We start from the raw sequence: 57,671 nt of genomic DNA, 5'->3' as shown, positions 1-57,671 counted from the left end.
CGTTGCCTCACGCCTTCGTAGGCATTCAATGCATCATCGAGCAAGGATGTAAGCTCAGGTGGCGCGATATCCTCGAACCGGGTGAGGGCATCCATGTCGCCATCGCGAATTGCATCAAGCATTGGGGCCACTCGTGACAGCTCATTGGACATGATTGCATTGAGTGTCTCGATGGAAAATGATTCTGTACCATCAAGCATTCCTCGCCATTGCGCGCATGCGAATAGTTTGATGGCGATATCTGGGATACCCTGCGAGCACGTGAACATAAAGTGCGACATTACATCGTCCAATACAACAGGCATCCGCAACCACTGGAACGTCCACAGTGCCGAGATGAAGTCCTCCCACTCGTTGGGAGCTTTGAGGTCGCCGCTAGTCGCCAACGCATCCCAGGTTGGGAAGCCGGCAGCGGAACTACGACGCGCCGGGCTGAAATCTACCCCTAGGACCTTGATTGCCTTGTTGGTGCCAATGAAAACGATAGGAACGTTCAGCTCGTTCGATGCTGTGACAAGCGCCGCCATCAGCGATACCTTCGTCTTGCCTGCATTTTTCAGATTGTGAATTTCGTCAACTACTAGTGCGCCTACGTAATGGTTGTGCATGGCGCGTGCGACATGATTCAGCAAGACTTCCGCCGCACTCGAGGGTTTGTAAAGGTCGGTGTATCTGCTATCCGGTACGAGCAGGTCGAGTTTCCGAAAAATCGATAAAGCCAAACCCTTCACCGAGATACCATCGTGTGGGCACTCGATATGTAAATAGGGGATTTGGGTAATATCATGGTCCGGATGAAAGATAGCCTCAGGATACCGGCCAAAGGTTCGACGGACGGCCGTCGTCTTGCCGGTTCCCGGCCATCCGATAAGCGCGGACGAAAGTTGGGCGATAGCAGAACGTATTGAATCGCGTTTAAAAGCAAGTCCTTGCTGTTGCGCTTCGTACAATCGCTGGTAGGTACGGATGTGCTCCGGAGAGCGGATTCCGCGACGCGAATATCCCGTACGAATCAGTGTGTCAAAAGCACGAGCAAGGTCAATATGCCGCCGTAGAGGGCACAAAAAGCTCGACAGCTCTGCGACCATACAGAGTCGGTCGCTTGCAGACCAGTTGCGCTGGTCTACACTGAATTCCGGTAGGTCGAAAAGGTCCTCCGCGAGTTCCTCGTCCGACGGAATCGGAGGCAACGCGCAGATGAGCGGATTATTCCGAAAGTGCGGGATACATTGCTCGGTGTATCGCGCCTCGACCGCATATGGGTTAAAGATGGGGGAGCTCATTGGTTTTTTCCTGTGCTTTTCGGCGTAGCAAATCATCAATCGGGGAGCGAGGGCGTGTTGTCCCAGTGTCAACCGGTGGTACAGTCGGTTGTTGAATGTTGTCTCGGACTTGGTCTGACGACGGAAGATGAATCACATTCCCTCCGCTCCTGGCGCCATTTGTGGTCGATGGCATAGCGACGCTTTCACGACGACGCCAGGTCTTCTCAGCATTGCGGGCAGCAGCGGTATCCGCGCGACGGGCCGAACGAGCGGCGCCGGTCTGGTCCTTTTTCGTCGCTGCTTTGGCGGCATCGACCGTTGCCTTATTCCGAGCCCTACGTTCCATTTCGGCCTGCATCGCAGCGTCACCCTGAGCTTGCTTATCACGTTTTGCGCGTGTCACCACGTACTGAACTTCTGCAAACGAGTAGCCGGCAAAGTCCACGCTGTCTTTGGCCAGCTTGCATTTATGCGTCTTATCGTCAGAGCCATGGAGGATGATGTTGTCGACGAGCCGAGGGTCGTACGAGCAATCCACCGAGAATGAGCCTTTGAGACCCGCGCGGATAATCCATTGGCGGACGGTCTCGTCGCCATCTTCGTACGTGTAAGTGCAGTTTTTGAACAGGATGCCGTCTTGTGTCACTGTTGGCTTTTCCTTGTTGTCAGCTCTGGGCAGTAGCTGCATGTGCAGATAGTCGTATGTGTATCGCGCACCAGCACATCCATTGCGTTCAACTTCGTTCTGCCACAATTGATTTGGGATGGCATCCCAGCCGGCGAGCACCTGTTCCGGTGACAGCGGATAGCGCCGCATCACCGTCGTGTTGTGTTTGATAATTGTCCCTAGGACGAGCGAGGTGCATTCTTCAAGAGTCAGGACTGCATCCAGATGGTACTTTTTCGCCCGCCGTTTCTTGGCCTCACGAGGTGGTTCGTAGCCGGGCGCCTGGTCCTTTATTGCCGTGTGGATTACTTTGAATCCAGACTCAACAAGTCCCTTACGGATGGGGAGAAGGGCTTGAGTATTGGAGATGATTGCCTCCATGCCATCGCAAATTCGGTCGCTATTTCGCGATGCCATTTCTCCGCGGTCTCCAAGAAATTTTGACGGGAAAACGCCGTCAGCTGGCCACTGCGCAGGATGGTATGGCTGTCCGTACTTCTCGCAGAGCGCGCGCTTGTCTACCGCAATACTCAGAATCGCAAGCATGGCGCCGGTCCATGATGCATTCTCAAGGGTGAGAGAAAACCCGACGCAAAGTCTCGTCTTACGGTCGTAAATGAGGTATAGCGTCGGTTTGCCGATAATGCACTCGCGATTTGCAATTGCTACGAGAAACACATCAAGGATGGTCGCATCTATTTCGTAGATGTGACCGGGCGCTACCGCCTCTTCGAGCGAACTGCCGTCCATGGGCTTGTGCTCGCGGTCAAAATCCTTATCGCCATGTTTACCGCGCTTCACGTCCTCGAGCGTGAAATACTTCCTGAGGACATTCCGCATTTGATGAATCGATGGATGCTCGCCCTCCGGCCGCTTTACATTCTTACCATTGCCGTCTTTGAACGAATAGTGCTTCGAAATCAGGTCGGCGTGAACGCCTTTCAGGGAGGCATGTTCTTTTTTAATGAACTGTTTCTGGATGATGTCTTTCGCCCATTTGATATCATCGGCTTCCATCTGGTATACGCGATATCGACAGTCGTTCGGCGTGCGCCCCCTACCAGCAGTTTCTGGATTCTGGCCTCTACCGTTGCGCGCGCTCCCAGGAATCAGTGCGAATTTGCTCTGTCCCAAAGACCACCACTTGTGCAGGTAGACGTAGAGCGTCGTTTTGGACATGCCCAGTTCGTTGGCGCGGGCACGGACAAGCTGATTGCGTTTCGCTTCGTCAAAGATGTCCGTATTTTCAGTTCCGTCTTCATTGACGAGCAGCGGCCTGATAGCTTCGTACGCTTCGTTCGCGCGTTTTCGGGCCGTTTCCGAGAAGAAAGCAAATGCCGGCAATTTATTGTGGCTCGACTCTGGCTTGGGAGCTTGGGCATGGCTGCGGAGTGCAGCAAATTCTCGCTGGACTGGCCAGGCGTGTGAGTGAGAAAGATTCATCACCCAGCCAGCGTTGGACGATGAGGTCCTGATAACACGATAGTGACAGCCGTCACTTCCATCGAAAATGTCATTCTTCAATAAGGCTTGCATGCTAACCTCGGTTTATGTCGCTGCGGTGGGCGCTCAAACGATGTATTAGCGCGTCCGGTTTGCGCTCTCATTTGCTTTCGTAAGCATTTGTGCGAAATCGGCGTAGGTGACCGTCGCGTTTTTACGTTTGACAGGGACCATCCGTGTGTTAGTGGCCGGAGCGAAGCGTTGCGCAAAGTGCGTCTGCGTGGAGACGCGTCGAAATGTTGCTTCGATAGCGCCTTTGTTGGAAATGGAGCGAGAGTTCATTCAAATATCCTTAGGATTGTCGGGAGGCATCTTGGAAGCTGTTTTCAGGTATGCGATTACTGACCGACAGCTCGTCGAGATGCGTAGTCTCTTTCCACAAGAAAGCTGTTGACCGGGAGACTGCTCGCCTTTGAGTTACGGAGGTCACACTTCAAACGGCGGTCCCAAAGCAGCATGCGTGCTACACGTGATGCATCTCCGAGCTGCATACCGTGACGCTCATCGAACGCGCGGCAGTATTCTCCCAGCGAGCAGGTGTGAGAGCCATTCATCAGTTCGTAGAGCATCTGGTCGACTTTTTCGTTAAAGTAGCCGTCGTACGGTTCGATTTCGCCTTTCTTTGCGATTCCGCTGCGAATCCACTCAATGTTCTCAAGTATTCTCTGATTCAGTTGTGAGTGAAGTACAAGATGGTGCGGTACATTCATGCCGGCAAAATAGGCCCGCGTGATTTGGAGCTTTGCGATGCTGCCTTCAGCGCTATCACCATCCATTTCCTCTGAACGCTTGGAGTCGAACGCGGCAATGCGCGCATCTGTTCCACGCCTATCCACGGCAAGGAAGTCCACCGTCATCACTGTCGGAACGTTTGTGCCGGGATAGTGCGGATGCCTTATTCCAAGCGCTGCGGCAATCTCAAGAGTTATCTTGCGCTCAAGCGGGTAGCCTTCATAGAGCTCCGCAAACTTCCGCGAGTGCTCGAGCAGAAGAAACGTTTGCCACTCCACATCAGACAGCAATTGAAACGTTCTTCCGTAAATCGGACTCCATGGACGATGGGTTCGGCCCTTCGACGCAACGTCATGCGTCCCAATCCAAGGAATGTAATTTGAGCCTTCGCCCGAACCGTAACCTTCTGCGAACCGTCTCTCGATGACTGGTTCTGTCCAAACCTGAATGCCTTTTCCCATGACAACTCCTGCGATTAATGTCCTTGAGCGAAGTGTGCTCGGGACATATAGCGAGGGATGTCCGGGGCGAAATTATCGAAAATTTTAGGAGCGGTCGATTGGGCACAGTTTTTTTAGAAGGATGGTGGACCGTTCGGGCCCGAAGTCCTGACGCTTCACGTTGTGAGGTTGAACGATGATGAACAACTGCTGAAAAAATCCTCCTCGTGGGCAACAACCCGACGCCCTGTGTTTGCATGCGTACGCTGTCGATGCGCGCACCCCTGTTGCCGCGGCGAAAAGGGTGGCACCTGAGGTACCTCACGCCCATGACAGCCTTTTGGGCGACATTCGCGGGCGCACTACGTTGCGTCACCTACTTTTAAGCTGAAAATAGGACGCAAATATCGACTAAAAATCGCATATATGCGATTATAGGCCCGTATTCGAAGGAGGCAAGGAATACTCCGCCTTTGCGCTCAAGTGGAAGGCGAGGCGGATGTCAGACTGGTACCAGATAGCTCGGAATGTGCTGCGCGCTGAACTCGTTCGGCAAGGTGTGAGCTATCGTCAGCTAGCGGAGTTGCTGACGCAGTTGGGTGTCGTCGAAACGGAGAGGTCCGTGGCCAGTAAGATGTCACGGGGAAGCTTCTCGTTCGCCTTTTATCTGCAGACTATGAAGGCGTTAGGCCGCCCAGCAGCCCACATCGACCTTACCGACATTGGTCGGGGATAGCGTTGCAAATCGACAGTGGCTGTCCCGCAGGGGACCAACCGACTGTTCTGAAGACCCTGCCCACAAGTGGGCAATGAGCTATCGCTCGCGGCTCGCTTGGCCGGAGCAAGCTCAACAATCGCTTAAATCTAGAAAGTAGCGTTAGGCGGACAGCGCTCGGTCGACTCGAATAAGAAACCCGCAGGAGCCACGCGGTACTTCGGTCACGATTTCTCATCGCGACCTTCTGATTGCGTCAGGAAAAGTGTTCAGCCACGAACGCCTCAGGCGTCGAATCTTCCGTGCAAGCACCAACCGCTGTTAGCATCAGCGCCATCGTGTCCAAAATCACCATCGCGGAGCCTCCCTTTTCGGTATGTCCCTTATTTATATATAACAACTGAATCTATTTTCGGCAGTCGTTATAAGGGAATAAAATGTTGATAATCTCATATGTGCGACTAAAATCGTATTTATGAAATTATGTGTGAGGCCTCTCAACGCCTTTGGGTTCTCTGAAGACCGCCACCTCCGCCGGTACGTGAGAACTGCGTTCGCATTGGTTAGGGGTTAGGCGGCTCGATTACGTCTTTCAAAAAGGCATGCTGGAGGTTGCGATAAATCCTCCTGAGGAAAGGGCGGGAGCAGGGCTTGAGACGCGCTGCATTTGGAAGCGCCAGGAGGCCAGACTGGAATGACGGCCGTGAGCCTGTGTATCTTGACTACCGTAAGCTCGTTTCGCTGCCGCCCGTTTGATTCCGACATCGACATGCCGGCACGAGCGTAGCCCTATACGTGCAACGGGCAATTCGGAGGCCGAGACGAATGCGGTCAGCTCAACTCGTAGCGGCTGGAGGAAGGCGATGCGGGCGATTGTTCATAAGTTCGTGCGCGCGGGACGTATCTCTGCGTCCGAACGATGTGGGCCTTCAACGGGGCCGGTGGTATCGGCCCAATCACGTGGCCTGGCGCAACTACGTCGTATCGGAGTGTCTACACGGAGCATGCCATGACAGTGCCTGAAGAACGAACCAAGGCTGTCAGAGAGACACGTGAGTTTCTCGAGAAACTGCATAACTCCGAGACTGAAATCTTGTGGGGGCTAGTGCGAACCATGGCGGGTCAGTTGCTTCGGCACTATCCCCTAGACGTCGACCTTACTGCATCGGCGTCGGCGTCGCCCGGATTGTGGGGACCGCTCGGGGATGCGCAATTCATGAACGCGGCCGCCAATCGACGAAGCGCCGCCAAGGGGAGAGCGGCACCGGCAGCGAAACTGGACGAACGCACGGGCGTAGTCTTCCTCGACATAGACCACACGTTGCACGCCTCGGATGCCATCCTTTTCGACGGCAGAGTCATCGCAGAGTCGCCCACCAGCAAGCTGTTCGAATTTGCTCCTATTTTCGAGCGGCTGCTCAAACCCTACCCGGCCCTCGTCATCATCCTCAGCACCTCTTGGGTCGAGGTTCTTGGATATGAGTTTACCTTGGCGCAGTTGCCGAGCGACTCATTGCGAGCGCGAGTGCGCGGCGCGACATTCGAAAAGAAAGACTCAGCAGATGACGGTTGGTCTGCACTGCCGCGAGGGACCCAGGTCCTTCGCTTCGTTCGGCGCCACAAGCTCAAGCGGTGGCTCGCGATTGATGACATGCGCTCTGGATTCGATGGCTACGAGGCTCACCTGATTCATTGCCAACCTACGGTCGGCCTTGGCGACAAGGACGTGCAGAAGTTACTCGCTCGCCGCCTCGAGCAGACGTTCGGACCGTCCGCCAGCGTATCAACTCCAGAGCGCCCGGCATGAGGTCTAAGCGATATGGACGACAGGCCACCATCGGGTCCGAGACATCGCGCGTTCTTGACTATGCGCTGAGCGGTGTCGCTAGGGAGTTGGCACGTCTGCTAAAGCAACATTTGAAAAGGCGCCGAAGAACCTTGACACACCGAGGTGAAACCGGGGTATCGAAACGGGATGTCTTCCGCCTTCTCCGCAAAGCATTCTCCAACGCAATGTTGAAGCCGCGGGGGAACGTAACTGGTGCGGCCAAACAACGAAGTGCGCTGCTGTTTGCGCTCGCTGCCGCCAACGTGCCGTCTGCTCTCAATGCGTCGGGTATTCCAACGGAAATATTTCGCGCCCGCAGACGGAGGAGGGGACGATGATGAGCGAGCGGCACAACAGTTTGGTCTCAAATGCGCCAACGCTCTTTCTAAATTTCGGTGGCGTATTGAACGTCGGCCATGGACTGGTGGATGACAGACGCAACGTGACCTTGGATTCAGGCCGGGGTCTGATTGAGTTCGCTCCTTACTTGGCGGACGTCCTCGCACCTTGGCCGCAGGTTCAGATAATTGTTACCACCTCTTGGCTGCAGACACTTGGTGCCGAAAGGACCATCGGGCTGTTACCAGAGCAATTGCGTCGCAGAGTGGTCGGGACGACGCTAGGAACTCCGCCTCGTCTAAGCGAAATCAGCAATGGCTCTGCCAAAGCTATGACCGTCATTCGCCATGCGGTGAGGCATGGCCTGACAACTTGGTTAGCGATTGATGACGAAGCTTGGGGTGTGCCATCGGATTTTGAGCAACATTTCTTGCACACAGATTCGGACACCGCACTAGGCGCGCCGAGAGCACGCCAACAGTTACGAGAGTGGCTTGCCGCGAATTGTTTCTGCGACTGATACGGCAGACGCCGTGCATATGGCAGCGTGTACCGCTTTCTGTGACGGCGCGCCGGCATGCAGATTATGGAGAGATTCTATGGAACTGTCGGACTACCTGCCGCTAGCAATTAGCTACGACTATCTGCGCGATGCCCGACATCTGGAGTTGTCGCCAACAGCCAGCCTGTGGCGCGCTGGGAGTCGACTTATCTTTGCCTCTGCGAAGTCGCTGCCCTCCAAGGTCGTCACACGGACGGGCTGGAGCATCCTGACGCCGACATTGTTGACAACCCGTTGCGAGCAATCGCGTTGCCGGACGACGGCCGAGTCTTGGAGTATTGGTGCGAGAAGTACACCTCGCCTGTTGCAACTAGCCCTAATATCACTGCGTTCCTCGGCGGAGAGACTGACAACGACGGTCACGTCGAATTGGTTGCGAGGTTGGATATCGTTGTCAAAGCCGGAAGGGCCCAGACAACACTTGTTCAAGGCATTCATGCGTCGAAGGACCTTGGTTCAACATCAGTTGACATCGACCATGGCGTTGCGGCAGTCGTTTGGACGGTGCTCCGAGCTTATGGCGCAACGCGGTGAGGGTGCGATATTTGTTGAAACGATTGAACATCGGCTCTCCACCAGCCTATACAACCGCGCGGTACCCGCCCAAGGAATCTCAAGATGAAACTAGAGGCGCGCGTAGCCCGCTCGATTGCGAGGCGTAGGAGCATCGTGGTTCAGCGCTCGGAGCTCCGGAGCCTTGGAAGTCCTGCCCAATTAAGTCGCGTTCTTTCAGCCTTCGTTAGAACCGGAAGGTTAGTGAGAGTCAGTCGGGGCATATACGTCAAGACGAAAGTCAATCGTTTCACTGGTCGACTCGCGCCAGTCTCAACCTTTGAGACAATCGCTGCCGAAATCTTTCGAAAGCTAAATATTGATGTCACTTCTGGCAAGCTCGTTCGTGAGTACAACGAAGGCAATACAACTCAGGTGCCAATGCTCGCAGTAGTGGACACCGGGCGCCGTCGTATCACACGTCGGATTTCATTGGGTGGCCGGTTTATCACCTACGAGCGAAATTGCTATCGCAAGCTTGGGGAGCCGCGACCGTGAAGGTGCGAGACGAGTCGACGGACGAGCAGTCGACTAAACGCATGGCCATTCTATCTCCAATGCTGAGAGGTGAACATGGGTAATCGGGGGTGGGAAATCGCCATGCGACGCATCGCTGCCGAATACGACCTCCCACAATTCGTAGCGTCATCCCTTGTGCGCAAAATTGCCGGAAACAATTTTCGGCTAGCGGCGACGGACCGCGTCAAGGTTGCACACTTGCCAAATGAGGTCATCGCGTGTATCGAGCACATCGTCCTCGAATCCTATCTGGAGGCCGGCGAAGACATCGACGAAGACATCCTCCGCGAGGACCTTTGGCAGCAAGCGTTGATATCCCGGCGCGAGATGATTGCGAAGGGCGCTTTGATTTCAGAAGCGGAATTCCGCAGGCGCTGCAACCTGACAGCGCGACGGCTTTCCGCGCTGCTCGCTGCCGACATAGTTTTCACGCTGGAAGTCGACGGCGTGAAGTATTTCCCAAATGCGTTAGTAGTACCAAAACGTCAACAAAGGAGCATCTATCCAATTTGCCGAATCATTGCGACTGCACCTTCTGACGCGCGGCTAGATTTTCTCACTTCGCGACGTGAAAGCCTCGGTGACCGTAGCCCGCTTGAAGTCCTCCAGGATGAGGGTGGAGTAGAAACGGTCCGTCGGATGGCTGCGGTGTGGGCAGCGGAATGGTCGCGAACATCCGTCACGATGTACGAGGGAACTCACCAGACCGAACCAGCGGACATTGAGCCGCTTTACACGGCTGCGGCCGACGTGGACCCAAGGACGCCACTCTGGGACCGAGCGTCCACGGTACTGCATGCGTATGGATATGAATGGCCCCTCGGACCATACCCCGACGTTCGCACATTCAGCCTTTTCGTTGAGCGACAAGCGGTCGGGGATGAAAACGCGACACTTGAAGCCTGCGTGCAAATCGCGGTCGTCGGTGAGTACGTTCAGATTCGAATCGTCGCTGCTCCAGGCACCGCTCTGCAATCAGAAACGGTCCCGACCGGCAAAGCGAGGAGCTTTGTGGACGTTGCGAAGCGAGTTATCGTCCATCTCGTCGCGCAAAGCGCTGGCCACTAAAGAGCGGTGTCATGATAAGTCACATTCGACCGATAGCAACCAGAGCAAATGTGGAAGACGATAGTCTGAATGTCTTTCTGAAAGACGGGGGCACACTACGAATTCCTTTGCGGAGGTTTTCAAAACTTTGGGTGGCAACCCCTGAGCAGCGATGCGATTTCCGCATTTCTGCGTCGGGCACTGTACTGCGATGGGGTCAACTCGACGAAGACATCAGCGTCAGGGACTTGATGCGCGACGCTGAGAGGCGCCATCGAGATGAAAGGTTGACTTCACAGGTGCCTACGAATTTCCCTTGGGACCCGACGCCCGCCTTGCTGTCAGGAACGCATCCAAAATTTGCGGGCAGATTAATTGACGGCAGGTTTGTGGTTGGCCTCACTGCAGAGGAGCGCTTCATAAGATGGGATTTATGCGAGGATTTGGCACAGCAGTTGGTGCCAAAGACCTTAAAAGATGCAGCTAAATATCCGCAAAATTCGCGCGAGGTAACGCTGCGGAGGATGAAGAGGGCAATTCAAAGCAAAGGTTGGACGGAGCGCGTTGAAACGGACTGGCTGATGTCACGGCTGCGCATCTTGCTCAATTGGTAGCAGACAACTGAGCGAGGGCTCACATGTACATCGACTTGCTAGGCTTCAGGCATTCGTGCGCTATGACATGCTTGTCTCGCGGAGAGAGTCTTCCTCGAGACGCACACTGAAGCGGAGCACACAAAAGTGGAAGACGGACAAACTGAACCACCTGAACTGACAATCTGCTTTTACGACGGCGAATTCATGGACGACTTTGCGGCATTGACTTACCTGTGCAAGATTGAAGGCAGCGTGGAGCGCTACGATGGGCCGCCGCTTTCGGTGCTCGATGAAGCGATGTTGCTGGTCGATATGTTCGCAAAGAGGTACAGCACGCCGAGCCCTTCCGGCAGCTATGTTACGGTGTTCATTGGTCGCAAAATTGGCACTGAGGTCGAGCCCCTTGTGCGTCTCGACACGCGAATCAGCGAGGGGCTCGCTAGCGCGAGCATTTTCTGCAAGGACGCTCCGCATGCGGAAGCGGCGTCAGTGGCTGTCGACAGTGATGATGACGTCGGGACGATTCTCCGAAAAATCCTTACAAAGTATCTCCAGCCGTGACCGGTGCCAAGGCACATCTGCATCGACTTGTAGCAACTGTGGCTCAAGAACCGGCGCAATGGGCGATGCCTGTCCTCGATGTCGTGTCAGCGATGAGCAGCCGTCGCAATCCCTCTTCCTACGGTTCAGTGGCGATGCGGCGGGGGTGGCCGACGGTGCGGAGGCGGCCGATGATGATGGCGTCTGGGCGGGAGGCAGCGGTCGGCACCTGCGAACAAGATGTCCATGTACCCAAACGTGTCGGCATACAATAGCCGGTGAGACCGTTCGGAAGTTGCTGAAGGCACGGGACGACGGTGCCCCCAGTTCGGCTGTTGCAACTACAGAGTGTTCAACGCCAACCCTTTTTCTCGACCATTGAAGACGCTTGCATAGCGCTCATCAGGGCCAGGAAAGTTGAAGCTATCTGCTAGTTATTGGGCCGTCTTTGCCGGCATGCTGCTGTCGTTCGTCTGCATACCCGGCATATCCATACGCGCGCTGTCTGCCGTTTTTCTCATGTTGCCGGGAACGCTGTTCCACGGGCTCGATACTGGCTCGCTGTGGTACGTCATCCCTGCGGTTGCGGCACCGTGAGCGCCTCCGCTGCCATTGCCACCGTTGCCGTTTCCGCCAGCCTGCGCAAGCGTAGCGGCACACACGCAGAGTGACGCGACAGCGACACGCGCGACAATAGTTTTCATCGTCAACTTTTCCATGGTGTTTCTCCCGTGATATCGGCTCATGCGTTAGCCGCGCCGAAGTCTCAAATACCGCTAAACACTGACTGCTTGCGTAGCGGCGAGCGCAAGCAGCCACTCCCATCTGAATGGGGCAAACATTTCCTGCGTCCAGACGTAAGGTGTGTGGGTAAGTCGTGGCTCTGCATCGAAAATGACAGGGATGCGCTGAATTCAAAGCCGTGACGGTACGCGCCTGCCTTTTACTTCGGCATCAGAACCTTATCGACCACCATGATGACGCCGTTGCTCTGCGTCACGTCGTAAGTTGATATGTCTGCGGTATGGCCGTCGGCATCCATAACTACGATGTTGTGCGGACCATTCTTAGTGAACGTCAGCGGCTCCCCATTGACCGTTTTCAGTTCCGCCTTGCCGCCACCAGCCTTGATAGCCTCGTCGAGTTTGCGGAAGTCGTAGCGGCCCGGGATGACGTGATAGGTCAGGATGCTTGTCAGTTTCGCCTTGTTTTCAGGCTTGACGAGCGTGTCGACCGTGCCGGCCGGCAATGCAGAAAACGCTTCGTTTGTTGGTGCGAACACCGTGAATGGCCCTGGGCTCTTCAACGTATCGACGAGACCAGCAGCTTTGACCGCAGCAACGAGCGTGGTGTGGTCGGCCGAGTTGACGGCGTTGTCCACAATGTCCTTGCCCGGGTACATAGCCTGACCGCCGACCATAACCGTGTCGCTGGCCGCAAAAGCGCCGGATGCAGCTGCAGACAATGCGGCAGCGACGAATATAGTCTTGTAATTCATCACGTAGTCCCCTTGAGTTACCACGCGTGATTGCGCGGCCTTGAGCTCATATACGGGGATTGGTCCCGACTGGATTCGCAGCGGAACGTCAAGTTGAGCCGCTTTCCGGGTTCCTGAGATAGTTCGATTGTGCAGTGACTATGGCTGACGCCGCCTTCGACTAACGCTAATGTCTCCTAGTCTTGGCGCGTTCGTCGACGGTGTAAGAAATTGTTGGGCGTAGCGCACATGTGTTTTCAGTGATGTTGGCTTATGGGAAAAGTCCTCTCTAGGTATATTGTTCTTTAGCCGCCGGCGTACGCGTGAGGGATATCGGCCCTGCCGCATAGGACAGTACGGCAGCCCGTAAAAACATTCAAACTATCTGCGTGGAGAAGAAACGTGCTCGAAAGAATGATTCGAAGAAAAGCGTCTATGTTTCTCGCCCTATTGATGTGGGCCCCCGTAATCTTTGCAGCAACGCCTCAGGACGATGTCCGCTCTTTCTTCGAGCATTTCGTAGCAGCGCAGAACGCTCACGATTTGGACACCGTCCAGACCATGCTGTGGGATTCGCCCGACTTTCTCTGGATATCTCGGGGTACGCAGGTGCGAGGCAGTTCAGATGCATTGGCGACTTATCGCAGCTATTACACAGGAACATGGCATTTGGACGCCGACATGACCAAGTTCCAAACCATTGTGCTCTCATCCGATGTCGTCGAGTTGTTCGTCCCGGTAACGTTTTCACGCGGCGCGCCGGGGCAGCCGCCGCAGAGCGCTACATTCCTTATCAGCCAAACCCTCATTCACAACGCGACAGGCTGGCACGTAGCAACCATCATCCCAATCGCCAACACACAGTTAAAGTAGTGCGAAGATGACTGGCTACTTCCGGGCCGGGGTAGCTGGGGGGGCTCTAGCTTGTGGTCAGTCGCGGAGGTTGCGCAGTTACTTCGGTTGTGCTCCGAAGATGTTGTTCTGAAACCGATTTGATAACACATTCCGGCAAGGATAGTTGCGTATTCCCTGAGGGCCTATCGTGCTCCGCACGACAGCCGCTACCTACCGGCAAAGAGGGGCGAGAATTGCGCCAGGGCACCGCGCGCGTGCCCACGTATATCGCAAAGGGCTGAACGGTGCGGCCGCGCAAAGTTTAGCAGACGACTGCGCGCGGTCGCTGCTTTGGTTTCGATAGACCGTGGTAAGTGAACAGCTTCGATTGAGACTGAAAGCATAGGTTAGCGTCGAGTGAGTTAACCGAGCTTCCAACGCCGAAGGTCAGGTTTGCGCATGCAAAGGAGTGCTATCGCCGAACTAACGCAAGCCACGTTGAACGGCCAGAGCCGCTTCCGGAAGGCTTGCATCTCCGCAGAGCGGCTTTCCGACCCAGTCGCACGGTGCTTCCGTACGCGGGGACCTTCAGCCACACGCATGCGTCAGACCAGACGTTATCTCAGGCCAGTTGCAGGTACCGAGCGGCAGGCACGTTTCCGGACAGATGTGCTGACATAGTCTGGCGTGCTGCCTCATAGGCTTGATATTCCTCAAGCGCGTGGAGCGACGGAATGGTAACAAGCTCACCGTGGTCGAAACCAACCAGCGATGCGTCGACCATATCGTCAGCCGACATGACGATTTCCTTCGGGAGATTTTCGATGGGCAGACCACCCGTTTCCCAGAAATCGGTTGCCGTCGCGCCGGGCAGTACCGCCTGAATCTGAACGCCCTTATCGGCGAGTTCGTGATGCAGCGATTGACTGAAAGCCAGCACGAACGCTTTGCTGCCGCCATATACGCCGTTCAATATTTCCGGCGCGATACCGACAATGGAGGAAATATTGATGATTGCGCCTTTGCCGCGTGCGACGAAGCCAGGCGCGGCAGCATAGGTAAGTCGGGTCAAAGCGGTGACGTTCAGTTCGATGAGAGACGTCATTGAGTCGACGTCGGTTTTTAGCAGTGGAGTGTGCGTGCCGACACCAGCGTTATTCACTAATAGCGTAATGCTCGCATCTTCGCGAAGCCTAGTTTCAACCGAGGCGAGTTCTGCGCGATTGCCGAGGTCCGCAACCAGAATATCCACGCTCTGGCGTGTTTCGTCGATGATGCGTTTCGCCAGCGTGTTCAAACGGTCGCGGCTACGTGCGACCAGAATCAGGTCATATCCGCGGCGAGCAAGTCGGTCAGCGTACACAGCACCAAGGCCAGAAGATGCTCCGGTAACCAGAGCTGTACCTTTTCGAGATTGCGTCATGATGTTTCTCCAAGAAGGGTCGCGAAGATGTGTTTCTGGAAGCAATTCTGGCTCAAATGGCGCATGACGAAAACGACGAACATGAATGGTTTCATTTCGTTGCGCGCCGCGGAGCGAACCGCGCGCCGCCTTCGTCACTTTGAACTGCAGGTGCGTGGTAACGCTCATACATTGAGCCGGTTCACAACCAACCGTAAAGCGGGGTGCCTAATTCTCACCGCCGCCGATGCTATCGCGGAGCGAACATTCCCGTGACCGTCGCGTCGAGTTGGTTCACTGCTCCCAAGGCTGTGATGAGTTCTGCTGGACGACTTCCTCGCAAGCCTGCTAGGGTCGGTTGGCCGTCGCGAACGAACGTATAAAATCCGGTCACGAGATACGCGCCGATGGCGTCGACGTATCGCGCCTGGTCGCCCAGCACCTCTTTGAACGTTGAAGATGAGAACAGCGACTTTGCTGCTAGCGGGCTGACGAATGCGATTTCTGCAATTGCCAGGTTCAGTCTGTCCGACTCGACAAAGTGCTCGACGTTTGGCGACGGAGGGGAAGGCTTGTCATTGTTATACGGTTCAGGGAGATGCAACTTCCACTTGACCACAGCGTCGCGTTTTGCGAGTGCGGTGTTCGTTTCCGTCAGCCATGTCGTCGTGTCCTGTCCCGGCTTGCGGCTTATGTACAAATGGATGCGATGAAATGGGTCCGGGCCATTGCGAACGGCATCCTCATCCTTGTCGACTAGCGTGAGTGAACCGTTAGGGAGGTTATACGCAACAGCTTCACCGATGAAGTTGGATTCATCGCCATAAAGAATCGTGCCCGCGTGCGCGAATACAGCTTGCTCCTGCAGATTCGCAAAGCCTAACTCCGCGGACCCATCGAGCTTCGCTTCAATCCGACGAACGCCATCAGCGACTGGCCAGATGTTCGCGTAATAGTCCCTGTCGAAATGCTGTTGAACATAGAAATTGAGCCCCGGCAGGCGCGAGCAGAGAGTCGAGTGCACGTCGCGCCAGTAATTGGCAAAGAACTCGTGGGGGAGGCCGTCTCGTCGTCTCACGGAAGCGTAAATATTATGTTTGACGACTTGGTCACGGGCAGAGAAGTCTGGCTGATTCATCAGAAGCTCCTTAAACGATGCAAGCGTTCGCTCGGCGTTACGCGGCCTTGTCCAGCAGCACCTTTGGGTCGAAGTAAGCTACAAGTAGTCGCTTTGCCTTACCCTCGGAGATATCCCAATGCTCAGAAATCAGAATCGATTCGTCAGTACCCTGAACACCAATCCGAATCAGAGCCACGACGTGTTCGCCCTGTACGGTTAGGCTCTCGTACGAAAGCCTCGCGAAATCGAGTGTCGTTGCCACTTGGGGAAGAATCGACACGTAGCCGGACTTGTCATATTGACCGCCCCATGGAAGATAATCGGGAACGAACAATGTGAAGTCGTCAGCCAGGTACTTTTCGAAGTCCGCTATCCTGCCCTCGGCGCCGCCTCGATAAAACGTTTTGACAATCGCCAGTGCGTCCGCTTCTTTGGTAGCGATATCGTTCATGGTCCATCTCCACGTTGACAGATGACTAGCTATAGGCGCGTGCTGTAGCGTCTAATAGACTTGGCCGTGTGCGGCAAAGGTGTAAAGCTCCTACGCCGGTACGACGAAAGGTTCGGACTGCCTCGCGCGCGTATTCACAGGTTCAAACGCTTCCGGCTGTGCCGCGCAACGACGCTTGGGAGTCAGTTCACGGAATGCCGATTCGGTGCGCCCACGCAACTGCGACGCGTCGAGACCGGATTTCTCCGTGGCAAAGAGCGCCGACCTTGCGAACAGGTCGGCAACCCAATCGACAAAGACGCGGACTGACTTGGAAAGATGTCTGTTGTGCGGGTAGACGACTGAGACAGGAACCGGCGCCGGAGCGAACTGAGGGAGGAGATTGACGAGTTCCCCAGAACACAGATACGGGAGCCCGATGAAGCGTGGGACCTGCATTATGCCAAGTCCTCTTAGTCCGCATCCCAGGTAAGCTTCAATGTCGTTTACGCATACGCTGGCTCTCAGATTGAGGCCGACGGTTCGATTGTTCACTTCGAAGGAAAGGTCAGGGCCCTTCAATTGTCCCGCAGGGATGTAGCGCACGCACATATGATTGGACAGTTCAGCAATCGAATCGGGGATGCCGTATCTCGTCAGATATTGTGAAGTCGCGGCAGTCACCTTTCGTATGGAGCCGACCCGTTTTGCAACCAGATTCGAATCGCTGAGAGGACCAAGACGAATCATGCAATCGACGGCCTCCTGAATCAAATCGATTGGTCTGTCGCTGAACCCTATACTGAGTTCGATGTCGGGGTATAGGTTCTTGAACTCGTCCAGCGCAGGAATCACAACTGTCTTCCCAATGGACGCTGGCATTTCGACACGGAGCCGACCGCGCGTGCTGGCCGAGGCGTGGGCAAGCGAATCCTCCAGTTCCTGAACGTCCGTAAGCAGCTGGACACAGCGTGCATAGAATTGCTCTCCTTCAGGAGTCAGGCTGAATTGCCGGGTAGAACGCTGAATCAGCCGGACTTTCAGGTATGACTCAAGATTCTGGATTGTGATGGTCACGGATGCGCGGGCAATGTCCAGTGTCTCCGCTGCTCGCGAAAAACTCCCACTTTGCACGACCCGCGTGAACACGTGCATCGCTTGAAGCCTATCCATGCAGGACCTCCGGTGAGTTCGCATCCATCTTGGGGAGTTGGCAATTGAGCACTGCATAGGCGTGAGTACCGCCTTTGTGAACAGGATTGTAGATAGGCGCCGATTTCGGGTCTTGACCTGTTCTGCTGTGATTTGCACAATTCTGCGAAAACCTCATCGCTTGCCACGCGGCTGCAAGTTTGAATACTTCACAACGCTTTCATATATTTCATGGTGTATTAAATATGAAAGGTGCGTCATCACACGGGGCGCCTGTCCCTCAGGTTTGACTTATTCCCCCGTCTGCAACGAGGTCGCTACCGGTGCAGAAGCCACTATCGTCCGAGGCCAGAAACAATGCAGCAGTCGCGACTTCATCGGGAAGCGCGAGCCGGCCCCGCAATGACATGGAGGCGAAGACAGACTTTGCCGCCCTGGTCTGTTGGGCGTCTGGATATAGCGAATCGAGCATCGGAGTTTCAGTCGGTCCCGGACTGAGGGTATTCACCCGAATGCCGCGGCCGCAAAGCTCAGATGCCCATGTTCTGGCAAAGGAGCGCAACGCTGCCTTCGTGCTAGCGTAGACGCCATATTCGGGAACACCTTTGGTATGAAGCCCCGATGTGACGAGAACGATAGAAGCTTCGCGGTTCATAACCGGCAACGCTTTCTGAACGGTGAAAAATGTACCCCTCACGTTGGTGTCAAACAGACGATTGAAATGTTCCAGCGTAGCGGACTCGATGGGTGCCAGTTCGAGCAGCCCCGCACATGTGACGAGGATGTCGATTCTGATGTTGCTTGCGGCAATCTCGGCAAAGCATCTGTCGAGTTCCGTAGAACTCGACACGTCACCGCGTAGCACTTTCGGGCCGCGAAGCGCATCCTCACTGGATGGGTCTGAAGGAAAGTCCTGCCTATCGATAACTAAAACGTCGGCGCCCTCGCGAATGAACCTTCGGACAATCGCAAGGCCTATGCCGCTACTGCCACCTGTAATGAGGGCGACCTTCGATTGAAGCCTGTTCATAGTCCCCTCCACAGAAAGTCTGACAATCGACCAGATGCAGGCGGACAGCGCCACGGTAAGATTGCGTGAGGCGCGGCACCGTACGTCGCTTATGTCTCAACCAGTGTAGGACATACTGAGTCTGCTGCGCGCGGGCTAACCAACATACTTTACGCATCGCTCTGGTGCCAATGCAAAGCGGCTAACTGCGAACACGCATATGGCGAAGTACGTTTCTGATTCCGGTCGTGACCGCCATCAAGAACAGCACTCCGCCGTAACCTCCCGCCGTAGCGCGAATCCCGACAACATTCACCATTACACCTGCGGCAAGTGCAGGGATGCAAAAAGCTAGATAACTGACGACGTAGAAAGCCGCCATCAATCCTCCGCGCTCTCCTGCAGAGGCCAAGGGTAGCAGCGTGCGCAATGCGCTCTGGAAGACCATGCCGACACCGCTGCCGGCGAGCACCGTTCCGAAAAAAAACAGGATGGGACCGCTCACGTCAACACCAGCCAGGGTGATAGCGATACCTACTGACAGCATGACGGAGCCCCCTGTGAGCAAGTGCGACGCCTCCCGCTTGCGTAGGAACAGAATGGCGCCCAACGCACCACCAATAAGTGCAGCGACGACAAGACCGCCAGTCATTAATGATGAGGACCCTGTCACGACACGTGCCAAGGTTGGACCGAGTGAGAGGTAAAACCCGTTTAGTGCCCACGCTGCGACATTCACCGGCGCGACAAGTAGCATCGCGTTTCGCGCGGCGGACGGAATCTGGACCCGGGGGCGGATGGCCCGGAGTGAGAACTGGCGGGTCGTCACGGTTTCCGGGATGGCTCTAATCAGGAATGCCTGTCCTGCAAAAACGAGCAGAAGCAGCGCGTACGGCAGTTTCAGCGGCTGAGGCGCGAACGTAGCGAGTATGCTGCCCGCGAGCGAACCTAAACCCATACCAGCCAGAGGTGCGACGCTGTTACTCAGCGGTCCGCGATGTCGGTCAGCGTCAAGAATCGCGGCGCCCAGCGCGCTGGCTCCAGCTCCCGTTGCGAGGCCTTGCAGGGCGCGGCTCGTTATTAGCAGCCACACGTTATTCGACAGGATGAAGCTTAATAGTGAAAGGCAATCGAGCGCGATGGCGCCGATGACCACCGGCCGTCTCCCAATATGGTCGGAAAGTGACCCGGTGAACAGCAGTGCCAGCAGCAGCCCGATTGCGTAGACGCCGAAAATTACTGTAAGCGCCACGGGGGAAAAATGCCACGCGTCCTGATACAGCCTGTACAGCGGGGTGGGAGCGGCCGACGCGGCGAAGAAAGTGACCGTGACGGCGGTGTAATAGCGCAGTCCGTGCGCCTTGTCAGTATGGGCGACGTTCGGATTCGAAATCGTCGACATTGTGGTCCTTCGTAACTGGATGATTTGAGATGCCTGCAAAGCAGGGTGGTGAACGCGGGAGATATCCGTGCGAAGCGGCAATACTCGCCGGCGTTACGTCTAAAAACAACATACCCGGTAGTATGTTATCCTGCTTCTTCGAAGTTGTCAGCCTGGCGTAGCGTTCCCTCGTGGGAATCCGTTCGCCAGAGGCGGGGCAGAGGAATTGTTGGTCAATCACAAGGACTCAATTCACGTTCACCCCATATATCCCGGTCCGCGACGCCGATATAGTCGGCCAAGTTTGGCTCACAACCGTTTTCCACTGAAGGTGTATATGAGTGCGCTTTTTTCACCCCTTAAACTTCGCGACTTGACTATCTCGAACCGGATTGTCGTGTCGCCGATGTGTCAGTACGTAGCCGTCGATGGGGAAGCCAATTCTTGGCATTCGGTTCACTTGGCGAGCATGGCATTGTCTGGCGCGGGCATGCTCATCATCGAGGCGACAGCGGTCGAACCTGCTGGACGCATTACTCCGGGAGACCTCGGCCTTTGGGACGACAAGACCGAAGAGGCGTTGAAAAAAGCCATCGACACCGTGCGCGAACATTCCCGCATCCCGGTTGTTCTGCAACTCGGGCACGCAGGCCGGAAGGCCTCTAGCGATGTGCCTTGGAAGGGTGGTCAACTACTCAGTGCCGAGAATGGTGGTTGGTCGACGTTCGCTCCGTCGCCAGTACCTCAGAAAGAAGGAGAGGTGGCCCCTATAGCCCTGGACGCGGAGGGTCTTGCCCGTCTGCGTAAAGCGTTCGCCGAGGCAACGCGTCGCGCAGTTCGCCTTGGTGTCGACGGCATCGAGCTGCATGCCGCACACGGATATTTGCTACACGAATTCTTGTCGCCGATTTCCAACCAGCGAACTGATGAATACGGCGGCTCCCTGGAGAACCGGATGCGTTTCCCGCTCGAAATCTTCGACATCGTGCGAGCCGAGCTTCCGGAATCGAAGCCGCTTGGCGTCAAGGTTTCCGCCACCGACTGGATGGATGAGGGTTGGGATGTGATGCAAAGCATCGCTTTTGCACGCGAGCTGAAAACCCGCGGCGTCGACTGGGTCGACGCATCTTCTGGTGGAATCTCTCCCAAGCAGAAAATCGTAACCGGCCCAAGCTATCAGGTGCCGTTTGCTAACTCAATCAAGTTTTCCACGGGCGTGAATACGATGTCTGTCGGCTTGATTACATCTCCGGCCCAAGCGGAAGAAATTGTTTCGAGCGGTTCGGCGGATATGGTTGCAATCGCTCGAGGCCTGCTATACAACCCCCGTTGGGGATGGCACGCAGCCGCCGAACTTGGTGCCACTGTCGAGGCGCCGCCGCAATACTGGCGGGCCCCTCCGCATGAGCACGCAGGCATTTTCGGCGACATCGTGCACGGAGCACGCTGATGTTACTCCCGGTACGTCATCAAACCGTACCGGGAGTCGCAACCTGTACTATGGGTTCGGACCAAGTTCAGGTGGCTCTGTAATAGTCATGACATGTTTGCCCGATATGTGCAGACGTCTCCATACCCCGGGCGACATGCCGGCGGATTTGAAGAAACGTCGACTGAAATACGCCTGGCTGCCGAACCCACTCGATAAGGCAATCTCCGCGAGAGATAATCGCGTGTTCAGCATAAGCTCTTTCGCACGTTGAAGCCGCTGTTCAATCAGATACTGATATGGCGAGAGACCAGTGCTCTCTTTGAACGCATGCGAGAAATGGCTCACTGACAGACCACAATGATTAGCAAGGTCTGAAATCGAGATTGCGCCATCGAGACTTTCGGCAACCATGTCTCGAGCGCGCGCTTCCTGCCATCTTGCGAGCGTCGCACGACGCGGAGCTGGCGACTGAAATTTTACGCCGCCGTATCGCGAGAGGATGTGCGTGGTGAGTGCGCGGGAGATGGTGTCGACAAAGAGGCTGCATGAATTGCGTGGGTCGTCGAGTGCCGGAACGAGGCACGCAGCAAGATGTCCAATCACGGGGTCCGTTGCACCTGGCTCCGGGCAACGTAGCTCGGTTATGAGGCGCGCACCGGCATCGTCCACGATTGCGTCAAGGCCGGCAGGAAAGACCTTGAAAATCATGCAGTCGAACGGGTCGTAAAGTTCGGCATGTGGCTGGTTGTCACAATGCGTGAAGCAAAGCGAGTTAACCGGCATTGGGAAGTATGTTGCAAGGTGTTCGCCGTACCACATACGAACATCCGTCATCGCCCTCAACTTGACGCCGACGAAATACGCATTTTCGCGTTGAGGAACTGGCATGTAGCCAAAGTTTGCACCGTCGAAACGTAGCCTGGACGCTATTACAGACGGAGCTTCGATGGTCGCGTGGTACAAAGCGTGTGGCGTCCCACTATCTGCGCGAAATGAATCGGAGTTTTGTCTGAGCATTTCCGGGCTCCTGCGGATAGTAGGTCTGACTTGCCAGCGGTACGGAAGTGCGAGCAGCCGACCATAGCTGAATCCTAGGGCGATGTTACTCAGGCGGCGCGACACACAGATTGAATTTAGTGCAAAAAGTGCCGAAATCAAACTTTCCGAGGACCTTTCAGACGGCTGGTCGAATGCCTCGAAACGCGGTCGATGGCGACCGGCGAGCCCTCAGGCAGCGACGCGAAGACTGGCGGATTTCGGCTGTGCTGACCGGCTAAAGATGTCTCTAAGGACAGCAGCCTGCTCGAAACGCTGCGCAGCCCATTCGACAAAGGTACGAACGTTCACCGAGAGATGCCGGTTCTGTGGGTAGACGACCGACACAGGAGCCGCAGGTGGCGGCAGGTCGGGTAGCACTTCCACCAGTCCGCCTGCACGCAGATACGGAGTCGCCATGAAGGCGGGCACCTGAGCGATGCCAAGGCCCTGCACCGCGCAGGACAGCTGTGCTTCAAGGTCACCGACAATCAGACCGGGTTTCAGCTTGACGTGCGTTTCCTTGCCTCCGACGATGAAGGTCATATCGGATGTTGGCGCGGCACCAGTGGCGTGATAACGGATGCAGACGTGGTCGCTGAGGTCGCCAACGCACTCTGGCGTGCCTTGCCGGTCGATGTATCCAGGGCTGGCGACGGTAATCATAGGAAGAGAAGTCAGTCGACGGGCTACGAGACTGGAGTCGGACAATGCGCCTACACGGATGGCGCAATCCACACCATCGCGGACCAGGTCCACGTGTTTGTCGCCAAACCCGACGCTCAGCTCGATGTCAGGATAGCTTGAGCAGAAGTCGTCAAGAGCGGGAACGAGTACGAGTTTTCCGATAGTGTTTGGCAGGTCCACGCGCAGCTTCCCGCGCGGCGCGCCGGTCGCCTGCGTGAGTGTTGCTTCCATCTCGTCAATGTCAGCCAGTACGCGGATGCAGCGTTCGTAATACAACGCACCTTCCGGCGTCAGGCTCAGGCTGCGTGTCGTCCGGTGGAGCAGTCGGATGCGCAGAGCTTCCTCGAGGCCCTTGACGATGACTGTCACTGATGCTCGGGGCAGGTTCAGGCTATCAGCTGCGCGCGAGAAACTGTTGGTTTCCACAACCTTCGAAAACACCCGCATTGCTTGCAGTCTGTCCATTTCTATCACCGTTCGGTTCAAAAGTAACACTCGGAACCCTGTGCCCGTCGCGTCAGGCCGTCGGACTTGGCGTCGATGCCATGAATAGAAGACTATTCGTTGCGCCGTTCCCTGCACATGACGTCAGAGCCAACATTTCTGCCAACTTTTGCTGCCACCCACTTGGACACAATGGGCGGCCTGCCATCGCAGGATAAGGTGTCCGGAACGTGCTCCTGCTCAATCAGAGGCTACAATTGGGATGGAAACGTCTAGGTAGAGGACACCGAGATGAGCAAGCGGGGCCAATTGGTAAGCCGGTCGTGGCACACGAGGCACGTCGTTCTCGTCGCGGTTCCTCCTGTGGTCGAGCTCGATGTTTTCGGCCCCGCCAATGCATTCGACCTTGCTAACAAGCTCCTTGTCGGAACAGCGTTGGCGCCGGACGGTGAGCTCCCGTATAAGCTCACCATTGTTTCACCCGGGGAGGACCGGACCATCGAGGGCGAGACGGGCGTCAGTCTTATCGCTCATCAGCACTTTTCAGAATTGACTGACAATGTGGACACATTGTTGGTTACAGCCGGACCACGTTCCATCCGCTACGCTGGAACGGACCAATTCTGGGACTGGTTGCGGCAGACGAGCGCCCGCGCGAGACGCACCGGTTCAGTGTGCGTCGGCGCGTTTGTGCTGGCGGCTGCCGGGCTTCTTCAGGGAAGGCGCGCTGCTACTCACTGGGGCTGGGTTAAGGACATGCAAAGCCTCTATCCGGATGTGAAGGTGGACGCCGAAAGCATTTGGGTCGAGGACAGGGGCATCTACACCTCAGCGGGCGTTACCGCTGGGATTGACCTTGCCTTGGCGCTACTCGAAGAGGACTTCGGTAGCGCAGTTGCCCTGAACGTCGCGAAATACCTCGTGGTTTTCTTGAAGCGGCCCGGCGGGCAGCGCCAGTTCAGTGTGTCGCTTGCGGCGCAGGCGCCGACTTCTAGAAGTTTCGAAGAGCTCGGCGTCTGGATTGTGGAAAACCTTAATAAACCCCTGAACGTAGAACTGCTTGCCGAGCGCATGGCGATGAGCCCACGGAACTTCGCCCGGGTGTTCAGGGCCGAGTTTGGAACGCCCCCCGCAAACTACATCAGACAGAGCCGCATCGAGGCTGCGCGCGCGCTTCTGGAGCAGTCAACGCGTGGGCTTGACGATATTGCGCAGCGCTGCGGATTCGGTAGCGACGAAGTGATGCGTCGCGCTTTCCTCGAAGAAGTCGGCGTCACCCCAGGTCAATATCGGGGCACCTTCGGAATCAGACCTTCCGAGCCTTCGTAAAGACAAACGTTTTTGCCCCAGTAAGCCGTGGCGTGGCCACCGAGCTTCAGCCCCGCTGTCTGTGTTCCGTCCATGCGTCACATGCTCGCGTTTGCCGCTGCTGCTTGAGTTGGCAGACAGCGTGGCTTCCTTGTCATTTCTAAGCGTCGGGCCATCTTCCATAGTGAATCCATGAAATTGCCAGTCTCCATGCCGACCTCGCAGGAGACATCAGCAGGAGGCGAATCATGGTCCACGCTGTCTTGGAAGATTTTCTCCATCCTCAGGGACGTGTCGTCGGCATATCCCGCGCGAGCCAGTGCGGCCGTGAATTTCTCACGCCAGGTGACCACATTGCAAGCAGCAGATGCGGATACTGGCATCACGGAATCTACGTCGGCGATGGACGTGTCGTGCACTACGCTGGTCTCTCCACGTCTCTGCAGAGAGGCCCTGTCGAAGAGGTCAGTCTCGAGGAATTTGCTCATGGTCGCGGACTCGTCGTCGTGAGTCAGTCATTCTCGACGTACCAGGCTTGTGAGGTTGTCATTCGCGCGCGTTCGAGACTTGGTGAGAGCCGTTACGGCATTCTGACAAACAACTGCGAGCATTTTTGCACCTGGTGCGTTACCGGTGAAAGCCGTAGCGAACAGGTTAAGACTTGCATGTCGCATCCGTTCAAACTTGTCCGCCTTCTTGTTAAGTTGCTTCGCGCACGCATGCTGCGGAGTGCAGGCGGCGCCGTCAATCCCTCAGTGTATGCGTGATTTGGAGGTGAGTTGAGTCGACTCGCCAAAACAGATGTCCTCATGCTAACGGGCACGACGAGAGCAGGCTGCTCGCCAGAGACGAGTTTCGAGCGTATGAGGTTTGATTTGATGTTTCCACAATTGGCATCAATCAATGGAATACGGATTTCTGTGGTCCGTTTTTCCAGCCTCTCGGAGGTCACGAAACCGGGATATTGACGAACCGACAGTGTGCGTAGCCATATTGCGAGGCTTGACGCAGTCATTGAGGTGCCAGCCCATCTTTCGCACAACAAGTGGTTAGGGGTAATTCTGTTCGATTTAACTCCAAAACAACGCTCTTCCACATCTCACTTGTCCCGGTTTCTGGTTTGATGCCACCACCTTGACTATCGTTAAACTGCAAATTCACTCAGGGGGAAGCCAAAAAATTCCTCGGCCGCGACCGCCTCACAAGCATCGCGGTTGAGGCGATGCTTGTCGCGGCATAAACGGTTTCTCGGGAAAGGGGTACGGCTTCACACCCCAGAAAGGAAATACGCCTGCGGACCGGGTGGGACCATAGGCGTGTTTGTTGAAAAAATTAGCGTGCCAGTGCGTTCAAAGCGCTCATTTCTTCGCTTGAGAGCTTAATTTCCGCAGCGGATGCGTTCGCCCGGAGATGGGCCCGGCTCGATGTACCTGGAATCGGCAGCATAACGGGGCTCTTGTGGAGCAACCACGCGATGGCGATTTGCATCGGTGTGGCACCGTGGTCGCGAGCGACCTTGCCCAGAATACTAGCCGATTCTCCAATATTGCCCGCAGCCAGCGGGAACCACGGAATGAAGCCGATGCCGTTCGCCTCGCAGTATTCAAGTACTGCTTCGCTCTGCCGGTCGAGGAGGTTATAGCGGTTCTGCACCGTTGCAACGTTGAAATACTTCGACGCATCCTTAATCTGGTCGACTGACACTTCGCTCAGGCCGACAAAGCGGACAATACCCTCCTTTTGCAACGCCTTGACCGCATCAAATTGCTCGTCAGCGGGAACGTTCGGGTCAACACGGTGCAGTTGCCAGAGAAAAATCTGTTCGACGCCAAGATTCTTCAGGCTGCGCTGCGCGCGTTCGCGCAGATATTCAGGCCTGCCGTCCGGTTGCCATTGGTCCGGGCCCGCGCGGCGTAGCCCCGCTTTGGTCGCAACGAACATATCCTTGTACGGATGAAGCGCCTCGCGGATAAGCTGCTCCGAGACGTCCGGTCCATAAGAGTCGGCCGTGTCGATAAAGTCAATCCCGAGTTCGGGGAGTGTCTGCAGCACGCGGAGAGCTTCTCCCGGGTTGTCCGGCGGACCCCATATCCCAGGCCCGGTAATTCTCATTGCGCCATAGCCCAGTCGGGTAATGGGGACCTCGCCAGCAAGCTTGAACTTGCCAGACGAAGAAACAGAAATCGGTGTGTCGCTCATGGTCAAGAAGTCCTTACGTTGATGTTCTAATGCAGGCTATTTCACTGCTGGGCATATTCTGCCGTTCGTCGGTTCAAGCGAAGAAGCGAGTATCATCGCTTTCTCGTTGGCTGGGCGATATGCGGCGCGAGTATAAGGACCATACACAATATCGCCGCGGGTAATCACCTCACCTGTAAGAGAGCAGTAGCCTGCGCTGCGCGCTGATTTTCTGGTCCAGAGTTGGTCGCAATAATGGCATGACGTCGAGTCACACCAGTTGACTAGGATGGACCGGTCGGTAACGCGTTCCACAACTGTTGCCGTCGCATTGGGCAGGTAACGCCCGGGTACGTCTGCGACGGTCGTCGCACTGCGCCCATGCATCCGGGGGCTCCGCAGATTGATTTGCGAGGTGGCTACGACGTCCGTGTAGTTGTCTTGGCTAGTGAGCGCCTCAAGCGCCGAAATTGTGACAACCCATGCATCGCTTGGGGCGCTTGGCTCTTTCTGCCTGAACCTTGAGGGAATGCAAATCACTTTTGTCCTCCGTCCTCGAACTGCTATGCCATACAAAATCGTCGGCAATTGTGCTGGAATCACCGGACATCCTGCGACGCTACGAAGTACAGCATTTGATGTGCATGCTCTTTCAGTCTGTTCAAGGTGACTTCGTTTCGGTGATAGAGCGAGACCTGTCCCACCTTGGTCAAAGTGATGAGGTCCGCTCTCACCAGAATCTGCAGGTGCGCTGAAACCGTCGATTGCGCAAGGCCGCAAAGCCGTTGCATCTCGCTAGCTGTAGCGCCCACGCGCGTGCGCGCAACCGGCGAGACGTAATAGTCCGGACGTTTGAGCCACGCGAGAATCTGTCTGCGCATCGGGTTGGCCAACGCTTTGAAAATTACGTTCAGGTTCATCGGCTGCATGACGCTGTTGCGACCAGAAAAGTGTATGAATCCAAGCCCGGCTTCCGGGAGCGCGTCTGACCAACATGTGGGCGTTTGAGCAGTTGTCGTAGCTGTCGATGACGCTACTAGGTCAGATATGGGTTGATGTTATACGGCGAGATGTGGGTGATAAATGAGCGGCGCCCAAATTCTAAATTTAACGTTCACTAACAATGCGATTGACGCTTGTCGTTTCCGGTGCAGTAAGGTCGCGCGACATCCATAGTCTCTCGCGCGCTACTACCTGGTATGTTGGAAGAGGGCGTTTGTGCCGTTATAATTCGAAAATTGGGAACAATGATGCCAGGCATGCCTGCAACGCCGGCAGTTTTAGTCAGATACGAGCACTAGAACAGGACGCTATGACGCCGAGTAAACAGGAAATATTGCGCATGGCCGCGGAATGCTTTATGGAGCAGGGGTTTCATGCGACCAGTATCGATGATGTAGCCCGCCGGCTGGGGGCCACGAAAGGCCGGATATACCATCACTATCCTTCGAAGATTGAGTTGTTTTTTGATGTCCACCGGGCCGGGATGGAATTGCTTTTTTCGGCGGTCGAGCCGGCGAGTCAAATCGAGGGCGATGGCATTACCGTCCTTACGGCAATGTTGTACGCCCACGCGATGGCTGTGCTTGAACATCACACCTACGAAAGTGTTGTAGCGCAAGGCGTCCAAATGCACCGTTTCGGAGCAACTACTCCGGCGCAGCGGGAGATACTCGATGAACTGATTGGCAGCCGCGACCGGTTCGAAGCAATGTTCAAAAAAGCGGCAACTGTCGCACGCAAGGATGGCACGTTGGCTAACGTCGACGTATCGATTGCTGTCAAGACGCTGCTTGGTGGCATCCAGTGGTCACTTATCTGGTATAGGCCCGAGGCAGATGCAGGGCCCAAGTCTCGTCGCGTTCTGGCGGAACAAATGGTCAAAACACTCGTCGAAGGCGTGCGGGCGCGCGGCGACGGAGAGTCAGCGACCGTGCGCGGACCGTCACGTGGGGCTAAAGCAAAAGCGTAGGCAACAAGGGAAAGCGGTACGTGGGAAGAGAAGGCCGTTCGCAGCATGAGCACGAGGAAGCGGCTATGATTTGCCTCGAGTTGGTGCGCAAAATCGCCTGCTAAGGTTGTTTCCTTATAGCCGCTCTTAGTAAAGTTCTTCGCTGCAAGGCGGCTCCACGCTCTGAACAGGATTCTCGACAAGTCGGAAGCCGGCTGCGAGCGTTACGAGGCCTATGCGTCAGTCGACGTTCCCGGCCAGGTGGTGATTGTCGAGCGCTATCGCGACGCCGCGGCTTTGGACGAGCACCTCAACGGCACCGCATTCAAGAAACTCGCTGCAGTTCTCCAAGGCCGAGCGACTCTAAGGGTCGTCCGGCTCCAGGATTTTCGCTAATTTCCATCGTTTGGCCGTCTCGCGTCCGTAGAACTGGGCGAACCGCCGCGAGCGCTGTCGCTTCCTGCTGCATCACAACGCGCCCCGCGATGAGTCTCGCCGGAGTGGCTCATTCTTTCGATTTTTCCATCCAGCCTTTCGGGGCGTCTAATTGACGGGTTTGCGCAGGTGCATTCCATTTGCGAAGTAGGGGAAACGCTTGCACTTCTAAAACCTACTCGGTAGTATGTTTAATGTGCAAGATGCGAACGGAAACTGGATTCTCTAATGGCGCCTTCCGTTCGAGTGCGGCGATGGCATCCGGGACCCGGAGGCCACGATACAAAGCAAAGGAGACGGTCGATGCGTGTAATGATTACAGGCGCGGCAGGATTTATTGGGCGTTCGCTAACCGCGATGCTATTGGATGCCGGCCGACTGGCTGACGGGCATGGTGGCGACTCAGCTATCGAGGAAATCGTGGTTGTGGACCGAGGATTTCCAGACGAAACAGAATGGCGTGTGCCTGACACTATCCGCGTGGTGCAAATGACGGGAGACCTGTGCGACGCCACCTTTGCCGACAGGGTCGCGTCGGTCGGCGTAGACACCGTTTTTCACCTGGCCGCGGCGCTCACGCTGGATGCTGAAGTGGACGACGACGCTGCCTATCTCGTCAATGTGGAATCAATCCGGCGGTTCATCAGCAGGTCCTCGGCATCGACTCGCTTTGTGTTCGCCAGTTCAATTGCTGTTTTTGGAGGCGAGTTGCCACCAACGGTGACGGACCGTGAGCGCTTCGCTCCGGAAACGACCTACGGAGCGCACAAGGCTATTGCTGAACTGCTTCTGGCCGATGCCGCAAGGAAAAACCGGCTCGATGCCCGGATTCTTCGACTCCCTATCGTCCTGATTCGCCGCGGTGCGAACACTCCTGCGGTGTCTGACAGGATTGCAGCAATCGTGCGCGAGCCGCTTGCTGGGAGAGACGTGGTGTCTCCACTCGAAGCCGAAACGCAGATTCCGGTTGCATCGGCGACAGCGGTCGCTAAAGCGTTAATTCAGCTACACGACACACCGGCTGAAATGCTTCCTCCGTGGCGTGCGATGAATCTGCCGTCTCTTACCGTCAGCGTCGAGCAAATGATTGTTTCGACTTTTCGTCATGGGAATAAGGGAACTTTGGGCGCGGTGCGTTTCGTTCCTGACGCCCGGTTGCAGGCTATCGTGGACGGATGGCCGCGAGCCTTTGTGTCTGATGCCGCGACCAGTCTGGGCATCGTAGGAGACCAATCTATCGACGATATTGTCTCCGAGTATGTCCATGGGCGACGGACAAGCTAGGCCGTCGCATTGTCTGACAGATAGGCGCAGCACCGTTATCGTGGTTCTTCCGCTAACAAGGCGGGAAATTGTAACAGTAAGTTAGGAAAACGAATGGAAACGTTGAACAAGTCAGCACATTCCGCCGATGTCGCTAATCTTCCCGTTTGCATTATTGGCGCCGGCTCGTCTGGGGTAACTGCGGCGAAAGCGCTCAAGGAGGCGGGCGTCAAATTCGATTGCTTCGAAATCGGCTCGAATATCGGAGGGATGTGGCGATACGAAAACGACAATGGGATGTCGTCAGCCTACCGAAGTCTCCATATCGATACGAGTCGTGTCAACCTCGGGTACTCTGATTTCCCGATTCCTGAACACTACCCCGACTTCCTGTCGCACTTTGAAGTCATCGACTACCTCGAGTCGTACGCCGCCCGTTTCGGCGTCCGTCCGCATATCACGTTCAACACGAAGGTCGAAAGTGTCACTCCGAATCACGATGCCAGCTGGTCTGTCCAACTGAGCACGGGTGAAGTCAAGCGTTATCGAGCGGTCATTGTCGCCAATGGACATCTGTGGGACCCGCGCACTGCGGCCTTCCCCGGAGAATTTGACGGCGACTCGGTGCACTCACACCATTACCGTACTGCCGACCCGTACAAGGGCAAGAACGTCCTTATCGTTGGTATCGGCAATTCCGCAGTTGATATCGCGGTTGACGTATGTAAGGGTGCCAACAAGACATTCCTCTCCACGCGCCGTAGCGCCTGGGTCATGCCCAAGTACATCATGGGGCTGCCCATCGACCGTTGGTTGGGCTTTTTCTCACGGCGTCTGAAGCTGCCCACGACGTGGAGTCGCACCATCGTGCAGCGCATTGCATACATGGTGACCGGAGACCAGCGGCGCTTTGGTATCCCGCGCCCCCAGCACGCTATCTGGCGCGAGCATACGACCCTGAGCCAGGAACTCCTCCCCTATTGTGGGCACGGGTGGATTAGTATCAAACCTAACATCAAGCAGCTCGAGGGTATGTTCGTCACGTTCGAGGATGGTAGCCGCGAAGAGATTGATGCCATCATCTATGCGACTGGCTACAAGACCACGTTCCCGTTCCTCGACCCGGAGGTTTTCTCCTTACGGGATGGAGAGGCTTCGCTCTACCGCCGTATGCTTTCTCCAGACCGCCCGGGCCTCTACATGCTGGGCCTTATCCAGCCGGTTGGTCCCACCATCCCTCTGGTCGAAGTGCAGGCAAAGTGGCTTGCGTCCGTTCTGGCAAACGATACGGCGCTCCCAAGTCGCGAGAAAATGGAAGCAGAAGTGCGTGCGCACCGGGAAGAAATCACCCGGCGGTATGTCGGCTCGGCGCGGTACACGCTGGAGGTTGACGGCCGAAAGTATCGGAAGCAGCTCTTCGGTGACATAAGCCGCGGTTTGGCGGGCGTTTGACGGCCTTAGTGACAGCCAGCGGCGGGGCACCAGTTGCCTGCGCCGCCGGTGTGATTCCGATTGTTGAAAAGTCTTAACAACAGTATTAGATACTTCCTGCACAGAGATGCGCATCGACTCCCCTAAACTAGCGAACAGGTAGGGTCAATTAAAGCCGCCCGGACTGCGCGGGGCGGCGAGCTTACCGCGGAATGGATTGTTCAGCAACGAAGGGCAAGTGTTGTCTACACCATCGTAAACCGAGCCAGCGAGGGTCTAATGAGTGCTCTCTTTTCCTCTTCAGCCGTCGGCAGCCTGGAGCTGCCAAACCGCATTATCGTCTCCCCTATGTGCCAATATTGCGCGGTAGACGGGCTTGCGAATTCGTGGCATCTCTCACATCTCGGTGGCCTCGCTCAATCCGGCGCTGGCATGCTTTTCGTCGAAGCAACCGCCGTTGAACCTGCTGGACGCATCACACCCGGTTGCCTCGGTCTGTGGGATGATGCCACCGAGGCGGCTCTCCGACCGGTCGTGTCCGCGGTACGCGAGAACTCACCCATCGCTTTCGCGTTGCAGATAGGACATGCTGGACGGAAGGCCTCGAGCGCCGTTCCCTGGAAAGGCGGCGCACTGCTGCATAGCGAAGAGGGCGGTTGGACAACCATTGGACCATCGCCGGTGGCGCAGAAGGAGGGCGAAACGCTGCCGATGGCGCTGGACGCTGCCGGCCTTGTCAGAATCAAACATCTTTTCGTAGAGACAGCAAAACGCGCAGCTCGTCTGGGCTTCGATGCACTCGAAATACACGCCGCACACGGGTATCTACTTCACGAGTTTCTCTCGCCTATTTCGAATCAGCGAACGGACGAGTACGGCGGCTCGCTGGAGAATCGCATGCGGTTTGTGCTTGAAACGTACGACGCGGTCCGTGAGGCTTTTCCTGCCGACAAACCGGTCGGCGTCAAGATTTCTGCAACCGACTGGGTTGACGGCGGATGGGACCTCGAACAGTCTGTCGAGCTATCTAGCGCCCTCAAGGCAAAAGGTGTCGCGTGGATTACTGCGTCATCCGCGGGCATCTCGCCTTCGCAGAAAATCAAGGTCGGACCGAACTACCAGGTGCCGTTTGCCGAGCGGATTAAGGCTGAGACCGGCGTCACAACGGTGGCGGTCGGCCTCATTACCGAGCCGAAGCAGGCGGAGGACGTCATAGCGGATGGCAAGGCCGATTTTGTCGCGTTAGCGCGGGGAATGCTGTACGACCCACGATGGCCGTGGCATGCGGCCGCGGAGCTTGGAGGGGTGGTCGAAGCCGCGCCCCAGTATTGGCGTGCGCCGCCCCATGGATACGGCCGTGTTTTTGGCGACGTCGCGCATGGCGCGCGGTAAGCACATCAGTCGAACGTAACAGTGCAGGAGCACGAGATTATGCAAGCAATCGTGTTGACCCAAGTTAAGGTCGCGCGGCGACGGTACCGAGAGGGTTAGAGATGGACCGTCTCCAGGCAATGAAGGTCTTCACGCGTGTCGTGGAGACCAACAGTTTCACGCGTGCCGCGGATTCGCTTGGACTGCCGCGCGCATCCGTGAGCGTCATCGTTCAGCAACTGGAAACGTATCTCAAGGTCAGGCTGTTGCAACGAACGACGCGCCGACTGAATCTCACGCCGGATGGTGCGGCGTACTACGAGCGCTGTGTGAGGGTCCTCGCGGACATTGACGACATCGAAAGTTCTCTCGAGAACCGCGGCTTGACGCCACGAGGCAAGATTCGTGTCGACATGCCCAGTGCACTGGGACGCACTGTCCTGATGCCGCGCGTCCATGAGTTTCACGCCAGATATCCAGACGTCGAGCTGATGCTCGGATTCTCCGACAAGCCAGTTGACCTCATTCAGGAAGGGGTTGATTGCGTCATTCGCATTGGCGCTTTGCAGGACTCGACCCTGGTGGCGAGGCGGATTGGGCTATATCAGGGGGTTACTGTCGCCAGCCCCCGATATCTCGAGCAGTTCGGGACGCCACGTACAATCGAAGACCTGCAGAACCACACGGTAGTGAACTACTTCTGGGCAAGAACCGGCCGTTTCATGGAATTTACCTTTGACGTGGACGGGCACGCGATTGCAGTTCCGATGAAAGGACGAGTATCAGTCAACGATGCGGAGGCATATGTGGCTGGCGCCCTTGAAGGCATCGGCATCATCCAGGCAGCCCGATTCATGGCGTTGCCTCATATACAGGCGGGCAACCTGGTGGAATTGCTTGAGCAATGGAAGCCCATGCCAATGCCAATATCGGCCGTCTATCCGCACAACAGGCATCTCTCGCCAACGGTGCGCGTGTTCGTGGACTGGGTCGCGGAGCTATTTGGCACATGTGAGCTTTTCAGCGACTCTGCGGATAACGAACGCCTCTTGCGCAACCGCGCGTCGGGTTCAGTTAGCCAGAGTGGCTCCATTACGTTTCGCGATGATACGGAGCAACCGGTCGCGTGACCCCAGCGCTCTCCATTAGGAACGCTCTGCACATTGTCAATTGAGACTGAATTCTGTTTAGTGCAGTTATCGATTTATCACAGACAGCGCTCGGAAGAAAATTGCTATGTTGCTAATCGTTCGAGGACGTACTCACGTCAACTGACAATGTTCATTCAGACCGAGTTAGGACTCTGTATAGAGGACGTGCAAATAGTGGGGCACGCGCAGACCATTACGCTCCGGAGTTATAGACCTGCTGCAGGACGGTTTGCGGTCCCGATTATTCTCTACTTTCACGGTGGGGCGTTTACGTCTGGCGCGCTGGACGATGGCGATATCACGGCGTCTTTCATTGCAAAGGCAACGCCGGCATGGGTGGTATCCGTCGGATATTCGTTGGCGCCGCAGTTCCCATTCCCTCATGCAACGGAAGATGGCTATCGGGCGTTGCGCTGGGCGGTTTCGGAGGCTCGTGCACAACGCGCCGACCAGCGACGTGTCGGGTTGGCCGGTCACGATGCAGGCGGAAATCTGGCTACATGCGTTGCTGCCATTGCTCGTGACCGGTCAGAGGTGAAGATTGGAGCGCAGGTTCTGATTGCTCCGCTCCTCGACCCTAGCATGACGCGGGTGGCGGACCAGGTGGACGCCCACGCTACGTTTGACCTTGGCGCGTGTGCGCGATGCTATGCGGAGTATCTTCCGAGCCCGATGTTGCGCCTCCATCCGTATGCCGCACCGATAGAGTCGCGTCGACTGTGGGGACTACCGCCAGCGCTGATTTGCAGCGTGCAATCTGACCGACTGCATGTCGAGGCGGAAAGGTACGCGAGTGCACTTATCGCGGCAGGCGTACCGACGGAGGTGACGCGCTATCAAGGCACGTCAAGGCAGCACGCCGCGCATAACGATGCAACGCTGCGGGACATGGTCTCGTTTTTCCGCAAGCGGCTCGCCGGCGAACGTCGGCATCGAAGCCACAACGAGCGGTTTGACGACGAGTTAGACCTCTCCGAGAACACGTGATTGTCCCGTCTCCGGGATGTATCTGCCGATAAGCTACAGGAGGCGAGATGGATAGTATGGACCTTGAGGTACTCAGAACGGGAACACGGTGGCAGGGGGCAGGCCATCGCGTACTTCTGACGACTGTGGTCAAGACGTGGGGGTCCTCGCCGCGTCCCGAGGGCGCAATGCTGGCGATACGGGACGATGGCGCGGTGGTCGGCTCGGTGTCGGGTGGATGCATTGAAGACGACCTCATTGCCGCCGTGCGCGACAGAGGGATAACGGACCAGACGCCGCGTACGCTCAAATATGGTGTTACGGCTGAGGAGGCATGGAGATTCGGGCTGCCATGCGGCGGCACGATACAGCTCGTGCTAGAGCCACTCAATCACGCGAGCCAGTTGCGAGAGCTCTACGAGGCCGTGAGCAGCGGGAAGCTCGTCTCACGCACCCTGGACATGCGTACTGGCGCCGTTCGGCTTTCCGATGCGACACAAACGGATGGTTTGCATTTCAATGGCAAACGCCTTGTGACGATACACGGACCGCGTTATCGGATGCTTGTTATCGGCGCAGGCCAGCTCTCAAGATACCTGTGTTCGATGGCTGTCGGTCTGGACTATCAGGTGACCGTTTGCGACCCGCGGACCGAATACACCGACGAGTGGGATGTCCCGGGAATCCGGATTGTCCGTTCGATGCCAGACGATACGGTGATGGAAATGAGGCTCGACCGCCGGTCTGCCGTCATTGCGTTGACACACGACCCGAAGCTCGACGACCTTGCGCTCATGGAAGCGTTGCGTACTGACGCCTTCTACGTAGGGGCATTGGGCTCGCGAAGAAACAACGCCGCACGTCGCGAGCGACTTCAGGAATTTGATTTGACGGCGCATGACGTCGCTCGTTTACGCGGTCCGGTGGGGCTTTATATTGGAAGCCGGACGCCGCCAGAAATTGCCGTTTCCATCTTGGCGGAGGTGACGGCAGCGAAGAACGGCATCGCCATACCCGTTTCGGCAACAATAGATGGCGCGAAGTCTGTGCGTACGCTAGAGGCAGCGTGACATTCTTGCCGACGGTGACGGGGGCGCCCAGAATTGCTGGCACCCCCACAGGCTGTTAACTCTCTGAAGCGGCGAGCACAATATGCCTGCCGGTTTCAGAGGACGTCACCGCGGCGTTAATCAGCTCGTGCATTCGGACCGCATCCGAAAAATCGGGTGCCGTTTTCGTCCCGTCTCGAACGTCGTTCGAATATGCGGCATACAGCTCGGCAAGTTCGAGAACGGACGACGGTAGCTCAGATGGCGGCAATTGGTTATACGCATCCGGCACTGGCAAGACCTGTAAAGGAAGATTGTCTCCGCGAGCACCTTCAACTTTATAGTTATCTCCTGCGCCGCCGAATGCAGAGCGGTTTGTGATGCGCAGGTCGCCTTCGGTGCCAGTGATGTCGATTTGCACACCCGAACCATTACGCTTTCCGCCTTCGATGTGCACTGTCAACACTGCTTCGTCCGCAAGCCTGCCTGTCAGCACCATCTGGTCCGGAGTGCTGTTCGGCAACTTCTCGCCAGTCTCAATAATAGTTACTTCCTTAAACTGATTAACGACCAGCGCCGAGAGTTCATTCGGCCACCCGGTGCTGGCAAAAAGCATGTCGAGAAAGTGACCAGCGTAGATGGCAATTACACTTGAGAAGTTCTCGGGTGGCACGGTCCAGCGCAATGCAATGCTTCGCGACGGCTGAAAGTAATTCATGCTCACATGTATTCGGACCGAGCGTAACTTTCCGATATACCCTTGCTGGATGAGGTCGTGCACATAGCGGTTGTGCGGAGCGAGCCTCCGTTGTAGACCAACGATATGCCGTACATTCGCGGCATGCGCGAGGTCGACAAGTTCCTTTGAGATGTTGACGTCGTGCGTCAGTGGCCACTCACAATAGACGTTTTTGCCTGCAGCGATGGCTGCGCGAACGCCGTCTGCGTGTTGCGGCGCTGTCGTGAGAACGATTACCAGGTCGACATCGGGATGATTGACCAGGTCATCGACGGATTGCATGACGTGTTTGACGCCGTACTCGCGCGCGATATCGGCCGACACGCTTAGGCGCTGGCTATACACCGCGGTGATTTCATATTGGTGCAAAAGCTTAAGCACACGCAGGTGCCCGTGCTTTGCCCAGTTGCCCACGCCAATCAGTCCAACTCGTATCGTGGGACCTGGAGCAGTTGATGATTGAGATGTCATGGAACTATCTTGAAGTTGAGTTGTAAACGCGGAGGTGGCCGTCGGTAGCGGACCGACGTCCGGCCGAGAGTGATTGCCTAGTGGTCTCGCGCGGTCAGCTCTGCATCGCTCTGCTGGCGCAACTTCGCTACGTCCGCAGCATCGATATGAGACGGTTCAGAGCCGAAGCGGGCCGTAACGTAGTTCGATACGGCGGCGACTTCTGCATCGGTGAAGATTGCGCGGAAGGCCGGCATTCTCGCTCTGTCCTCGAGTCCCGGACCTGTACCAGCGAGCACCATTTGCGCCACATTCATCGCACTGGGGTCGTTGACTGCGCGTGACCCGGTCAATTGTGCTTCAGTGCGAATCGCGCCTTTACCGGTCCACGAGTGACAGCTTGCACAGGCACCCTCGAAGATTCTTTTGCCAATCGGATTGCCTCCCGGACCGCTCGAATGCACTGGTGATGCCGCATCGGCCAGGTGGTCAGGGATACTCTCGCTTTTGACGGCAGGAACCGACTTCAGGTAGGTCACCATCGCTGCAATGTCTGACGGTGTCATATACCTGAAACTAAGGTCGACGGCCTCCGCCATGGGACCACCTGCCGTACCGCGCCCCATTGCATGCCCCGACGAAAGGTAGCTTGCGAGCTCTTCCTGCGTCCAGTTCCCGATGCCCGTGCCCTTATCGGAGGTGATGTTGTACGCATTCCAACCTTCTGCCACACCGCCGGAAAACTTCAGGCGATTGTTGAGGGCCTGAAATGCGTTGCGCGGCGTGTGACATTCGCCACAATGTGCAGTTGCCTCCACGAGGTAGGCACCCCGGTTCCATTCTGCCGACTGACCGTCAACCGGCCTGAAACGGTCGTTGCTGTTGAACAGCATGGACCAGAAAAACATGAGCCATCGCTGGTCATAGGGGAACCGGAACGTGTTGGGCAGATTCTCGCTGTGTACGGGCTGCAGTGAGAACAGGTACGCCTTGATGGCCAGTACGTCTTCGTCTGTAAGCATCGTGTACGAAGCGTATGGAAAAGCCGGATATAGCCGTGTCCCGTCGCGGGCGACTCCCTGATGTACCGCACGCAGGAAATCTGCGTTCGTCCACTGCCCGATACCTGTCTCTTTATCGGACGTGATATTCGGCGTATACAGCGTGCCGAACGGCAGGGCAAAAGGACGCCCCCCTGCGAAAGGTTTGCCACCCTTCGCGGTGTGGCAAGCTTCGCAATCTGCTGCCTGGGTCAGGTAACGACCGCGCGTTAGCAGGTCTGCGCGCGCCAGTTCGACCGGTACACCGGTGGGAGCGCGGCCGTGATATGCGTCGAGGTCTACAGGCTTGCCGCTTGCGAACCCGGTCGGTCCCGGCTGCAACCAGACCCAGATTAGGACTGCCATCCCTGCGACTGCAACAATGGCTACCAGCCCGACGAGACTGTTGCGGACTGTTCTTGCCGTCATGTCGTTGCCTGCTTTTGAAGCAGTTTCGGACTGATAGGCATGCGCGTCAGTTGCACGCCAGTGGCCGCATACACAGCGTTCACGATTGCCGGCTGGACGATAACGGTGCCGGGTTCACCGATGCCGCCCGGCTTTTCCTTGCTATGAACGAAGTAAGTTTCGATTTTTGGTGTCTCGTCCAGTCTGAGAACACGATAATCGTGGAAATTGCTTTGCTGTATGCGGCCGTGGTCAATGGTGACCTGTCCATAGAGTACTGCTGCGACGCCAAATATCGTTCCGCCCTGAACCTGAGCCTCAAGTGTGTCGGGGTTGACAATGAGACCGACGTCCGACGCGGTTACCGTGCGCGTTACGCTTACGTTGCCATCTTCGGAGACTATCACCTCGGCGACACATGCGAGGAAGCTGCCGAAGCCGGAAAAGACGGCAATGCCACGGCCTACGCGGCTGCCTTGAGGAGCAGGTGGAAGTGGACGCGACCATCCCGCCTTTTCAGCCGCCAGATTGAGAACAGCAAGCGCGCGCGGATTGTTTTGCAACATCCGGCGGCGGAACTCCAGCGGGTCGACGTTGATTGAGTGCGCGATTTTTTCGACCAGGCTTTCGGTTGCGAACACGTTCGCGTTCGGACCGACTCCGCGCCAGAAACTCGTCGGTATAGGAGTCTCCTGGCGCACGTATTCAACATAGAGGTTGGGAATTCCGTAGGGCATGTCAACTGCGCCTTCGACAGCATCTAGGTCCACGTTTTTGATGAAGAATTCAGGGAGCCATCGAGCGAGAAGTGCGGGGCCAGTTACGCGGTGGTGCCACGCCAGAATCTTTCCGTCTTGCACTTTCGCACGCGCATGCATGTGATACATGGGACGGTAGTTTTCCTGCTGGATATCTTCCTCGCGCGTGTAGACCACTTTTACAGGACCGTTCACGTGCTTGCCAATACGCACGGCTTTGCTGATGCCGTCCATCTCGAGCCGCCGGCCAAAGCCCCCACCGATAATGTGATTGTGGATGGTTACCTGTTGGGCCTTCAGCCCCGCAGCTGCCGCGGCTGCATCGCGAGCTTTGCCGATTGCCTGCGTGCCGACCCATACGTCGCATGCATCAGGACGCACATGGACCGTACAGTTCATGGGCTCCATCGCCGCATGGGCGAGGAACGGCAACTCGTATGTGGCCTCGTAGACGCCGTCTCCACTGAGATGCGCGAGTGCATCTCCCGTCTTTTTGGCGGGCACACCTTGTCCTCCAGCACCTTTCTCGAGAGCGGCCCAGAGTTCGCTTTGTGAGAGGTTGGCGTTCGGGCCATCGTTCCACTTGATGGAGAGCGCTGCCAGTCCCTGCTTTGCGGCCCACATGTGGTCGCCTACGACCGCTACTAGGTCGTCGAGCACGACCACCTGGCGCACGCCAGGCACCTTCAGTGCTTTGCTGTCGTCGACTTGAGCCACCTTGCCGCCGAAGACCGGGCTGGATTTAAGGGTAGCGAACTTCATGCCGGGTAGCATGACATCGATGCCATATTGGGTCTTGCCGTTTACCTTGTCTGGCGTATCGATGCGCCGAACGGGCTTGCCGATGTAGCGAAAAGTTGCCTCGTCTTTCAGAGTAGGCGTCGCGGGCGGCTTAACAGTCGAGGCCTGGTCAACAAGCGCGCCGTATCGTACGGAGCGTCCTGTCGCGTCATGGACGACCATGCCGTCGTGCGTCCGAAGCGTTGCAGCTTCGACTTTCCACTGGCCCGCCGCAGCAGACATAAGCATGTAACGGGCGCTTGCGCCTGCTTTGCGCAGCGGCATGTACCAGCCCATAGTCGTGGTGGAGCCGCCTGTCAACTGTTCGATATAGATTGGATTGCCGTAGTGTTCCTGGTCAGGTGGCGCATGTTCCGTCTTGACGCGTGCGAAATCGATGTCGAGTTCTTCGGCCAGCATCATCGACATGGACGTGTAGACGCCTTGTCCCATCTCAACAGAGGGCATGATGAGCGTGACAGTGTCGTCGGGCGCGATACGGATGAACGCGTTGGGGGAAAACGTGGTGCCGGAGACAGACGGTGTGTTAGTCTGGGCGCCGCGTGTGACGACGTTGAATCCCAGCAGCAATCCGCCGCCTGCAACCATGCTTGCGCGCTGGATAAACCGCCGACGCGAGAGCCCGTCGGAGGAAAGCGCTTCGTTCTTTTCGTTGTGGTTCATTCTGCCGCCCCTCATGCCTTCGTCGCCGCGTGCTTAATGGCAGCTTCGATACGAACGTAAGTGCCGCAGCGACAGATGTTCCCGGACATTGCCGCACGGATGTCTTCGTCGGTAGGAGACGGATTGTTTGCAAGCAACGCGCTCGCAGACATAATTTGTCCCGACTGACAGTAGCCGCACTGAACCACCTCTTTCTCAAGCCAAGCCTGCTGGACTTTCTTACCTGCGGGCGTATCACTAATGCCCTCGATGGTCGTGATGGAACGTCCTACGGCAGCGCTGACCGGCAACTGGCACGAACGTATTGGCGCGCCGTCGAGATGGACGGTACAGGCGCCGCATTGAGCGATACCGCAGCCGAACTTCGTTCCCGTCATAGCGAGTACATCTCGCAGCACCCAAAGTAGAGGCATCTCAGGAGGAACATCAACTGATTTTGATATTCCGTTAATTTTTAGCGTTTGCATACCTGACCAGCCTCCAAGCTATCCACTGCGTTTTGCAGGTTGTGTTTGAAGAGTCGACTCGATGTCGTCTCGTAGAACAGCGGTTCTTTCCTACGTCGGGCGCACAGACGACGCGACCGGAAAAAATTTACTAACGCCGGTACATCCGGTCGAACCGATGGGATGATGCTATTGGTTCTTAGTTTAAGAAGGTCACCAAAACCTATATAGCGTGCATCTTCAAAAACACTTGTTATGTTTGACTAACAATGGAATCGCAGAAGCAAGTTGCTCCCGGTTGCGCGCCGCGCATGCCGGGAACAGGCAGGTCTTAAGGCTGAGCGGTGGTCTTTACCGGCGTCCAGGTGTCGAAGGGGATACGCGGTAGATGCAGGATGTCGGACGTGCGAACGTACGTATTTGCCTCCATGCGGCCGACCAGTTTGAGTTTGCGGGTGTCGATGTAGCACTTCTGGGCGTCGATGACCGCATCGTCCTTTACGAACATATGAACCACCTCGCCGAGGACAAGCGACCGCAGCGGGGAAAGAGGCACAATCTGAGTAAGGCGACACTCGAAAGCGACGTGGCTTTCAGCGATTCGGGGGGTTTCGATTTTCGTGGACTGCGCCGGCGTAAGGCCAGCTTCGGAAAACTCGCTGAAATGTGGCGGGAACTCGATAGCGGAGATGTTCATCTTGTCGAGGTTATCTTCGCTAACGAGATTGACGACGAATTCCTTGCGTAGACGGACGTTCGCTCCCGTATCCTTCAGGTCGGACTCTGAGCGGTGCAAAATCGAGAAGCCTAAAACAGCAGGGTCTTCGCCGAATACATTGAAGAACGAAAACGGTGCTGCATTCAATCTGCCGTCAGCGCCGACAGTTGAAACCCACGCAATGGGTCGTGGCGTAATGGTCGAGCCGAGGAGCTTGTACTGTTGCGTCCCGTCGAGCTTTTCAAAATCAAATTCCATGGGTTACCTCTCTACAATTAATCAAAGCGTGCAACCGTCTCTGACAACTTCTGCCACAACGGCAGGCCGCGCAGAATCGGGTAGACGTTGTGGGGGGTCAATAGTCGAACTCGACACGGTGCTTTTCTGCAAACTGGGACCATGTGGTTCCCGGGCGACCAAGGATTGATTCCATGACGGAGAACGGCGCACCAGGCTCGGGTTCCTTGCCCTCGGAATACAGGGCGTAATTCTCGTAGGCGGAGTACATGTATGCGTGGTCCGCGCCAGCAGCGAGTGCCTTCTCAAGGAATTCTCGGGCAGGGCGTGGCTCGTAGACGAACGGTTTCCCGATAACACCAGAGATTTCGTCGGCGACCTCGTTGTAGGTCTTCACATCGGAAGCAAGTCGGTAGACTTGTCCGGTGTGCTTTTCGATATCCGTCAGGCACGCAGCCGCCACGGCTGCCACGTCGTCGGTGTCGACCCAGCTAATGCGCGCGGCACCCACGTAGTGTCGAATCACTCCGTTGTCGACAGGACGAGACCCGCCATAGCCAAGAAGATTTTGCATAAAGATGTCGGGGCGAAGATGGGTGTACGAAAAACCCGCCCACTCAATGTAGCGCTCAACAAACTGCTGCCATCCCCAGTGTGCAACCTGGGTGTCGTCCGTTCCGCACGCGCCAAGATGCACGATGTGCTTGACTCCAGCCACTTTGGCGGCGTTCACAAAAGCCTTGCTTTGGCGAAACATGTCCACCGTATAACCGGTCATCATGAAGATGGTGTCGACGTCTTCCATCGCGGGTAATAGAGTCTCAACCCGGTCAAAGTCCAGAGGAACAGCGGACACGCCGAGAGAGGCGGCCTTTTCGGGCGAACGGACGCCAGCGATGACTTCGAGAGCGGAATTGTCACGAAGAAGGGAAACGAGTGCCGAGCCTACCTTGCCGGTCGCCCCGGTGACCAGGATTCTCGATTCGGGATTGCTCATGTTGAATCTCCAAAAAGCGATTGCTAATGCGACAGTGCATTCGCCGCAGTGTGTTCAGCGCAATGCCGGTCCGTCGGGAATGGATGTTACCTCAAAAACATACTACCGCGTATGTTGGTCTACCGTTGCTCAAGCTGGAGGCGCTATCGCCAAAGTCAAGGGCGCCGACGCTATGGCGGGACGTTCCGAGCCGGGATGACGGGAAAAATGCTGGGTTCAACGGCGATTTGCCTGCATTCGGTCAGCGTAGCGGCTAACCACAGTTCCATTGTTTGGTGGATTTGAAATCTGTATTTATCGATAAGGTATGACCCGACGCGGCACCCGCAGTAAAGTGGGGCCACGTGCTGGCGGTCCATGACGATGCGAGTGCGTCTTTCAACCGGGAGAACACCATGCCCTTGCTTCGCTTCGATATTCTCAAGGGACATTCTGAGTCACACATCCGGAACATGCTCGACGGCGCCCATCGTGCCGTCCTGACAGCGTTTGCTGTTCCGGAAAGGGACAGATATCAGATAGTGCAGGAACACGAGAAAAGTCGAATGGTGGTTCAAGACACCGGACTGGGCATTGTGCGTTCTCAGAATGCGGTGGTTGTCACAGTAGTCAGCCGGCCACGGTCGGAGGAATCAAAACGCTTGTTCTACGAGCAGTTGTGCAGCGAGCTTATGGAGTCGTGCGGTATCAACCCCGACGACGTTGTTGTGTCGTTCACCATCAACAGCGATGCAGACTGGAGCTTCGGCAAAGGGCGCGCTCAGTTCCTGACAGGTGAACTCTAGAGTCGGTCACAGTCCGCCCGGACCACGCGTCTGGATTGTTGGTTAAAGCTAAGAATTGTCTTCAGAATCTCCCTATCTATCTGTGCCACAGACGCTACTACACTTCGGTCAAGCAGCTAGGTCATGTGTCGAACGGCTTTAAGCCCAATGTGAATCGCTGCGTTGGTGCGAAACGCTCGTAATTTCGATACTTATCTAACTGTCGTAGTGAGAGGGCGCATGAATTTACCCATTGGCGAACCGGTCCAGATTAACGAGCGGCAGTTCGAGCTTATTGCTCAGGCGCTTTCTGCACCGAGGCGATATCAGATTCTGAAAGAGGTCGGCTCGACGAGTTCGCCTTATCCATGCACGGCCTTGCTTGCATCGCATGGCGTGACAGCGGCCACGCTTTCGCACCATATCAAGGAGCTGGAACGTGCGGGTCTGATTGAGATTGTTCGTGAAGGGAAATTCATGAAACTGCTCCTCAGGCGCGATGTTTTACATAGCTACCTTACGCAACTGTCTTCAATTTGAACGAGCGGGAGCGCTATGCAAGAGGTGTCGCCGTGCCGGGTTCCATCACGGCAGAGCGCATTCCATATCGCGCGGCACGCTACTCGACCATGCTGTGTGATAGTTCGATACTTGTCTAAACGTCGAACTGTCCGTTGGGATGGATTTAGATAGTCTTAATTCTGGACGGATTGTTATGCCAACACTTTTTGACCGTATCAAAATCGGGGATATTGAACTCAATAATCGTATCGTCATGGCGCCGTTGACTCGCTGCCGTGCTGAGGACCGGGTCCCCAACGCGCTCATGGCTCAATATTATGCGCAGCGCGCGTCCGCAGGTCTTATTTTGAGCGAGGCCGTCTCGGTCACGCCGATGGGCGTGGGCTATCCCGACACGCCCGGCATCTGGTCGGAAGAGCAGGTTGCAGCATGGAGTGGGGTTACGAAGGCGATTCATGAAGCTGGCGGCAAGATTTTCATGCAGATGTGGCACGTCGGACGCATCTCGCACCCCAAGTATCTCGACGGTAAGTCGCCGGTTGCTCCGAGCGCCATTGCGGCGCGCGGTCATGTGAGCCTGGTGCGTCCGAAGGAGCCCTACCCGGTTCCGCGCGCGTTGGAAACACAAGAAGTGGCGGAAGTCGTCGAAGCGTATCGCAAGGCTGCAGAGAACGCGAAGCGCGCCGGCTTTGATGGCGTACACGTACACGGCGCGAATGGCTACCTGCTCGACCAGTTCCTTCAGAGCACGACGAATAAGCGTACCGACCAATACGGTGGTTCGCGGGAGAACCGTGCGCGACTGCTGCTGGAAGTGGTCGATGCAGCTATCGGTGTTTTCGGCGCGGGTCGCGTCGGTGTTCACCTGGCACCGCGCGCAGACGCTGGGGAAGACGGCCACGTCGCACACGACATGGGCGACGACAATCTCGTCGAGACGTTCAAGTATGTTGCGCGTGAACTAGGTCGGCGCAAGATTGCGTTCATTTCGACGCGCGAGAAGGAAGGGCCCGATAGCATCGGGCCGGCGCTGAAGCAGGAGTTCGGTGGAGTTCACATTGCCGGTGAACTGTTCACGAAAGAAAGCGCGCAGGCGTCGCTAGACGCGGGCAAGGCCGATGCTGTTGCCTTTGGCATCCCGTTTATCGCGAATCCTGACCTGCCAGCACGTTTCAAGGCCAATGCCGAACTGAACAAACCACGTCGGGAGTACTACTACGTTCGCGGTCCGGTCGGTTATATCGATTACCCGACGATGGAAGAAGCAACGGCGTAAGCGATAAGTCTCCGGTGTCGCGCGACAGCATACAGAGTGTCGGTCGCCGGAGACTATCACGACCGGCAACGGAACAATCAGACTAAGCCGTGAACGGAGCGTCGGTCGCGACTCCGTTCTGTTTTTTTCCGCGAGTGCCGGAAGGGACGACACCTTCGTTACGTCTTAACGCCGTCTATTCATGCAGGGCAGTCTTTTCTAACTTCGTTTAGAAATATTGAATAGTTTTTTCTAGAAACATGAACGTGCTTAGCCCGATTCGGTCATTAGACTGTCGTAAAGAACGTATCCGATACCTGAGGCACGAACTTCTGACGGAGACCCGTTTGTAGTCGGCTTGTACCTCTGATTGGTTGACCCAGTGTCGAACGTTCTTTTGGCCTAATCCGATGCGTCCTGGACATGGGATTGTGCCTTCGTTGTCATCTACAAAAAGAGAGGTGCATATGAGGGTCGGCTTCGTGAGCGTAGGAGGGGGGGGGCGAGTTAATGCTGGCCAATATTCAGAAGCATGACTTGTCGATAATCGTGTCGCATCCCGATGAGCCATTTAAGAGGCGCGCCGTCGACCGCGGAGCGATAGCGGCTGCGTCGGCGCTGGAGGCGGCGGCTGAATCAGACATCGTGGTGACGCAAGTCCCGTCGATGGAAGCGCTGCGGCACGTCTATGAATCAGAGCAAGGAATCTTCGCTGGTGCGCGCGCCGGCACGACCATTGTCGATTGCAGTGCTGTTGCTCCTGAGTTCGCGCGCCAGTTGTCGGAACGGGCAAGAGCGATAGGTCTGCATCTCGCAGATGCACCGCCGTCTGGTGGATTGCACGATGCGCGGCTCGGAACCCTATCGTTCTCCGTCGGAGCGGACAGAAAGGTCTTCGACACAGTGCTGCCGGTCCTTAGGATGATGGGACGTTTTGCGCTCTATTGCGGTGGTCCCGGCTCGGGTCAAGCCGCACGGCTTTGCAATAGCGTACTTTGGGCTGTATCAGAGGCAGCGACCATTGAAGCCATGGCGCTCGGTGCGTCTCTTGGTATCGAGCCTTCAACTCTGGCGGCATTTATCAACGCTTGCAATGAACACTCCCGGGTATCGGGGGACCATGTCTCGCAAGTCTCCGGTCGAAAAGCTCCGGGGGAACCGCGCGAGCCTGACATCAGCATCGATATTGCCCTTCGAGACGTGTCCCTAGCCCTCGAAGCTGCAAACGAGTCCCGCCAGTCATTGATATTGACAACTGTCGTCCGGCAACTGCTCCGTAGTTCCGCCGAACGCGGATGGGGCGGAAAGAACTGCTCATGGTTGGGTCGCCTTTATCACGGGTCCGAACGCCCATCCTCCACGCCATCTTCGGATTGACGACCGGATAGGCATCGCGGGCAAATCATTTGGCATTGTTGGCGGATTTTGAATTCTGTAAGTGAAGGATTTGATTTATCCGCGAGGCTCTGGCGAGCAAACTGCATCTTGGAATGAGCGCGCATCGACGACGGCGTCGCTTGCGCGTCATGAGGTTTGCTCAAAATCTGATGCCTGCTTTGCAGGCACATATGTCAAAGGTGGGATATGTCGCGCGTCGTTACGTTTAGTGAGTATGGTGGCCCGGAAGTGCTCGAAATTAGGGATATCGATGTGCCTCAGCCGGGCCCGGCCGAAGTCAGAATCCGGGTTAAGGCAATCGGCCTAAATCGCGCGGAATCGATGTGGCGGTCAGGCAATTACGTCGAACCGGTCCGGCTACCGGCTCGACTTGGCTACGAATCGGCTGGTGAGGTAGAAGCAGTCGGAGCTGAAGTCCTGCATGTGGAGGTAGGGGACTCGGTCAGTACAGTCCCATCCTTTTCGCTGAACGATTACGGCATGTACGGGGAACTCGTGTTGGCGCCTGCACATGCCGTTGTCAGGCATGAGTCGTTCGTATCGTTCGAAGCCGCGACGGCAATCTGGAATCCGTTCATTACGCCCTACGGTGCTTTTGTCGAGTCGGGTCTGCTTCGCGCTGGCGATACCGTTCTGATTCCTGCCGCCTCCAGTTCAGTCGGCATCGGTGCTATCCAGCTGGCGAAGATGGTCGGCGCGGTACCGATTGCGTTGACAAGGACGAGCGCCAAGCGTGGGCGGTTGCTGGAAGAGGGCGCGGCGCATGTCATCGTCACGGACGAGCAGGACCTGGTCGCTGAAGTCTCCCGTATCACCGAAGGAAAAGGGGCGAAGTTTGCGTTTGAACCTGTGGGCGGTTCGAACTTTCCAAAGCTCGTCTCGGCAATGGCAGAGGAAGGGACTATCTTCGTCTACGGCGCGCTTTCGGAGGAGACGACCCCGCTGCCAATGTTAGACGTGCTTGCAAAACGTATAGTTATTCGCGGCTATAACCTGTTCGCCACGACGACCAACCCGGTCAGGCAAAAGGCGGCAGTCGATTTCATTTTCGATGGAATCAGGAAGGGCGCGCTCAAGCCTGTTATCGGCAAGCGATTTACTTTCGAACAGATTCAGGATGCACACCGGGAACTGGAGAAGAACCAGCACTTTGGGCGAATTGTGGTGTCTGTTTAGAACCTAGGTTGTCAATGAACCGCTAGTGTCGGTTCCGGAAAGACGAGCGCCGGAATGAGGTGGTCATTCTGGCGTTTTCGCTCGTCCGTGCGGACCGACAGTCGTGCCGCCCATCGCCGGCATCCTTCCCCGAAACGCCCCATTGGCGTCGCACTGGTTGTGCTGCCCCGCGATGCGTCTGCCTGTGGCGAACGACCGGACGGTACCAGGTGACATACCAGCATCCAATTGCGAACAAAGAAAATACCGGGTAGTATGTTTTTGGGGCGAGCTGTTTTGTGTCATGCACACAGCAAGAGATAGCAGCCCGGGTGCATGCCGCGGGCATGCGAAAGCCGGCACAGGTAATTTTCAATGTTCGCAACTATTCGTAGCAGGCTGCTCGCGGTCTGCGTAGTAATTGTCGTTGGCGCGTTGGTAACGAATGCTGCCATCAATTATCTGATTTCGCGGTTCTATGGCGAGCAAGCCATGGAGGCGAGTCTGGAGGCGGTATCCGCCGGTCATGTTGCAGGTATCGCCGATTGGATTGCACTGAAGAGCAGGATGATTGAGTCGTTGCAGGGTGCGGTTCTCGACGCGAATCCGCTTCCGGCACTGGAGACGGTCGCAAAGGCAGGCGATTTCGGCAACGTGTGGATAGGTCGCGCGGACAAGACCTCGCTGTTTTCGGACCCCAAGGGTATCCCTGCGGATTATGACCCGACTACCCGTCCGTGGTACCAAGACGCAGTGCGGGCGCGCCGTGCGGTAGTGAGCCGGCCGTACCTGAACATCGCTGATGGGCAACTAGTTGTCGCATTCGCTGTGCCCGTCTTCGTGAATGGCGACATCAAGGGAGTCGTTGCAGGCAACGTCTCAATGAGCGCAATCAGCGCCAACGTCAACGCAATTCATCCCACGCCTTCTAGCTACGGACTATTGCTTGATGGAAGCGGTACGGTTATCGCGTACAGGGACGCCAGTCTGATTGGAAAGCCTCTGTCGGCCCTAATTCCCGGATTCAACGACGGAGATTTCGTCGGTAGCAAGACCGTTCAGCGCGTATTGATTGATGGCGTGCCAAAGTTGGTCCGCGCCACGCCCGTTCCTGGTACCGACTGGCATGCCGTAGTTGCGCTGGACGAAGCCGAAGCGACTGTGGCAGTCCGGAGTCAGGTCATGTCGGCAATCGCTTGCCTGGTGGTGCTCGCCGCAGTAGCTGGGGTATTGATGTACGGGGCCACCACACTGTCGTTGAGGCCACTGCGGCGCATCCGTGACGCCATGCAGGAAATTAGTTCCGGCAACGGCGACTTGACACGACGACTGCCTGTGAACGGTCATGACGAGGTCGCGCAGATTTCGCGGTCCTTCAATAATTTTGTTGACGAGATTTTTTTGGTCTTGCGCCAGGTTCGTGGAACAAGTGACGCATTAAGACTTGCGGCAGACGAGATGGCCGCAGCAAATAGTGACCTTTCACGACGCACCGAGTCCGCTGCGGCGAGCCTGGAGGAAACTGCAGCGTCGATTGAGGAAATCACGTCGACTGTCGTGCACGCGGCCGGTGCGGCCCGGCAGGGCAACAAGAAGTCATCGAACGCGTCGGATATCGCCGGGAAAGGCGGTGACGTGGTCACGGCCGCGATTCGGAGCATGGGTCGAATCGAAACTGCATCGGGAAGAATTGGCGACATCATTGGCGTCATTGAAGGCATTGCTTTCCAGACCAACATTCTTGCGCTCAACGCTGCTGTCGAAGCCGCGCGAGCTGGAGAGCAGGGCAGAGGTTTCGCGGTCGTGGCGAGTGAAGTCCGTAGCCTGGCACAACGGAGCGCGCAGGCGGCGAAAGAAATCAAAACGCTGATTGGTGAGACCACGCATTCAATCGGCGACGGAGTCGACCAGGTGGGCAGGACAGGCAAGACTATTGATGTGATTGTTGAATCGGTGAACGATGTAACAACAATCATGAGCGAAATCAGCGTCGCAGCCGACGAGCAGCAACGCGGCATTCAAGAGTTGAACGTCGCCATCGCTCAACTCGACGAGATGGTCCAGCAGAACGCTGCACTCGTCGAGCAGTCTGCAGCTGCATCGGTTTCGCTTCAATCGCAGGCGAACGACCTTGCGCGGACCGTAGGTCGGTTTCAACTTGGATAGATACAGGCGTCACCATGGCGCGAGAGGGATTCGCCGGCATTCACATCGTGGATGCTGTGCAGGAATCCCTAAGCAATAGGCCGGGCGGCTTTATCCGCCTCGTCTGGTGGCTGCTTCTTTAACCAAAGGTAACGAGGTGATGATGTCCAACCCGCGCTGGAAGCAGCGACCCGAAGGTTCGAACTGGGGCAATTTCGGAGAGAACGACCAGCTCGGCCGTCTCAATCTTCTGACCCCTGAGAAAGTCAGACAAGGTGTGCAGGAAGTATACGATGGAAAGTCGTTCAGCTTGAGTCTTCCACTCGATTATCCGGGCGGCAGCGCGCTGAATCCCAACCGGCATCCTCCCGTTCTACGCCCTACGCTCAGACGAGGGCTGGTCAATTTCAACTGTCTGCTTGGAGACCTGGAGGAAGGAAGGCCCGACGTCCTCTCGGATGACCTGGCCATTTTGCATCTGCAATATTCGACGCAATGGGATGGTCTCGCCCACGCGGGGTCGATGTTTGATGCTAACGGCGACGGGTTGCCCGAGCCGGTCTATTACAACGGCTACCGTGCAGGCAGAGAGATTATCGGACCGGCAAGTCCCGATGATGCAGGGGTTGCATCGGGTGCGGGCCAAGCGAGCACATCCTCGGCTAAAGCACTAGGAATTGAGAACATGGCTGCTACCTCCGTTCAGGGGCGAGCAGCAATGATTGATTTGCACGCCCACTTTGGTAACGAGCGAAAACTCGTTGGATATGACGAGCTGATGCGCGTCATGGAAGCTGACCGAGTGGAAGTCGAGAAGGGCGATATTGTTTGCTTGCATACCGGCTTCGCGGAAGTCGTGCTCGCGATGCAGAAGCGACCGGACCCGGAGGTGCTTTCGGCTAGTTGCTCGGTGCTGGACGGGCGCGATGAACGCCTCCTTCAATGGATTACGGACTCGAACCTGGCCGCTATCGCCGCTGACAACTATGCGGTGGAGGCTCATCCTGCGCGTGCAGCCGACGCGTGCTGCGCAGCGCTTCCTCTTCACGAGCACTGTCTTTTCAAGCTGGGTGTACACCTCGGCGAACTGTGGCACCTGACGCCCCTCGCCAACTGGCTGCGAGCACGAGGTCGTTACCGATTTCTGCTGACCGCGCCACCGTTGAATCTTCCGGGAGCGATTGCATCCCCGGTTACGCCCGTTGCGACGGTGTGAGGCCGGCGTAGCGTCTATATGTGTGTGAGAAATGCAGGAATAGAGAATGGCTAAAGAACGAGTGTTGATTACAGGTGGTGCGTCGGGTATCGGCGCGGCCACTGCGGAGCGCTGCTTTGAGGATGGGTTCGACCCCGTTGTGATAGACCGGGTCGGTACGGGCATTCGCGCTGACCTTACCGACCCCGGTGAAACCGCAAGGGCGCTTGAGGAAGCCTTGAAGGGCGGACCCATCACACGGTTGGTGAACAACGTTGGAGTCGTGTGTCCAGCTCCGCTCGAGGAACAGACGCTCGCCGAACTTGAGCTAGCCTGGGCGCTCAATGTCCGGTGCTCAATGCTTTGCATGCAGGCGTTGCTGCCTGGGATGAAGCAGCAAGAGTTTGGCCGCATCGTGAACATGTCGTCCCGTGCCGCGTTGGGGAAGGAACTCCGCTCGGCCTATGCGGCGACAAAGGCTGGACTTCTGGGACTGACACGTGTCTGGGCGCTCGAGTTGGGCAAGCACGGCATTACGGTCAATGCGGTTGGACCGGGTCCAATCAGCACCGAACTCTTCAACCGTGCAAATCCGCCAGACAGCCCCCGGACGAAGGCAATCATCGATGCAGTACCGGTTAAGCGGGTCGGCACGCCGGGTGACGTAGCCAATGCCGTCTCATTCTTCCTGGATGACCAAAGTGGTTTCGTGACGGGGCAAACCCTGTACGTATGCGGTGGTATGACTGTGGGTGTTGCGGGAGTGTGAAGTGGTGAGTGAGCTCAATGAACGGGTAACAGGTCGTGCCGTCGGGATTGTGGGCGCGGGAAGTATTGGCGTGGCTTTCGCGCTTGTCTTTGCGCGGGCCGGTTGGCGCGTCCATCTGCACGACCCGGACGCTGCACGACGTGCGCTGGTAGTTGGCGAAATCGGGACGCGCGCAGATGCGCTGCGGTCGTTCAATCTGGTTGATGAGAACACCGACATGCTTGTCGGACGGGTCGTTGTCAATGAACGGCTGGAAGATGCGGTATGCAGTGTCGAACTGGTAATTGAATGCGCGCCGGAGAAGGTGGAGTTGAAGCGTGCATTGTTCGCGAGTCTGGACGTTCTTGCGCCCAAAGACGCGATTCTGGCAAGCGCTTCGTCTGCAATCCCTGTCTCGTCATACGCGGCCGAACTCGACGGACGTGGGCGTTGCCTTGTTGCGCACCCCGGGAATCCGCCTTATCTCATCCCGGTTATCGAACTGGTGCCGGCGGACTTCACTGCGCCAGAGGTGGTGCAGCGCGCGAAGGAGGTGTTCGCCTCGGCCCATATGCGTCCTGTCACGGTGCAGAAAGAGGTGGAGGGCTTCATCTTCAACCGTCTTCAGGGCGCAGTGCTGCGTGAGGCTTACTGCCTTGTGCGCGACGGCGTTGCGACGGTGGAAGACATCGACTTGGTGATGAGAGACGGCGTTGGTCTACGGTGGTCTGTCATTGGTCCATTTGAAACCGTTGACCTCAACACCCGGGGTGGCATCGTCTCGCACGCCGAGAAGATGGGGCCAGCGTACGCAAGGATGGGTGCGGAGCGAGGCCAGAACGACCCGTGGACGCCGGACCTGGTTGCAAAGGTCGACGCAGCCCGGCGAAATCAGGTGCCGCTGGACGAGTGGGAGTCACGCGTCGCATGGAGAGACCTGCAGTTGATGCGCATCCTGCGGGACCGCAACAGAGCCGAAAAGGCGGGGCAGGATTAAGGAACGATTCAAGGAGTGCGCGAGGACGATGCGCTGCTTTGGTGTCATACCCACGGCAGTCCGCATCGCCGTAGGCATTCGAGGAGATATTCGAGATGTCGAAGGTTACGAGCTTTTTTACTGAGCTCATGAGAAGGTATTTGCCCGACCCTTTCGTGTTTGCTATCGGGCTGACGCTGCTTACACTACTGCTCGCGATGGTGGTCCAGCATCAGGGTTTCCTTGCCGTGACGTCGAGTTGGGGTAAGGGATTCTGGAGCCTACTTGCATTCACGACCCAGATGGCGGTCATTCTGGTGATGGGCTATGTACTGGCGACCGCTCCATTTACCGACCGGTTGCTGAACGCAATCGTCGGCGGTGTTACTACGCCTCGTACTGCGATTGTAGTTGCGACGCTGGTTGGAGCCGTAGGTAGCTACCTGAATTGGGGCTTTGGGCTTGTCATCGGCGGCGTAATTGCAAAGAAACTCGCGACGAACATCAAGGGTGTGCACTATCCGTTGATTATCGCTTCGGCGTACAGCGGCTTCACGCTCTATGGCCTCGGCCTCTCGGCGAGCATCCCGGTACTCATCTCAACCAAGGGGCACCCGCTGGAAGCACAAATGGGTGTGGTCCCGTTGTCGCAGACAATCTTCTCCTTACCCATGCTAGTGACAAGCGGAGTGTTGCTCGTGACATTGCCTTTGCTGAATGCGTGGCTTCATCCGAAGGCGAACGAACGCGTCATCGAGGCACCTCGAAATAACAACGAGCCAGCTGGTGGCGGCGAGGTTGACCTTGGTACGCTATTCGGGCTGAACACGCTTGCGACACGTCTGAATAATTGTCGCTGGTTGAGCTATGCGATTGCCGCGATAGGGCTCGTCTACGTGGTCAATTTCTTCCGCACAGGCGGCTCGCTGGACCTGAACCTCATCAATTTCATCATTCTCTTTCTTGGAATCTTTCTCCTTGGAACTCCCGCGAAGTACGTGGAGCAGCTCAATGAGGGCATCAAGACCGTAGCGGGAATTGTGCTTCAGTATCCGTTCTACGCAGGCATCATGGCCGTGATGGCCTCGTCTGGACTTGTCAATACGATATCGAAGGTATTCGTAGGCGTCGCAACACCGTCAACTTTGCCTTTCTGGGGCTTGGTCAGCTCGTTTGTCATCAATTTCTTCGCCCCGTCAGGCGGCGGACATTGGGTGATTCAAGGTCCGTTCATGGTCGATGCCGCGAAGGCTATCGGGGCATCTATTCCCCATACCGCAATGTCCGTCATGCTGGGCAACGCATGCAACGACATGATTCAACCGTTCTGGATATTGCCGGCGCTCGCTCTTTCGAAGCTGAAACTGAAGGACATCATGGGCTACACGGTCGTCATGATGTTCTGGATTGGACTCGTGTACACGGCAGCCATCATCCTTTGGCGTTGATGCAAAACGATGTAATCGTCCGCGGCGGGTGCGCTCCCGCCGCGTTGGTTATCTGTTTCCTGAAGCAACTACATAACAAATTGGGCGGCGGTAACCGGCGCCCAAAAGCTCGGGATTGTTTGCCAAACCTAAGGACTGTTTTGAAAATCGACGGGACAAATTCTCGAATACAAGCATATACACTCCGCTCCATTGATGTCGCAGCCAAGCCAGCATTGCTGCGGTTTCACCCCTGAACCTGAAAGTCAATGGAGTTACGCATGTTCCGTAAATCTAGCCTTTTCATGCTTTCGACCCTGGCGGTGCTGTCGGCACCGGTATTCGCGAGTGGTCTGGGTCCGGCGCCTCACTACGACCCGCGTCTTGGCGCACCAGCGTCACAACGTGGTCCGTCTGCTCAAACTCTTGCCGCCGAGGCTCAGCAGTCTGCTTTGACGGTTAACGCCGTTGGCGGCACGACCAACGTGACGTCCGAGGCAGGCCGCCCCAACACGCAGCCCCACGACGCCAAGGTCCAGGACAACCAGTAATCGACGTTTCCGTAAATCACGAGTTGCCGGCTGGGCGCGTACCGAGTTGCGCACCGACCTTGCCGGGGCAAATCGCCAATCATTTTCTTCTTGAGGTAAATCATGTCCAAGCTATTCTCTGAAGTCAAAGTCGGTCCCTACACGTTCTCGCACCGTGTCGTTCTGGCGCCGCTGACCCGTATGCGTGCCGAAGACGGTGCGATTCCTGGCCCGCTCATGGCTGAGTATTACGCACAACGCACGTCGGCTGGCGCATTCCTGATTGCTGAAGCGACCATCGCTGCGGCGAACGGCAATGGCTATCTGGGCGCACCTGGTTTGTATGACGACAGCCAGATTGCTGGCTGGAAACTGGTGACCGACACGGTACACGCGAAGGGCGGGAAGATTTTCCTCCAGCTGTACCACGCTGGTCGCCAGTCGAACTCGGAACTGCAGCCTGATGGCGGTCGCCCGGTTGGTCCCTCGGAAGTGCCTCACGGCGGCGTTGCATACACGAACGCTGGCTGGGTGCCGAATACGCCTAACCGCGCGCTGGAAACTCACGAAATCCCGGGTATCGTCGAAAGCTTCCGTACGGCAGCCGCGCGCGGTGTCGCGGCTGGTTTCGATGGCATCGAACTGCACGCTGCAAACGGGTATCTCTTCGACCAGTTCCTGCAGGACGGGAGTAACAAGCGTACCGATATCTATGGCGGCTCGTTCGAGAACCGCGCGCGTCTCCTGCTGGAAGCAACTCGTGCCGTCATCTCGGTGTGGGGTAGCGACAAGGTCGCAGTGCGCATCGGACCGAGCGGAAGCTGGGGCGACATGTCGGATAGCGACCCTGTCGGTCTCTTCACGTACGTCGCGCAAGAACTCGCGAAGCTGAATCTGGCATATCTGCACCTCATCGAACCGCGTGTTCTGGGCAACGTCGACGACGAGAACGCCGACCCGAATCCGATTGCGGCGCAGCTGATTCGCAAGCACTACGCGGGCACCATCATTGCGGCGGGCGGATTCAGCGGCGATACCGCTGAAGCAATTGTGAAGGCTGGCGACGCTGACCTCGTCGCATTCGGACGTCACTTCATTTCGAATCCGGACCTTCCGGAGCGACTCCGCCACAAGCTGCCGCTCAATCCGTACGACCGCCCGACGTTCTTTGGTGGCACGGATATCGGCTACACCGACTACCCGTCCTACAAGACTGAGGCTGAAGTTGTAGCCTAAGACTGGAACGCGCAGTAGATAAGGGGGTTGCCCAAAAAGCAGCCCCTTTTCTTATGCCTGTGAGTTGTGAAAGCCTAGGTGTCAGGGCTTTTTTGACCGCTTGCAAGCTTTCGCAGGCGCGAAGGACCGTAAGCACCCGGTGAAGTCATCTTGATTGGCTGGGGAGCGAGAGCGAGGATCGTGTCCATCTAAATTTTGAAATGGACAGATGTACACGATGGACGAGACCGGGGTGATGCAGGAGGTTGTGCA

At 56.6% G+C, this 57,671-nt stretch carries 54 protein-coding genes (1 of these 54 running past the window's edge); 31 read left to right on the top strand and 23 right to left on the bottom strand.

From position 1 onward, the window contains the following. The 3 genes from NE850_RS36685 to NE850_RS36675 all read right to left on the bottom strand — a co-directional run. Positions 1–1,283, bottom strand: partial view of an AAA family ATPase gene (locus NE850_RS36685; protein ID WP_310700212.1) — the 5' portion only. Its footprint begins 355 nt before the window's first position; only the first 1,283 of its 1,638 coding nucleotides appear in the window; the start codon lies at positions 1,281–1,283; its stop codon lies off the left edge, out of view. Further along, positions 1,264–3,468: a transcriptional antiterminator gene (locus NE850_RS36680; protein ID WP_310700211.1), complete on the bottom strand. Its 2,205-nt coding sequence runs from the start codon at positions 3,466–3,468 to the stop codon at positions 1,264–1,266. The genes NE850_RS36685 and NE850_RS36680 overlap by 20 nt, the downstream gene beginning before the upstream one ends. 305 nt (positions 3,469–3,773) lie before the next feature. Next, a complete protein-coding gene (locus NE850_RS36675; RefSeq protein WP_310700210.1) occupies positions 3,774–4,628 on the bottom strand; it encodes a TnsA endonuclease C-terminal domain-containing protein in 855 nt (284 codons plus the stop codon). Positions 4,629–5,106: 478 nt separating this feature from the next. Here NE850_RS36675 and NE850_RS36670 point away from each other — a divergent pair, with 478 nt between their 5' ends. The 7 genes from NE850_RS36670 to NE850_RS36640 all read left to right on the top strand — a co-directional run bounded on the left by NE850_RS36670 (position 5,107) and on the right by NE850_RS36640 (position 11,326). After that, entirely contained in the window at positions 5,107–5,343 is a 237-nt protein-coding gene (locus NE850_RS36670) for a DUF6471 domain-containing protein (RefSeq protein ID WP_310700209.1), read from the top strand. A 988-nt stretch (positions 5,344–6,331) separates the two neighbouring features. Next, a complete protein-coding gene (locus NE850_RS36665) occupies positions 6,332–7,129 on the top strand; it encodes a BPSL0761 family protein (RefSeq protein WP_310700208.1) in 798 nt (265 codons plus the stop codon). Positions 7,130–7,484: 355 nt separating this feature from the next. After that, positions 7,485–8,009 carry an HAD domain-containing protein gene (locus NE850_RS36660; RefSeq protein WP_310700207.1) on the top strand — a complete coding sequence of 175 codons (525 nt, stop codon included), beginning with the start codon at positions 7,485–7,487 and terminating at the stop codon, positions 8,007–8,009. Positions 8,010–8,669: 660 nt separating this feature from the next. Beyond that, positions 8,670–9,101, top strand: a complete 432-nt coding sequence (locus NE850_RS36655) for a DUF6088 family protein (RefSeq protein WP_310700206.1) — start codon at positions 8,670–8,672, stop codon at positions 9,099–9,101. A gap of 102 nt (positions 9,102–9,203) precedes the next feature. Then, the gene (locus NE850_RS36650) at positions 9,204–10,190 is read left to right on the top strand and encodes a hypothetical protein (RefSeq protein WP_310700205.1); all 987 of its coding nucleotides are present in this window, start codon (positions 9,204–9,206) and stop codon (positions 10,188–10,190) included. Between the two features lie 50 nt (positions 10,191–10,240). Beyond that, the gene (locus tag NE850_RS36645; RefSeq protein WP_310700204.1) at positions 10,241–10,783 is read left to right on the top strand and encodes a DUF2442 domain-containing protein; all 543 of its coding nucleotides are present in this window, start codon (positions 10,241–10,243) and stop codon (positions 10,781–10,783) included. 126 nt (positions 10,784–10,909) lie between these two features. After that, entirely contained in the window at positions 10,910–11,326 is a 417-nt protein-coding gene (locus NE850_RS36640) for a hypothetical protein (RefSeq protein WP_310700203.1), read from the top strand. Between the two features lie 413 nt (positions 11,327–11,739). Here NE850_RS36640 and NE850_RS36635 read toward each other — a convergent pair whose 3' ends face one another. Together NE850_RS36635 and NE850_RS36630 are read right to left on the bottom strand one after the other, a co-directional pair. Beyond that, the gene (locus tag NE850_RS36635; RefSeq protein ID WP_310700202.1) at positions 11,740–12,024 is read right to left on the bottom strand and encodes a hypothetical protein; all 285 of its coding nucleotides are present in this window, start codon (positions 12,022–12,024) and stop codon (positions 11,740–11,742) included. 224 nt (positions 12,025–12,248) lie between these two features. After that, entirely contained in the window at positions 12,249–12,803 is a 555-nt protein-coding gene (locus tag NE850_RS36630; protein ID WP_310700201.1) for a fasciclin domain-containing protein, read from the bottom strand. Positions 12,804–13,217: 414 nt separating this feature from the next. Here NE850_RS36630 and NE850_RS36625 point away from each other — a divergent pair, with 414 nt between their 5' ends. Next, positions 13,218–13,655, top strand: a complete 438-nt coding sequence (locus NE850_RS36625; RefSeq protein ID WP_310700200.1) for a nuclear transport factor 2 family protein — start codon at positions 13,218–13,220, stop codon at positions 13,653–13,655. 583 nt (positions 13,656–14,238) lie between these two features. Here NE850_RS36625 and NE850_RS36620 read toward each other — a convergent pair. From NE850_RS36620 to NE850_RS36595, 6 genes are all read right to left on the bottom strand, one after another. After that, positions 14,239–15,039, bottom strand: coding sequence for an SDR family oxidoreductase (locus NE850_RS36620; protein WP_310700216.1), 801 nt, complete (start codon positions 15,037–15,039; stop codon positions 14,239–14,241). A 229-nt stretch (positions 15,040–15,268) separates the two neighbouring features. Next, positions 15,269–16,156 (bottom strand): EthD domain-containing protein, encoded by an 888-nt coding sequence (locus NE850_RS36615; RefSeq protein ID WP_310700199.1) that lies wholly within the window; start codon positions 16,154–16,156, stop codon positions 15,269–15,271. 37 nt (positions 16,157–16,193) lie between these two features. Then, positions 16,194–16,589: a hypothetical protein gene (locus NE850_RS36610; protein WP_310700198.1), complete on the bottom strand. Its 396-nt coding sequence runs from the start codon at positions 16,587–16,589 to the stop codon at positions 16,194–16,196. 90 nt (positions 16,590–16,679) lie between these two features. After that, positions 16,680–17,741, bottom strand: a complete 1,062-nt coding sequence (locus tag NE850_RS36605) for a LysR family transcriptional regulator (RefSeq protein WP_310700197.1) — start codon at positions 17,739–17,741, stop codon at positions 16,680–16,682. Positions 17,742–18,000: 259 nt separating this feature from the next. Further along, the gene (locus NE850_RS36600; protein ID WP_310700196.1) at positions 18,001–18,750 is read right to left on the bottom strand and encodes an SDR family oxidoreductase; all 750 of its coding nucleotides are present in this window, start codon (positions 18,748–18,750) and stop codon (positions 18,001–18,003) included. Between the two features lie 181 nt (positions 18,751–18,931). Then, entirely contained in the window at positions 18,932–20,131 is a 1,200-nt protein-coding gene (locus NE850_RS36595) for an MFS transporter (protein WP_310700195.1), read from the bottom strand. 316 nt (positions 20,132–20,447) lie between these two features. Between NE850_RS36595 and NE850_RS36590 the strand changes: the two genes are divergently transcribed. Further along, positions 20,448–21,560, top strand: coding sequence for an NADH:flavin oxidoreductase/NADH oxidase (locus tag NE850_RS36590; RefSeq protein ID WP_310700194.1), 1,113 nt, complete (start codon positions 20,448–20,450; stop codon positions 21,558–21,560). A 48-nt stretch (positions 21,561–21,608) separates the two neighbouring features. Here the strand turns inward: NE850_RS36590 and NE850_RS36585 are convergent, their stop codons facing one another. Together NE850_RS36585 and NE850_RS36580 are read right to left on the bottom strand one after the other, a co-directional pair. Then, on the bottom strand, positions 21,609–22,559 hold the full coding sequence (locus tag NE850_RS36585) for an AraC family transcriptional regulator (RefSeq protein ID WP_310700193.1): 951 nt from the start codon (positions 22,557–22,559) through the stop codon (positions 21,609–21,611). 210 nt (positions 22,560–22,769) lie between these two features. After that, entirely contained in the window at positions 22,770–23,729 is a 960-nt protein-coding gene (locus NE850_RS36580; protein WP_310700192.1) for a LysR substrate-binding domain-containing protein, read from the bottom strand. Between the two features lie 270 nt (positions 23,730–23,999). On the opposite strand from NE850_RS36580, the gene NE850_RS36575 reads away from it, so the two are divergent. Beyond that, positions 24,000–25,037 (top strand): helix-turn-helix domain-containing protein, encoded by a 1,038-nt coding sequence (locus tag NE850_RS36575; protein WP_310700191.1) that lies wholly within the window; start codon positions 24,000–24,002, stop codon positions 25,035–25,037. A gap of 77 nt (positions 25,038–25,114) precedes the next feature. Here the strand turns inward: NE850_RS36575 and NE850_RS36570 are convergent, their stop codons facing one another. Next, entirely contained in the window at positions 25,115–25,504 is a 390-nt protein-coding gene (locus tag NE850_RS36570; RefSeq protein ID WP_310700217.1) for a hypothetical protein, read from the bottom strand. On the opposite strand from NE850_RS36570, the gene NE850_RS36565 reads away from it, so the two are divergent. Continuing rightward, positions 25,406–25,783 (top strand): lecithin retinol acyltransferase family protein, encoded by a 378-nt coding sequence (locus NE850_RS36565; protein ID WP_310700215.1) that lies wholly within the window; start codon positions 25,406–25,408, stop codon positions 25,781–25,783. The two genes, NE850_RS36570 and NE850_RS36565, sit on opposite strands and share 99 nt — an antisense overlap. A gap of 565 nt (positions 25,784–26,348) precedes the next feature. Here the strand turns inward: NE850_RS36565 and NE850_RS36560 are convergent. The 3 genes from NE850_RS36560 to NE850_RS36555 form a co-directional block, all read right to left on the bottom strand. Further along, positions 26,349–27,215 (bottom strand): aldo/keto reductase, encoded by an 867-nt coding sequence (locus tag NE850_RS36560; protein WP_310700190.1) that lies wholly within the window; start codon positions 27,213–27,215, stop codon positions 26,349–26,351. A 36-nt stretch (positions 27,216–27,251) separates the two neighbouring features. Then, positions 27,252–27,581, bottom strand: coding sequence for a DUF3331 domain-containing protein (locus NE850_RS39595; RefSeq protein WP_405044922.1), 330 nt, complete (start codon positions 27,579–27,581; stop codon positions 27,252–27,254). 212 nt (positions 27,582–27,793) lie between these two features. Next, positions 27,794–28,114 (bottom strand): helix-turn-helix domain-containing protein, encoded by a 321-nt coding sequence (locus NE850_RS36555; protein WP_310700189.1) that lies wholly within the window; start codon positions 28,112–28,114, stop codon positions 27,794–27,796. A 392-nt stretch (positions 28,115–28,506) separates the two neighbouring features. Here NE850_RS36555 and NE850_RS36550 point away from each other — a divergent pair, with 392 nt between their 5' ends. The 8 genes from NE850_RS36550 (at position 28,507) to NE850_RS36520 (ending at position 36,832) form a co-directional block, all read left to right on the top strand. Then, complete coding sequence (locus tag NE850_RS36550) at positions 28,507–29,166, top strand: TetR/AcrR family transcriptional regulator (protein WP_310700188.1); 660 nt, start codon at positions 28,507–28,509, stop codon at positions 29,164–29,166. A gap of 162 nt (positions 29,167–29,328) precedes the next feature. After that, positions 29,329–29,541: a putative quinol monooxygenase gene (locus tag NE850_RS39590; RefSeq protein WP_405044921.1), complete on the top strand. Its 213-nt coding sequence runs from the start codon at positions 29,329–29,331 to the stop codon at positions 29,539–29,541. A 342-nt stretch (positions 29,542–29,883) separates the two neighbouring features. After that, positions 29,884–30,864, top strand: coding sequence for an NAD-dependent epimerase/dehydratase family protein (locus tag NE850_RS36545; RefSeq protein WP_310700187.1), 981 nt, complete (start codon positions 29,884–29,886; stop codon positions 30,862–30,864). A 93-nt stretch (positions 30,865–30,957) separates the two neighbouring features. Continuing rightward, positions 30,958–32,295, top strand: coding sequence for an NAD(P)-binding domain-containing protein (locus tag NE850_RS36540; protein ID WP_310700186.1), 1,338 nt, complete (start codon positions 30,958–30,960; stop codon positions 32,293–32,295). Positions 32,296–32,553: 258 nt separating this feature from the next. Next, a complete protein-coding gene (locus NE850_RS36535; RefSeq protein WP_310700185.1) occupies positions 32,554–33,666 on the top strand; it encodes an NADH:flavin oxidoreductase/NADH oxidase in 1,113 nt (370 codons plus the stop codon). 101 nt (positions 33,667–33,767) lie between these two features. Next, positions 33,768–34,775 carry a LysR family transcriptional regulator gene (locus NE850_RS36530; protein WP_310700184.1) on the top strand — a complete coding sequence of 336 codons (1,008 nt, stop codon included), beginning with the start codon at positions 33,768–33,770 and terminating at the stop codon, positions 34,773–34,775. A gap of 147 nt (positions 34,776–34,922) precedes the next feature. After that, positions 34,923–35,783 carry an alpha/beta hydrolase gene (locus tag NE850_RS36525; protein ID WP_310700183.1) on the top strand — a complete coding sequence of 287 codons (861 nt, stop codon included), beginning with the start codon at positions 34,923–34,925 and terminating at the stop codon, positions 35,781–35,783. Between the two features lie 47 nt (positions 35,784–35,830). Further along, positions 35,831–36,832, top strand: coding sequence for an XdhC family protein (locus tag NE850_RS36520; RefSeq protein ID WP_310700182.1), 1,002 nt, complete (start codon positions 35,831–35,833; stop codon positions 36,830–36,832). Between the two features lie 55 nt (positions 36,833–36,887). Here the strand turns inward: NE850_RS36520 and NE850_RS36515 are convergent, their stop codons facing one another. The 6 genes from NE850_RS36515 to NE850_RS36490 form a co-directional block, all read right to left on the bottom strand. Continuing rightward, positions 36,888–38,021, bottom strand: a complete 1,134-nt coding sequence (locus NE850_RS36515; RefSeq protein ID WP_310700181.1) for a Gfo/Idh/MocA family oxidoreductase — start codon at positions 38,019–38,021, stop codon at positions 36,888–36,890. Between the two features lie 77 nt (positions 38,022–38,098). Next, positions 38,099–39,469, bottom strand: coding sequence for a cytochrome c (locus tag NE850_RS36510; RefSeq protein ID WP_310700180.1), 1,371 nt, complete (start codon positions 39,467–39,469; stop codon positions 38,099–38,101). Next, a complete protein-coding gene (locus NE850_RS36505) occupies positions 39,466–41,670 on the bottom strand; it encodes a molybdopterin cofactor-binding domain-containing protein (protein WP_310700179.1) in 2,205 nt (734 codons plus the stop codon). The genes NE850_RS36510 and NE850_RS36505 overlap by 4 nt, the downstream gene beginning before the upstream one ends. Positions 41,671–41,681: 11 nt before the next feature. Beyond that, complete coding sequence (locus NE850_RS36500) at positions 41,682–42,137, bottom strand: 2Fe-2S iron-sulfur cluster-binding protein (RefSeq protein WP_310700178.1); 456 nt, start codon at positions 42,135–42,137, stop codon at positions 41,682–41,684. A 310-nt stretch (positions 42,138–42,447) separates the two neighbouring features. Next, a complete protein-coding gene (locus tag NE850_RS36495; RefSeq protein WP_310700177.1) occupies positions 42,448–43,092 on the bottom strand; it encodes a flavin reductase family protein in 645 nt (214 codons plus the stop codon). Between the two features lie 97 nt (positions 43,093–43,189). After that, positions 43,190–44,068 (bottom strand): NmrA family NAD(P)-binding protein, encoded by an 879-nt coding sequence (locus NE850_RS36490; protein ID WP_310700176.1) that lies wholly within the window; start codon positions 44,066–44,068, stop codon positions 43,190–43,192. A 395-nt stretch (positions 44,069–44,463) separates the two neighbouring features. Here NE850_RS36490 and NE850_RS36485 point away from each other — a divergent pair, with 395 nt between their 5' ends. The 12 genes from NE850_RS36485 to NE850_RS36430 all read left to right on the top strand — a co-directional run bounded on the left by NE850_RS36485 (position 44,464) and on the right by NE850_RS36430 (position 57,419). After that, positions 44,464–44,853 carry a tautomerase family protein gene (locus tag NE850_RS36485; RefSeq protein ID WP_310700175.1) on the top strand — a complete coding sequence of 130 codons (390 nt, stop codon included), beginning with the start codon at positions 44,464–44,466 and terminating at the stop codon, positions 44,851–44,853. 219 nt (positions 44,854–45,072) lie between these two features. Beyond that, complete coding sequence (locus NE850_RS36480) at positions 45,073–45,372, top strand: helix-turn-helix domain-containing protein (protein WP_310700174.1); 300 nt, start codon at positions 45,073–45,075, stop codon at positions 45,370–45,372. 175 nt (positions 45,373–45,547) lie between these two features. Continuing rightward, entirely contained in the window at positions 45,548–46,630 is a 1,083-nt protein-coding gene (locus tag NE850_RS36475; RefSeq protein WP_310700173.1) for an alkene reductase, read from the top strand. A 489-nt stretch (positions 46,631–47,119) separates the two neighbouring features. After that, complete coding sequence (locus NE850_RS36470) at positions 47,120–47,986, top strand: NAD(P)-binding domain-containing protein (protein WP_310700172.1); 867 nt, start codon at positions 47,120–47,122, stop codon at positions 47,984–47,986. Positions 47,987–48,193: 207 nt separating this feature from the next. Next, the gene (locus NE850_RS36465; RefSeq protein WP_310700171.1) at positions 48,194–49,183 is read left to right on the top strand and encodes a zinc-dependent alcohol dehydrogenase family protein; all 990 of its coding nucleotides are present in this window, start codon (positions 48,194–48,196) and stop codon (positions 49,181–49,183) included. A gap of 354 nt (positions 49,184–49,537) precedes the next feature. Next, complete coding sequence (locus tag NE850_RS36460; RefSeq protein WP_310700170.1) at positions 49,538–51,328, top strand: methyl-accepting chemotaxis protein; 1,791 nt, start codon at positions 49,538–49,540, stop codon at positions 51,326–51,328. A gap of 142 nt (positions 51,329–51,470) precedes the next feature. Next, positions 51,471–52,523, top strand: a complete 1,053-nt coding sequence (locus NE850_RS36455) for a cyclase family protein (protein ID WP_310700214.1) — start codon at positions 51,471–51,473, stop codon at positions 52,521–52,523. A gap of 46 nt (positions 52,524–52,569) precedes the next feature. Beyond that, positions 52,570–53,271 carry an SDR family oxidoreductase gene (locus tag NE850_RS36450; RefSeq protein ID WP_310700169.1) on the top strand — a complete coding sequence of 234 codons (702 nt, stop codon included), beginning with the start codon at positions 52,570–52,572 and terminating at the stop codon, positions 53,269–53,271. 4 nt (positions 53,272–53,275) lie between these two features. Then, positions 53,276–54,247, top strand: a complete 972-nt coding sequence (locus NE850_RS36445) for a 3-hydroxyacyl-CoA dehydrogenase (RefSeq protein ID WP_310700168.1) — start codon at positions 53,276–53,278, stop codon at positions 54,245–54,247. 95 nt (positions 54,248–54,342) lie between these two features. Continuing rightward, the gene (locus NE850_RS36440) at positions 54,343–55,674 is read left to right on the top strand and encodes a TIGR00366 family protein (RefSeq protein WP_310700167.1); all 1,332 of its coding nucleotides are present in this window, start codon (positions 54,343–54,345) and stop codon (positions 55,672–55,674) included. Positions 55,675–55,934: 260 nt separating this feature from the next. Then, positions 55,935–56,204: a hypothetical protein gene (locus NE850_RS36435; protein ID WP_310700166.1), complete on the top strand. Its 270-nt coding sequence runs from the start codon at positions 55,935–55,937 to the stop codon at positions 56,202–56,204. 102 nt (positions 56,205–56,306) lie between these two features. Beyond that, positions 56,307–57,419, top strand: a complete 1,113-nt coding sequence (locus tag NE850_RS36430) for an alkene reductase (protein WP_310700165.1) — start codon at positions 56,307–56,309, stop codon at positions 57,417–57,419. The last annotated feature ends 252 nt before the right edge of the window (positions 57,420–57,671 follow it).

The sequence above is a fragment of the Paraburkholderia sp. USG1 genome (assembly GCF_031570135.1).
In the GTDB taxonomy this organism is placed as follows: domain Bacteria; phylum Pseudomonadota; class Gammaproteobacteria; order Burkholderiales; family Burkholderiaceae; genus Paraburkholderia; species Paraburkholderia dioscoreae.
Note: the sequence above shows the minus strand (reverse complement) of the source record. Positions and strands in the feature narration are given on the sequence as shown.

Bases quoted from the DNA above. Each gene is read 5' to 3' on its own strand.
- NE850_RS36495 (WP_310700177.1), bottom strand. From the start codon at position 43,092: ATGGAATTTGATTTTGAAAAGCTCGACGGGACGCAACAGTACAAGCTC.
- NE850_RS36650 (WP_310700205.1), top strand. From the start codon at position 9,204: ATGCGACGCATCGCTGCCGAATACGACCTCCCACAATTCGTAGCGTCA.
- NE850_RS36520 (WP_310700182.1), top strand. From the start codon at position 35,831: ATGGATAGTATGGACCTTGAGGTACTCAGAACGGGAACACGGTGGCAG.
- NE850_RS36675 (WP_310700210.1), bottom strand. From the start codon at position 4,628: ATGGGAAAAGGCATTCAGGTTTGGACAGAACCAGTCATCGAGAGACGG.
- NE850_RS36625 (WP_310700200.1), top strand. From the start codon at position 13,218: ATGTTTCTCGCCCTATTGATGTGGGCCCCCGTAATCTTTGCAGCAACG.
- NE850_RS36585 (WP_310700193.1), bottom strand. From the start codon at position 22,559: ATGCTCAGACAAAACTCCGATTCATTTCGCGCAGATAGTGGGACGCCA.
- NE850_RS36545 (WP_310700187.1), top strand. From the start codon at position 29,884: ATGCGTGTAATGATTACAGGCGCGGCAGGATTTATTGGGCGTTCGCTA.
- NE850_RS36615 (WP_310700199.1), bottom strand. From the start codon at position 16,156: ATGAATCAGCCAGACTTCTCTGCCCGTGACCAAGTCGTCAAACATAAT.
- NE850_RS36575 (WP_310700191.1), top strand. From the start codon at position 24,000: ATGAGCAAGCGGGGCCAATTGGTAAGCCGGTCGTGGCACACGAGGCAC.
- NE850_RS36605 (WP_310700197.1), bottom strand. From the start codon at position 17,741: ATGGATAGGCTTCAAGCGATGCACGTGTTCACGCGGGTCGTGCAAAGT.
- NE850_RS36460 (WP_310700170.1), top strand. From the start codon at position 49,538: ATGTTCGCAACTATTCGTAGCAGGCTGCTCGCGGTCTGCGTAGTAATT.
- NE850_RS36635 (WP_310700202.1), bottom strand. From the start codon at position 12,024: ATGGAAAAGTTGACGATGAAAACTATTGTCGCGCGTGTCGCTGTCGCG.
- NE850_RS36550 (WP_310700188.1), top strand. From the start codon at position 28,507: ATGACGCCGAGTAAACAGGAAATATTGCGCATGGCCGCGGAATGCTTT.
- NE850_RS36530 (WP_310700184.1), top strand. From the start codon at position 33,768: ATGGACCGTCTCCAGGCAATGAAGGTCTTCACGCGTGTCGTGGAGACC.
- NE850_RS36535 (WP_310700185.1), top strand. From the start codon at position 32,554: ATGAGTGCTCTCTTTTCCTCTTCAGCCGTCGGCAGCCTGGAGCTGCCA.
- NE850_RS36455 (WP_310700214.1), top strand. From the start codon at position 51,471: ATGTCCAACCCGCGCTGGAAGCAGCGACCCGAAGGTTCGAACTGGGGC.
- NE850_RS36480 (WP_310700174.1), top strand. From the start codon at position 45,073: ATGAATTTACCCATTGGCGAACCGGTCCAGATTAACGAGCGGCAGTTC.
- NE850_RS36595 (WP_310700195.1), bottom strand. From the start codon at position 20,131: ATGTCGACGATTTCGAATCCGAACGTCGCCCATACTGACAAGGCGCAC.
- NE850_RS36610 (WP_310700198.1), bottom strand. From the start codon at position 16,589: ATGAACGATATCGCTACCAAAGAAGCGGACGCACTGGCGATTGTCAAA.
- NE850_RS36665 (WP_310700208.1), top strand. From the start codon at position 6,332: ATGACAGTGCCTGAAGAACGAACCAAGGCTGTCAGAGAGACACGTGAG.
- NE850_RS36620 (WP_310700216.1), bottom strand. From the start codon at position 15,039: ATGACGCAATCTCGAAAAGGTACAGCTCTGGTTACCGGAGCATCTTCT.
- NE850_RS36660 (WP_310700207.1), top strand. From the start codon at position 7,485: ATGATGAGCGAGCGGCACAACAGTTTGGTCTCAAATGCGCCAACGCTC.
- NE850_RS36570 (WP_310700217.1), bottom strand. From the start codon at position 25,504: ATGAGCAAATTCCTCGAGACTGACCTCTTCGACAGGGCCTCTCTGCAG.
- NE850_RS36555 (WP_310700189.1), bottom strand. From the start codon at position 28,114: ATGAACCTGAACGTAATTTTCAAAGCGTTGGCCAACCCGATGCGCAGA.
- NE850_RS36515 (WP_310700181.1), bottom strand. From the start codon at position 38,021: ATGACATCTCAATCATCAACTGCTCCAGGTCCCACGATACGAGTTGGA.
- NE850_RS36505 (WP_310700179.1), bottom strand. From the start codon at position 41,670: ATGAACCACAACGAAAAGAACGAAGCGCTTTCCTCCGACGGGCTCTCG.
- NE850_RS36630 (WP_310700201.1), bottom strand. From the start codon at position 12,803: ATGAATTACAAGACTATATTCGTCGCTGCCGCATTGTCTGCAGCTGCA.
- NE850_RS36430 (WP_310700165.1), top strand. From the start codon at position 56,307: ATGTCCAAGCTATTCTCTGAAGTCAAAGTCGGTCCCTACACGTTCTCG.
- NE850_RS36590 (WP_310700194.1), top strand. From the start codon at position 20,448: ATGAGTGCGCTTTTTTCACCCCTTAAACTTCGCGACTTGACTATCTCG.
- NE850_RS36490 (WP_310700176.1), bottom strand. From the start codon at position 44,068: ATGAGCAATCCCGAATCGAGAATCCTGGTCACCGGGGCGACCGGCAAG.
- NE850_RS36540 (WP_310700186.1), top strand. From the start codon at position 30,958: ATGGAAACGTTGAACAAGTCAGCACATTCCGCCGATGTCGCTAATCTT.
- NE850_RS36510 (WP_310700180.1), bottom strand. From the start codon at position 39,469: ATGACGGCAAGAACAGTCCGCAACAGTCTCGTCGGGCTGGTAGCCATT.
- NE850_RS36670 (WP_310700209.1), top strand. From the start codon at position 5,107: ATGTCAGACTGGTACCAGATAGCTCGGAATGTGCTGCGCGCTGAACTC.
- NE850_RS36500 (WP_310700178.1), bottom strand. From the start codon at position 42,137: ATGCAAACGCTAAAAATTAACGGAATATCAAAATCAGTTGATGTTCCT.
- NE850_RS36440 (WP_310700167.1), top strand. From the start codon at position 54,343: ATGTCGAAGGTTACGAGCTTTTTTACTGAGCTCATGAGAAGGTATTTG.
- NE850_RS36485 (WP_310700175.1), top strand. From the start codon at position 44,464: ATGCCCTTGCTTCGCTTCGATATTCTCAAGGGACATTCTGAGTCACAC.
- NE850_RS36465 (WP_310700171.1), top strand. From the start codon at position 48,194: ATGTCGCGCGTCGTTACGTTTAGTGAGTATGGTGGCCCGGAAGTGCTC.
- NE850_RS36655 (WP_310700206.1), top strand. From the start codon at position 8,670: ATGAAACTAGAGGCGCGCGTAGCCCGCTCGATTGCGAGGCGTAGGAGC.
- NE850_RS36580 (WP_310700192.1), bottom strand. From the start codon at position 23,729: ATGGACAGACTGCAAGCAATGCGGGTGTTTTCGAAGGTTGTGGAAACC.
- NE850_RS36470 (WP_310700172.1), top strand. From the start codon at position 47,120: ATGCTGGCCAATATTCAGAAGCATGACTTGTCGATAATCGTGTCGCAT.
- NE850_RS36680 (WP_310700211.1), bottom strand. From the start codon at position 3,468: ATGCAAGCCTTATTGAAGAATGACATTTTCGATGGAAGTGACGGCTGT.
- NE850_RS36525 (WP_310700183.1), top strand. From the start codon at position 34,923: ATGTTCATTCAGACCGAGTTAGGACTCTGTATAGAGGACGTGCAAATA.
- NE850_RS36450 (WP_310700169.1), top strand. From the start codon at position 52,570: ATGGCTAAAGAACGAGTGTTGATTACAGGTGGTGCGTCGGGTATCGGC.
- NE850_RS36435 (WP_310700166.1), top strand. From the start codon at position 55,935: ATGTTCCGTAAATCTAGCCTTTTCATGCTTTCGACCCTGGCGGTGCTG.
- NE850_RS36475 (WP_310700173.1), top strand. From the start codon at position 45,548: ATGCCAACACTTTTTGACCGTATCAAAATCGGGGATATTGAACTCAAT.
- NE850_RS36600 (WP_310700196.1), bottom strand. From the start codon at position 18,750: ATGAACAGGCTTCAATCGAAGGTCGCCCTCATTACAGGTGGCAGTAGC.
- NE850_RS39595 (WP_405044922.1), bottom strand. From the start codon at position 27,581: ATGCATGGGCGCAGTGCGACGACCGTCGCAGACGTACCCGGGCGTTAC.
- NE850_RS36560 (WP_310700190.1), bottom strand. From the start codon at position 27,215: ATGAGCGACACACCGATTTCTGTTTCTTCGTCTGGCAAGTTCAAGCTT.